The sequence below is a fragment of the Kitasatospora sp. NPDC049285 genome (assembly GCF_040678815.1).
Taxonomy (GTDB): domain Bacteria; phylum Actinomycetota; class Actinomycetes; order Streptomycetales; family Streptomycetaceae; genus Kitasatospora.
Window position 1 is genome coordinate 1 of record NZ_JBFAQR010000063.1, and the last position, 43,659, is coordinate 43,659.

The 43,659-nt window shown below is 74.1% G+C and carries 39 protein-coding genes and 1 tRNA gene; 17 read left to right on the plus strand and 23 right to left on the minus strand.

Annotated features, from left to right (window positions below):
* On the plus strand, nucleotides 1-326 hold a 326-nt coding region (locus AB0K51_RS28935), incomplete at its 5' end, for a M24 family metallopeptidase (RefSeq protein WP_363460160.1).
* 519 nt (nucleotides 327-845) lie between these two features.
* On the plus strand, nucleotides 846-1,640 hold the full coding sequence (locus AB0K51_RS28940; protein WP_363460162.1) for a transglycosylase family protein: 795 nt from the start codon (nucleotides 846-848) through the stop codon (nucleotides 1,638-1,640).
* 109 nt (nucleotides 1,641-1,749) lie between these two features.
* Here AB0K51_RS28940 and AB0K51_RS28945 read toward each other — a convergent pair whose 3' ends face one another.
* Nucleotides 1,750-2,154: an immunity 51 family protein gene (locus tag AB0K51_RS28945; RefSeq protein WP_363460164.1), complete on the minus strand. Its 405-nt coding sequence runs from the start codon at nucleotides 2,152-2,154 to the stop codon at nucleotides 1,750-1,752.
* Between the two features lie 31 nt (nucleotides 2,155-2,185).
* Nucleotides 2,186-2,530, minus strand: a complete 345-nt coding sequence (locus tag AB0K51_RS28950; RefSeq protein ID WP_363460230.1) for a hypothetical protein — start codon at nucleotides 2,528-2,530, stop codon at nucleotides 2,186-2,188.
* 254 nt (nucleotides 2,531-2,784) lie between these two features.
* Here AB0K51_RS28950 and AB0K51_RS28955 point away from each other — a divergent pair, with 254 nt between their 5' ends.
* Nucleotides 2,785-3,300 carry a DinB family protein gene (locus AB0K51_RS28955; protein ID WP_363460166.1) on the plus strand — a complete coding sequence of 172 codons (516 nt, stop codon included), beginning with the start codon at nucleotides 2,785-2,787 and terminating at the stop codon, nucleotides 3,298-3,300.
* A gap of 39 nt (nucleotides 3,301-3,339) precedes the next feature.
* Here AB0K51_RS28955 and AB0K51_RS28960 read toward each other — a convergent pair whose 3' ends face one another.
* Both AB0K51_RS28960 and AB0K51_RS28965 read right to left on the minus strand, forming a co-directional pair.
* A complete protein-coding gene (locus AB0K51_RS28960; protein ID WP_363460167.1) occupies nucleotides 3,340-3,945 on the minus strand; it encodes a helix-turn-helix domain-containing protein in 606 nt (201 codons plus the stop codon).
* Nucleotides 3,946-4,066: 121 nt separating this feature from the next.
* Complete coding sequence (locus tag AB0K51_RS28965) at nucleotides 4,067-4,798, minus strand: SDR family NAD(P)-dependent oxidoreductase (RefSeq protein ID WP_363460169.1); 732 nt, start codon at nucleotides 4,796-4,798, stop codon at nucleotides 4,067-4,069.
* Between the two features lie 232 nt (nucleotides 4,799-5,030).
* On the opposite strand from AB0K51_RS28965, the gene AB0K51_RS28970 reads away from it, so the two are divergent.
* Nucleotides 5,031-5,678: an NAD(P)-binding oxidoreductase gene (locus tag AB0K51_RS28970; RefSeq protein WP_363460171.1), complete on the plus strand. Its 648-nt coding sequence runs from the start codon at nucleotides 5,031-5,033 to the stop codon at nucleotides 5,676-5,678.
* Between the two features lie 10 nt (nucleotides 5,679-5,688).
* Here AB0K51_RS28970 and AB0K51_RS28975 read toward each other — a convergent pair whose 3' ends face one another.
* Nucleotides 5,689-6,219: a GNAT family protein gene (locus AB0K51_RS28975; RefSeq protein ID WP_363460173.1), complete on the minus strand. Its 531-nt coding sequence runs from the start codon at nucleotides 6,217-6,219 to the stop codon at nucleotides 5,689-5,691.
* Nucleotides 6,220-6,784: 565 nt separating this feature from the next.
* On the opposite strand from AB0K51_RS28975, the gene AB0K51_RS28980 reads away from it, so the two are divergent.
* Nucleotides 6,785-6,858, plus strand: a tRNA-Met gene (locus AB0K51_RS28980).
* A 466-nt stretch (nucleotides 6,859-7,324) separates the two neighbouring features.
* Nucleotides 7,325-7,543, plus strand: coding sequence for a hypothetical protein (locus tag AB0K51_RS28985; protein ID WP_363460175.1), 219 nt, complete (start codon nucleotides 7,325-7,327; stop codon nucleotides 7,541-7,543).
* A gap of 41 nt (nucleotides 7,544-7,584) precedes the next feature.
* Here AB0K51_RS28985 and AB0K51_RS28990 read toward each other — a convergent pair whose 3' ends face one another.
* Nucleotides 7,585-8,619 (minus strand): polysaccharide deacetylase family protein, encoded by a 1,035-nt coding sequence (locus AB0K51_RS28990; protein ID WP_363460177.1) that lies wholly within the window; start codon nucleotides 8,617-8,619, stop codon nucleotides 7,585-7,587.
* 110 nt (nucleotides 8,620-8,729) lie between these two features.
* On the opposite strand from AB0K51_RS28990, the gene AB0K51_RS28995 reads away from it, so the two are divergent.
* Complete coding sequence (locus AB0K51_RS28995) at nucleotides 8,730-11,222, plus strand: SpoIIE family protein phosphatase (RefSeq protein ID WP_363460179.1); 2,493 nt, start codon at nucleotides 8,730-8,732, stop codon at nucleotides 11,220-11,222.
* 38 nt (nucleotides 11,223-11,260) lie between these two features.
* Here AB0K51_RS28995 and AB0K51_RS29000 read toward each other — a convergent pair whose 3' ends face one another.
* The gene (locus AB0K51_RS29000; RefSeq protein WP_363460181.1) at nucleotides 11,261-12,493 is read right to left on the minus strand and encodes a serine hydrolase domain-containing protein; all 1,233 of its coding nucleotides are present in this window, start codon (nucleotides 12,491-12,493) and stop codon (nucleotides 11,261-11,263) included.
* 260 nt (nucleotides 12,494-12,753) lie between these two features.
* Here AB0K51_RS29000 and AB0K51_RS29005 point away from each other — a divergent pair, with 260 nt between their 5' ends.
* The 3 genes from AB0K51_RS29005 to AB0K51_RS29015 all read left to right on the plus strand — a co-directional run bounded on the left by AB0K51_RS29005 (nucleotide 12,754) and on the right by AB0K51_RS29015 (nucleotide 18,047).
* Entirely contained in the window at nucleotides 12,754-14,337 is a 1,584-nt protein-coding gene (locus AB0K51_RS29005) for a histidine kinase (RefSeq protein WP_363460183.1), read from the plus strand.
* 40 nt (nucleotides 14,338-14,377) lie between these two features.
* Entirely contained in the window at nucleotides 14,378-15,025 is a 648-nt protein-coding gene (locus AB0K51_RS29010; protein WP_363460185.1) for a response regulator transcription factor, read from the plus strand.
* A gap of 313 nt (nucleotides 15,026-15,338) precedes the next feature.
* Complete coding sequence (locus AB0K51_RS29015; RefSeq protein WP_363460187.1) at nucleotides 15,339-18,047, plus strand: beta-L-arabinofuranosidase domain-containing protein; 2,709 nt, start codon at nucleotides 15,339-15,341, stop codon at nucleotides 18,045-18,047.
* A 71-nt stretch (nucleotides 18,048-18,118) separates the two neighbouring features.
* Here the strand turns inward: AB0K51_RS29015 and AB0K51_RS29020 are convergent, their stop codons facing one another.
* From AB0K51_RS29020 to AB0K51_RS29030, 3 genes are all read right to left on the minus strand, one after another.
* A complete protein-coding gene (locus tag AB0K51_RS29020; RefSeq protein WP_363460189.1) occupies nucleotides 18,119-18,463 on the minus strand; it encodes a hypothetical protein in 345 nt (114 codons plus the stop codon).
* 171 nt (nucleotides 18,464-18,634) lie between these two features.
* Nucleotides 18,635-19,453 carry a hypothetical protein gene (locus tag AB0K51_RS29025; RefSeq protein WP_363460191.1) on the minus strand — a complete coding sequence of 273 codons (819 nt, stop codon included), beginning with the start codon at nucleotides 19,451-19,453 and terminating at the stop codon, nucleotides 18,635-18,637.
* A gap of 52 nt (nucleotides 19,454-19,505) precedes the next feature.
* Nucleotides 19,506-20,258 (minus strand): AAA family ATPase, encoded by a 753-nt coding sequence (locus AB0K51_RS29030; RefSeq protein WP_363460193.1) that lies wholly within the window; start codon nucleotides 20,256-20,258, stop codon nucleotides 19,506-19,508.
* 209 nt (nucleotides 20,259-20,467) lie between these two features.
* Here AB0K51_RS29030 and AB0K51_RS29035 point away from each other — a divergent pair, with 209 nt between their 5' ends.
* The 3 genes from AB0K51_RS29035 (at nucleotide 20,468) to AB0K51_RS29045 (ending at nucleotide 23,925) form a co-directional block, all read left to right on the plus strand.
* Nucleotides 20,468-21,334: a hypothetical protein gene (locus tag AB0K51_RS29035; protein ID WP_363460195.1), complete on the plus strand. Its 867-nt coding sequence runs from the start codon at nucleotides 20,468-20,470 to the stop codon at nucleotides 21,332-21,334.
* A complete protein-coding gene (locus tag AB0K51_RS29040) occupies nucleotides 21,331-22,101 on the plus strand; it encodes an alpha-L-glutamate ligase (RefSeq protein WP_363460196.1) in 771 nt (256 codons plus the stop codon). The genes AB0K51_RS29035 and AB0K51_RS29040 overlap by 4 nt, the downstream gene beginning before the upstream one ends.
* A gap of 96 nt (nucleotides 22,102-22,197) precedes the next feature.
* Nucleotides 22,198-23,925 carry a GAF domain-containing protein gene (locus AB0K51_RS29045; protein ID WP_363460198.1) on the plus strand — a complete coding sequence of 576 codons (1,728 nt, stop codon included), beginning with the start codon at nucleotides 22,198-22,200 and terminating at the stop codon, nucleotides 23,923-23,925.
* A 99-nt stretch (nucleotides 23,926-24,024) separates the two neighbouring features.
* Here the strand turns inward: AB0K51_RS29045 and AB0K51_RS29050 are convergent, their stop codons facing one another.
* Nucleotides 24,025-24,693, minus strand: a complete 669-nt coding sequence (locus AB0K51_RS29050) for a response regulator transcription factor (RefSeq protein WP_363460200.1) — start codon at nucleotides 24,691-24,693, stop codon at nucleotides 24,025-24,027.
* A 126-nt stretch (nucleotides 24,694-24,819) separates the two neighbouring features.
* Nucleotides 24,820-25,194, minus strand: coding sequence for a hypothetical protein (locus AB0K51_RS29055; protein ID WP_363460201.1), 375 nt, complete (start codon nucleotides 25,192-25,194; stop codon nucleotides 24,820-24,822).
* Nucleotides 25,195-25,632: 438 nt separating this feature from the next.
* Between AB0K51_RS29055 and AB0K51_RS29060 the strand changes: the two genes are divergently transcribed.
* Entirely contained in the window at nucleotides 25,633-27,516 is a 1,884-nt protein-coding gene (locus AB0K51_RS29060) for an amino acid transporter (protein ID WP_363460232.1), read from the plus strand.
* Nucleotides 27,517-27,546: 30 nt separating this feature from the next.
* Here the strand turns inward: AB0K51_RS29060 and AB0K51_RS29065 are convergent, their stop codons facing one another.
* Both AB0K51_RS29065 and AB0K51_RS29070 read right to left on the minus strand, forming a co-directional pair.
* A complete protein-coding gene (locus tag AB0K51_RS29065) occupies nucleotides 27,547-28,464 on the minus strand; it encodes a DUF4232 domain-containing protein (RefSeq protein WP_363460203.1) in 918 nt (305 codons plus the stop codon).
* A gap of 77 nt (nucleotides 28,465-28,541) precedes the next feature.
* Nucleotides 28,542-29,120: a helix-turn-helix domain-containing protein gene (locus AB0K51_RS29070; protein WP_363460205.1), complete on the minus strand. Its 579-nt coding sequence runs from the start codon at nucleotides 29,118-29,120 to the stop codon at nucleotides 28,542-28,544.
* Between the two features lie 264 nt (nucleotides 29,121-29,384).
* On the opposite strand from AB0K51_RS29070, the gene AB0K51_RS29075 reads away from it, so the two are divergent.
* On the plus strand, nucleotides 29,385-30,818 hold the full coding sequence (locus AB0K51_RS29075; protein WP_363460207.1) for an MFS transporter: 1,434 nt from the start codon (nucleotides 29,385-29,387) through the stop codon (nucleotides 30,816-30,818).
* A 27-nt stretch (nucleotides 30,819-30,845) separates the two neighbouring features.
* Here AB0K51_RS29075 and AB0K51_RS29080 read toward each other — a convergent pair whose 3' ends face one another.
* The 5 genes from AB0K51_RS29080 to AB0K51_RS29100 all read right to left on the minus strand — a co-directional run bounded on the left by AB0K51_RS29080 (nucleotide 30,846) and on the right by AB0K51_RS29100 (nucleotide 36,262).
* The gene (locus AB0K51_RS29080) at nucleotides 30,846-31,571 is read right to left on the minus strand and encodes a DUF6348 family protein (RefSeq protein ID WP_363460209.1); all 726 of its coding nucleotides are present in this window, start codon (nucleotides 31,569-31,571) and stop codon (nucleotides 30,846-30,848) included.
* Nucleotides 31,572-31,766: 195 nt separating this feature from the next.
* The gene (locus AB0K51_RS29085; protein WP_363460210.1) at nucleotides 31,767-32,309 is read right to left on the minus strand and encodes an NUDIX hydrolase; all 543 of its coding nucleotides are present in this window, start codon (nucleotides 32,307-32,309) and stop codon (nucleotides 31,767-31,769) included.
* Between the two features lie 124 nt (nucleotides 32,310-32,433).
* Nucleotides 32,434-33,972: a beta-N-acetylhexosaminidase gene (locus tag AB0K51_RS29090; RefSeq protein ID WP_363460212.1), complete on the minus strand. Its 1,539-nt coding sequence runs from the start codon at nucleotides 33,970-33,972 to the stop codon at nucleotides 32,434-32,436.
* A 64-nt stretch (nucleotides 33,973-34,036) separates the two neighbouring features.
* On the minus strand, nucleotides 34,037-35,305 hold the full coding sequence (locus AB0K51_RS29095) for a Tat pathway signal sequence domain protein (protein ID WP_363460214.1): 1,269 nt from the start codon (nucleotides 35,303-35,305) through the stop codon (nucleotides 34,037-34,039).
* Between the two features lie 57 nt (nucleotides 35,306-35,362).
* Nucleotides 35,363-36,262 (minus strand): MurR/RpiR family transcriptional regulator, encoded by a 900-nt coding sequence (locus AB0K51_RS29100; RefSeq protein WP_363460216.1) that lies wholly within the window; start codon nucleotides 36,260-36,262, stop codon nucleotides 35,363-35,365.
* A gap of 130 nt (nucleotides 36,263-36,392) precedes the next feature.
* Between AB0K51_RS29100 and AB0K51_RS29105 the strand changes: the two genes are divergently transcribed.
* Nucleotides 36,393-37,436, plus strand: a complete 1,044-nt coding sequence (locus AB0K51_RS29105; protein WP_363460218.1) for a BadF/BadG/BcrA/BcrD ATPase family protein — start codon at nucleotides 36,393-36,395, stop codon at nucleotides 37,434-37,436.
* Between the two features lie 217 nt (nucleotides 37,437-37,653).
* A complete protein-coding gene (locus tag AB0K51_RS29110; protein WP_363460220.1) occupies nucleotides 37,654-38,352 on the plus strand; it encodes a DUF1062 domain-containing protein in 699 nt (232 codons plus the stop codon).
* A gap of 60 nt (nucleotides 38,353-38,412) precedes the next feature.
* Here the strand turns inward: AB0K51_RS29110 and AB0K51_RS29115 are convergent, their stop codons facing one another.
* The 4 genes from AB0K51_RS29115 to AB0K51_RS29130 all read right to left on the minus strand — a co-directional run.
* Nucleotides 38,413-38,937, minus strand: coding sequence for a GNAT family N-acetyltransferase (locus AB0K51_RS29115; RefSeq protein ID WP_363460222.1), 525 nt, complete (start codon nucleotides 38,935-38,937; stop codon nucleotides 38,413-38,415).
* 52 nt (nucleotides 38,938-38,989) lie between these two features.
* Entirely contained in the window at nucleotides 38,990-40,171 is a 1,182-nt protein-coding gene (locus AB0K51_RS29120; RefSeq protein WP_363460224.1) for a DUF5685 family protein, read from the minus strand.
* A gap of 68 nt (nucleotides 40,172-40,239) precedes the next feature.
* Nucleotides 40,240-42,606, minus strand: a complete 2,367-nt coding sequence (locus AB0K51_RS29125; RefSeq protein WP_363460226.1) for a hypothetical protein — start codon at nucleotides 42,604-42,606, stop codon at nucleotides 40,240-40,242.
* A partial coding sequence (locus AB0K51_RS29130) for a patatin-like phospholipase family protein (RefSeq protein WP_363460228.1) occupies nucleotides 42,542-43,659 on the minus strand: 1,118 nt, incomplete at its 5' end. The genes AB0K51_RS29130 and AB0K51_RS29125, both read right to left, overlap by 65 nt.

A 43,659-nucleotide genomic window follows, 5' to 3' on the forward strand; every position in this document is an offset into this window, starting at 1 on the left:
GGATCGGCGACCTCTCCGCGGCGATCAGCGCGGTCGGCGACGCCGGCGGCTACCGGATCAACACCGACTTCGGCGGCCACGGCCTCGGCCGCACCATGCACGAGGACCCGCACGTCCCCAACCGCGGCCGGGCCGGCCGCGGCCTGGTGCTGCGCCCCGGCCTGACGCTGGCGCTCGAACCCTGGTGGTGCACCGGCACCGACGAGCTGGAGGTCGACCCGGACGGCTGGACGCTGCGCTCGGCCGACGGTTCGCGCGGCGCGCACGCCGAGCACACCGTCGCGGTCACCGAGGACGGCCCCCGGGTGCTCACCGCGCTGGACTGACCGCGCGCGGGTCCCGAACGCCCTTTTCCGGTACGGAGCGTGAGGGCGCGGCCGACGCGGCGTCAGCGCTGTGGCCCGCCCCATACGCGGGACGCTGGACGGTCGGCAGCCGGTCAGCGGTCCGCCACGCAGCGTGCGGGGTTCCCCGGCCGGTGGGCGCCAAAACCGGTGAGCCCGGTCACAGCGGCCGACGGCCGGGCCCGGAAACTGGCGGGCCGGCCCCGCCGAAAGGGCCGCTGTACCGCCGGTAACATGGCCCTGACCTGCGTAAACCTTCGAATGCTTGGACTTCGCGGCGAGCGCCCGTAACTTCGTAACCAGTGCAGGGCGCACTACCCGGGATCACCCGAAACCAACGCCCCGGTGCGGCAACCTAGCCGCCCAAGCGGGCAGGGTGACCGCGACGGAAGGCACGTCACGACGACGGCCCCGTCCGATTCACAAGGCGCGAGACAACAGCCGGGCTCGATCCGAGCCCCTGGTTCCGCCTGCCTGCCCGGGGCATCCGAAAGGAATCGCATGATCTTCCGTAACGAGACCACCGCCACCAAGATCGCCGCCACCGCCGAGAAGGGCAGCCGCAACCGCAACCGCGTCCGTGCCGCCATCGTGGCGGGCTCCGCGGTGGCCGTCCTCCCGGTGGCGGGCCTCGTGACGGCGACCTCGGCCTCGGCCGCGGACGTGTCCACCTGGGACAAGGTCGCCCAGTGCGAGTCGACCGGCAACTGGTCGATCGACACCGGCAACGGCTTCTACGGTGGCCTGCAGTTCACCTCCTCCACCTGGGCCGCGTACGGCGGCACCGCCTACGCCGCGCAGGCCAACCTGGCCACCAAGGCGCAGCAGATCTCCGTCGCCGAGAAGGTGCTGGCCGACCAGGGCCCCGGCGCGTGGCCGGTCTGCTCGGTCGTGGCGGGTCTGACCAAGGGCGGCGCCGCTGCCCAGGTCGACACCTCCTCGTCGACCGCGTCCAGCAGCACCACCAGCTCCAGCGCGACCACCAAGTCGTCGAAGCCGGCCACCACCGGCAGCGACGCGCAGTCCACCAACACCACCACCGACAGCAGCAGCAAGGCCTCGCGCTCCGAGAGCCGCGCCCAGGCGCCGCAGTCCTCCGACCAGGGCGCCCAGTCCTGGAAGAAGAGCTCCACCGCGAAGTCGACCGGCGGCAACTACACCGTCAAGTCCGGTGACACCCTGAGCGCCATCGCCGCCGCCAACGGCACCACCGTCGACGCGCTGTTCAACGCCAACGCCTCGACCATCGGCGCCAACCCGGACGTCATCTTCCCGGGCCAGGTCCTCTCCATCTGAGGTCCCACCGCCTGACCGGTCCGCCCACGGACCACCCGCACACGCCGACGGCCGCCCCCTCATGTCGGGAGGGGGCGGCCGTCGGCGTTCCGTGCGTCCAGGTCGGAGCTCAGTCGAACCATTCCTCGTCGGCCGCGTCGATCAGCTCGCGCAGCGTCGCCCGGTCCCCGAACGCGGCGCACAGCAGGGCGCCCAGCTCGCGCAGGGCGGCGGCGTCCTCGCCGTACGCGACGAACATGCCGGCCTCCGGGTCGTAGCCGAAGCGGCCGTCGAGGTGCGGCGCCCGGGAGCGGACGGCGGAGCGGGCGACCGCCTCCCAGCCGTACCCGCCGTTGTCCCGCCCGGCGGCGGTGAACACGTCCTCCACGGAGAGCATGTGATCGTCCGTGAGGAGCAGGCAGTACGAGCCGGGCTTGTGGTCGTACTCGAGGAAGACGAGCGGGGCGAAGCTCTCACGATCCGTCATGCCGCTGGCTCCGCTGGCGCTGGTGTCCGTCGTGCTGGTGTCCGTCATGCTGCGGGACGTTAGCGGCGGGCACCGACAGTCAGCGCGGCAGGACCTCCTCGACGGCGCTGGTGCCCGAGCCCGGGCGGGACTCCCACCGCCACGTCTCGTCCATCCGGAGGCGGCCGTCGGCGAGCCGGGTGAGGGTGCTCACGCAGTGGCCGGAGTTGGTCTCGCCGTGGCGGTTGAGCTGGACGTAGCGGAACTCGACGGCGTCGCCGCTGCGGGTGCCGACCAGGTGACCGCGGACGATGTCGCCGCCGCGGTAGTCGGCCCAGACCACGCCGTCCTGCTCGTGGTACGCGAAGCGGGTGGCGCGGTCGACCTCGCCGGCCTCGGGGCGGGCGACCGGGGCGAACTCCAGTCCGTCGAGCGAGGGCAGCACGGACAGCATGGGCGGGACTCCTTCCACGGGACCTTCCCCGGCGGACCTCCACGGGACGCGGCTGTTTCCGGGGGCGGGCCGCCAGAAGAGCACGCCGAGCCCGCCTGACGTCGGCATTTCCGCATGCTGGACGGCCCGCCACCGGGCGGGCCGCCCGCCCGAACCCCGCGCCCGCGCGTCTCCGAACGTGCGGTCTTTGCCCCGTGATCGACGAACTGCCGCCGCGAGCACGGAAGTTCGGGAATCCTGGGGTCATGGCCGACACCACTACCGACCGCGAGGTCGCGGCGCTGTTGCGGGTCCTCAACCAGCAGCGGCAGCACGTCCTGACCATCCTCGACGGACTCGACGAGGAGGCCCTGCGCCGCCCCGTCCTCCCCTCCGGCTGGCACAGCCTGGGCATCGTCCAGCACCTCGCGCTGGACGTGGAACGGTTCTGGTTCCGCGCCGTGCTCGCCGCCGACCCCGCACTGGTCGAGCTCTTCACCGGCGGCAGCGCCCCCGACTCGTGGAAGCCCGGCGCGGACCTGACCGCCGCCGACATCTTCGCGATCTACCGCCGCGAGACCGACCTCGCCGACGCCGTCATCACCGCCAACGCCCCCGAGACGCCGCTCGGTTGGTGGCCGCAGGAGATGTTCGGCGAGCCGCACGTGCACGACCTGCGCGACCTGCTGCTCCACGTCATCGCCGAAACCGCCTGCCACGCCGGTCACCTGGACGCCGCCCGGGAGATCATCGACGGCAAGCAGTTCCTCGTCCTGGGCTGATCGCGCTCCGATCGGTGGTCCTGCGGTTCGTCGCGCGGTTCAACCCGCGTCCGGGTCGCCCCCGAGGGCGGCCCGGACGGCGCGGGCGAGCACCGGCACCGCGCTGCGCAAGTCGCCGTCGGGGCCGGTGAGTTCGCGCGCCAGTGCGTCGTACGTCTCGAAGCCGGTGAGGGCGGCGAGCAGTGCTCCGGCGTCCGCGGGCGGCTCGGGCAGCCGGGCGGTGAGCACCCGGGCGCCCTGGTGCCGGCGGGCGTCCCGGTCGGCGATCACCTGGGCGGTCTCCTCGTCCAGCGCGGCCAGCGCGCGCAGCCGGCGGGTGCACAGCCGGTCGACCGCCCAGAACTCGCCGAACGCGGCGACGAACCCGTCGATCGCCTGCCACGGATCGGCGGCGGTGAACACCGAGGCCAGCCGGTCCAGCCCGCCGTCGGCGGCGAGCGCGTCGCACACCGCCTCCAACAGCCCGGTCCGCGAGCCGAACTGGTAGTACACGGTGGCCCGGGCGACGTCCGCCCGGCGGGCCACCGCGTCCAGCGAGAGCGCGCCGGTCTCGGCGAGGTGGCGGCGGGCCGCCTCGACGATCCTGGCGCGCGTCTCGTCGACGTCGGCCTGCCGCTGTCCCATCCGGTAGGACCGGGGGCTCATCGCCTTCGCCTCCCCTGCTCGGTGCACGTCTGTCGACTGGCAGTATCCCCCGTCCGCCGCGGCCCCCGGTTTCGTCGACGACCCGGCTGCGGTGACGACCCGGCCCAGAGGATGACGCGGCTCAGAGGATGACGCGGCCGCCGCTCACGTCCAGGGTCTGGCCGGTGATCCAGGACGACGCGTCGGAGGCCAGGAAGAGCGCGGCCGCCGCGATGTCGGCCGGTTCGCCGAGCCGCCCGAGCGGGTGCGCCGCGGCGACCGTGCGCTGCACCTCGGGCGGCATCTGCGCGGCCGTCCGCTCGGTGCGCACCGCGCCCGGGGCGATCGCGTTGACCCGCACGCCCTCGCCGGCGACCTCCAGCGCCAGGTGCCGGGTGAGCATCAGCACCCCCGCCTTGGCCGCCGCGTACGCCGCACTCGCCCCGCTGGGCAGCCGGCCGGCGGTGGACGCCATGGTGATCACCGAGCCGCGGCGGCGCTCCGACAGGCCCGGGAGGAAGGCTCGGACGGTGAGGAAGGCGGCGGTCAGGTTGCCGTCCAGCACCGCCCGCCAGTGCTCCGGGCTCTCCTTCGCGGTGGGTACCGGGTAGCCGTCGCCGCCCGCGAACGCCGCGAGCACCTCGACCGGTCCGAGCGCGTCCTCGATCGCGGCGGCCCCCCGGGCCAGCGCCTGCGCGTCGGTGCAGTCGGCGACGACCGCGAGCCCGCTGCCGCCCGCGGCGCGCAGTTCCTCGGCGACGGCCTCCAGCGCCTGCTGGTCGCGGCCGATCACGGCGACGGCGGCGCCCTGCCGGGCGAAGGCGCGGGCGGTCTCGGCGCCGATCCCGCGACTGCCGCCGGTGACCACGGCCACTCGGCCGGCCAGGTCGGGGTAGCGGGCGTCCTGGGGGGGTGTCGGCGTACGTGTCGTTGCGGTGGGTGTCCATGGTTCCTCGCCTCTCCGGTGCGCTTCTCGCGTTGGCGCGGGTGTGGTTCACTGAAATCAGTCATACAGGCTGTCTGAATGAATTACCAGTCCCCGCGCTGCCCCGGCGCTGCCCCGGCCGTCCGTGCGGTGCAGGGCCCCATCCGAGGAGGAACCACCGATGCGCATCGCCGTTCTGGGAGCCGCCGGACGCACCGGCCGCCTGGTCACCGACCTCGCGCTGGCCGCCGGCCACGAGGTCACCGCCGTGGTCCGCGACCCCGCGAAACTGTCCGCGCCCGACGCCGTCGCCCCACGGGCCCTGCGGGTCGCCCGGGCTGACGTCCAGTCACCCGGCGCGCTGCAGGCCGCCGTCGCCGGGCAGGATGTCGTGGTCGCCGCGCTCGGCACCTCCGGCCGCGCCGCCACCACCGTCTTCTCGGACGCCGCACGGGAGTTGACGGCCGTACCCGGGCTGCGCCACGTGCTGGTGATGTCCTCCGCAGGCCTCGACAGCGACCACCTGCCGCTCGCCCAACGGCTGGTCACCCGGCTGGTCGTCGACCGCCTCTACCGCGAGATCCACCGCGACCTGGCCCGGATGGAAGCCGTCCTCGCCGCCTCCGACCTGCCCTGGACGGTGCTCCGCGTCCCGATGCTCAAGGACGGCCCCGCCGCCCCCGCCCCCGTCACCGCCTACGACCGCCCCCTGCCCCGCGCCGGCACCGCCACCCGCACCACCGTCGCCACCTGGCTGGTCACCCACCTCGCCGACCCGGCGACCCTCCACCACCGCATTGCCATCGCCGACGGCGGCGCGGGTGACTAGACGCGGGTGACTAGACGTCGAGGATCCGCTCCCACAGCAGCGCGTCCCGCCACTGCCCGTCGAGCAGGATCGAGGAGTGCGCGACGCCGTACGGGCTGAACCCGTTGCGGCGCAGGACCCGCTGCGACGGCAGGTTCTCCAGGTTGGTGGACGCCTCGGCGCGGTGCAGCCCGAGTTCGTCCGCCATCATCCGGAGCGCGAGCCCGACGGCGCGCCCGGCGTGGCCCTGGTTCTGGGCGACACTGCCGATCCAGTACCCGACCGAGCCGCGACGCAGGTGCGCCTGCGGCAGGATGCCCCCGACGGTGACCTGCCCGATCACCGCGTCGTCCGCCAGCACCACGCCCGGCCAGACCGTACCGGCCCGGTGCCCGGCCAGCAGCCTCTCGATCCGCTCCGCCTGGCCCTCCGCGGTGAAGAACCCGGCCGACTGGACCGGCTCCCACGGCCGGAACGCCTCGACGTCCCGCGCCCGATGCACGGCGATCGGCGCGGCGTCGGCGGGCTCGATCAGGCGGATCCTCGTGCTGCTGCTGCGCATGGGGTACATCCTCGTCGCGGGTGCATCGGCTGGGACGGCCAGCCTAGGCAACGTCGCCGGGAGGCCGGTGGACTCCGCTCGACCTGGTGACCTGCGGCGCCGATCGGGGTGCGGTCCGCCCGCCACGAGGCGTCCGGTGCACACACTTCCAACTCCGCATTCCACCCGACGCCCCGGACCGCAGTCGCCAGCTTCAGCAGGTAGTGCTCCATCGACTCACCGGCCAGCGCGCAGCGCTGCGCCCCGGCGTCGTGGGCGAAGCACCGCATCCGGGTGGGGGAGAGCTTGGCGTGCAATGCCATGCCCGCACTCCGGCCAGGCCAGCGGCATGCGGGGGCGCGCCCGGTGCACGGCCGTCCAGGTCGAGCCGCACTCAAGGTCGTCCCGGCTCGCATCCAACCTGCCCCGCTCGGCGTGTACCGCCGTGATCGCCACCCGTCCCCCCGCCCCTCGATGCCCCCCGCCCCGGGGTCGCTCCTGCCCGCCCGGGCACGCCGGCGAACCACCGCACCGGCAAACCGGTTCGCGTCCGGCAGCTGACGTGCCGTAGAGTCCAGGTCACCGACGCGGGGTGGAGCAGCTCGGTAGCTCGCTGGGCTCATAACCCAGAGGTCGCAGGTTCAAATCCTGTCCCCGCTACTGATGGTCCGGGCCCGGTGTGTCTCAACGCACCGGGCCCGCTCGCGTTTCCCCCAGGGCGGGGCGTGATGCCCTGCCGGCGTGCCCGCTGCGAGGTCGAAGGAGCGGCGGCGGCAGCAGGGTTGGCAACCCGACGATGCGGTCGGCTGCGACCACTTCCGCACCGCCCCCTCCTACCTCCCCGAGCTACGGACCTACCTCGACGCACTCTTGCGGGACCGCGAACGCCTCGCCGCCGCCACCGACCTCGACGCCTGGGCCCGCACCGAAGCGACCCTGTCCGAGGAGGAGATCAAGCGCATCCGCACGTTGATCCGCCGCGTCGAGACCGACCTCGGCGGGCTCACCGGCGAAGAACGCGAGCAGATCAGGACGCAACCCGCACCCCGCGCAAAGCCCGCAGCGTCTCCCCGGGCATGCCCGGGATCCGGCCGCCGGAGCCCGAACTGCGGCTGGAGTGTGACGCGTGAGCACATCACCGGACCACCTGACGCGAGCGCGGGCCGCGGACTCCGACCGTCGCCGAAACCGGGTGTTCAAAGCCCCGGACTGGTCGGGGCAGCCCGGACTCGCCCTGCCCGACGCGTGGGAGCACGGCATGGACGATGCCCTCGACGCCGCCGTCGCCGACACACCGGACACCGAACCCCTCCGCGCCCTGCTCGCCGGCAGCCTCCACGCGTAGGCACGCGCCGTGCGACGGGAGCCGCGCACGATCCAGCTGCGCTACAGGTAGTCCTCCAGGCGGGCGATGGCGAAGCCCTGGGCGGTGGCGGTGGCGATGACCCGGCGGAGCATGTCGGGCATGGTGCCCTTCCAGTCGGGTGCGGGGGCGCGGAAGTGGGTGAGGATGATGTCGCCGGGGTGGAGCTTCTGGTCGGCGTAGCGGTACTCGACGTGGTCGGGGAAGGCCTCCTCGTTCCAGAGCGGGACGGCGGTGATGCCGCAGGAGGCGGCGGTGCGCAGGACGGCGTCGGTGTACTCGCCGTAGGGGGGTCGGAAGAGCCGGGGGCGGGTGCCGAGTTCCTTCTGCAGGCGGTCCTGCTGGCCGCAGATCTCGCGCTGGAGTCCGGCCTGGTCGAGGCGGCGCAGGTCGGGGTGGGTGATGGTGTGGTTGTTCACCGCGACGCCGTGGTCGCGCATGGTGCGGAAGTAGCCGTAGTCGGAGCGGGCCAGGTAGTCGGAGAGGAACGCGGAGAGCGGGACGCCGAGCTCGGCGGCCATCGTGCTGAACCGGGGGTCCTTCTCGGCGCCGTCGTCGACGGTCAGGAAGACCACCTTGTCGGAGGTCGGCACCCGGTAGACCACCGGCGGCAGTCCGGCGGTGTGCTTGACGCCGGGCTGCTCGGTGAGCTCGGGCTTGGTCCGGGGAGCCGCCGGGGCCTTCAGCGGGGGAGTGGCCAGCCCCCAGCGGCGGGCGGTCAGTACCGCCTGCTGGAGCGTCAACTCCTGCTCGGCGAGGCCGATCCGGCTGTTCAGCTCCTGCTGGGCGGCGCCCTGCGGGACGGTCGCGGGCCGGACGGCGGCGAGCTGGACCGCGGGTGGCGCGGCCGGTACCGCGGTGTGCTGGTCGCCGTCCCCGGAGGAGAACGCGGAGCACCCGGTGGCGAGGACGGCCAGCCCGGTGAGCGCGGCGACCCGCCGACCCGGCCGCAGCTGCCGCAGCGTGCGGAGCCGGCGCAGCGGACGGACGCGTGGGCCGCGCGGCGGCAGGGGTGAGCACGAGGGTGGTGGGGGAGACGACGGCGAGGACTTCGGCATACCGGCCGATGATCCCCTTGTCATACCGGCGGCAATCAGGCCTCACCCGGACGGAGGGGCCGCCTTCCCCCGTTTGACACCCCCCGAGGCGGCGGCGTACAGAGAAGTACATGCGCCTGGGTGACCCGGCGGACCCCTCCGAACCGCCGACCGTCAGCGAACCGGAACCGCCACCCGACAGCGACCCGACGACGCGCACCGGCCCCGCGCCGGCCGCCGCCCGCCCACGCTGGGGCGCGGCCACCGAACCGCTGCTGGCCGACGGCCTGCTGCGCGCCGTCCGCACCACCTCCGCGTACGGCGGCGTGCTGTACCTGCGCTCCGCCGACCGCCGCTCGCTGGTGGTGGCCACCGTGGTCGGCATCCCGCTGCGGCTGCTGGAACCGTTCCACCGGATCGCGGTGGCCGCGCCGCTGCCGGTCGCCGACTCGTACCGCGGCGGGCGCACCATCGTCCTCGCCGACGCCGACGACACCATGCGCCGCTACCCGCGGCTCGCCGTCGGACTGCCCTACGCGCACGCCTCCGCGAGCACGCCCGTCACGGCCGGCGACCAGACCTTCGGCGTGATCACGGTGTTCTGGCCCGCCAACGGCACCCGCCCGCCCGCCGCCACCCGCCGCCAACTGCGCACCGCGGGCAACCGCCTCGCCACCGCGCTGCTCCCGTACGGCGAGGAGGTGCGCGCCGACGGCACTCCGGCGGTGGTGGCGCTGCCGGTGCCCGGCGGCGACGGCGTCCGGCTCGGCTTCCTCGACTGGGACCTCGCCACCAACCGGCTCTCCGTCGACGACGGACTGCGCGAGATCCTCGGACTCGACCGGTTCGACGGCCGCGACACCACCCTGCTGGAACGGATCGCCGCCGAGGACGTCGCCCCGCTGCGGCAGACCGCCCGGGAGGCCGCCCGGAGCGGCCGCCCGTTCACCCAGCGGGTGCGGCTGCGCGAAGCCGGGGGCGGCCACCGGCTGCTCGACCTGTACGGCCACCCCGTCGCCGCCCCGGCGACCCTGGTGGTCGCCGTGCTGGACGCCACCGCCGCCGTGGCCGCCACCGCCGCGGTGGAGCGGCTGCGCGACGGCGTCTTCGCGCTCGACCCCGACGGCCGGGTCGGCTACGTCAACCGCAGCGCCGAACTGCTGCTGCACGCCACCCGCGAGGAACTGCTCTCCCGCCACCCCTGGGAGGTGCTGTCCTGGCTCGCCGACCCCGCCTACGAGGACCGCTACCGCTCCGCGATGATCTCCCAGCAGCCCACCGCGTTCCTCGCCCGCCGCCCGCCCGACCACTGGCTGGCGTTCTCGCTGTACCCCGACGCGCACGGCCTGACCGGCCGGATCGTCCCCGCCGCGCCCAGCGCCGACGTCACCCTGCCCGAGGCGCCGCCGCCCACCCCGGCCTCCGTCGGCGCGGTCTACCACCTGCTGGCGCTCGCCAGCGCCCTCACCGAGGCGGTCACCGTCCAGGAGGTCTCCGACTGCGTGATCGACCAGATCCTGCCGGGCTTCGGCGGCCAGGAACTCGCGCTCTACCTGGCGCAGACCGGCCGCATGCACCTGGTGGCGGAGAGCGGCTACCCGCAGGGGTTCCTGGAGCCGTTCGAGGGCACCCCGATCCGGGCCCGGCTGCCCGGGGCGGAGGTCTTCACCAGCGGCGCGCCGATCTTCTTCGAGTCCGAGCGCGAACTCGCCGCCGCCTACCCCGGCCTCGCCCGCGACGAGATGCAGGCCTGGGCCTTCCTCCCGCTGATCGCCTCCGGACACCCCGTCGGCAGCCTGATCCTCGGCTTCGACCGGGCCCGCCGGTTCACCGCCGAGGACCGCTCCGTGCTCACCGGCCTCGGCGGCCTGATCGCCCAGGCCCTGGAGCGCGCCCGCCTCTACGACGCCGAGTCCGCCGTCGCCCGCGGCCTGCAGCAGGCCCTGCTCCCGCACCGGCTCCCCGCCGTCCCCGGCCTCGCCACCGCCGCCCGCTACCTGCCCGGCACCCGCGGCATGGAGATCGGCGGCGACTGGTACGACGTGATCCCCACCCCCGACGGCGTCTTCCTGGTGATCGGCGACGTCGAGGGCCACAGTGTGAAGGCCGCCGCCCTGATGGGCCAACTCCGCAGCGCGGTACGGGCGTTCGCCAGCGGTGACGAGCCCGTCGAAGCCGTCGCCGACCGCACCAACCACCTGCTGGTCGACCTCGACAGCGGGCTGCTCGCCTCGTGCTGCATCCTGCGCCTCGACCCCCGGCGGCACACCCTGCGCGCCGTCCGGGCCGGCCACCTGCCGCCGCTGCTGCGGGCCGCCGACGGCCGCACCACCGTCCTCGACCTGGAGGGCGGCCCGCTGCTCGGCATCGACCGCGGCGTCGACTACCCCGTCACCGAGACAGTCCTGCCGCCCGACGCCACCCTCCTGCTGTACACCGACGGCCTGGTCGAGCACGCCGGCACCCCCCTGGCCGAGGGCATCGACCGGCTCCGCGCCGCCTTCGCCCACGCCACCGCCCCCACCCTGGAATCCCTCGCCGACCTGCTCCTCGGCCACGCCCGCCACGCCGCCCACCGCGCGGACGACGTGGCGATCCTGCTCGCCCGGCTCGGCGGCCCCTGACCCGGCGTCAGGCGAGGATTCAGGCGGACGGGCGCGCGTCAGCCGAGCGCGGCCGCGGCCAGCTGCATGATCACCGGCATCTCGACGCCGTCCGTGCCGGTCGGGTTGAGCGAGTAGACGACGGTCCGGGACAGGTCCCGGGTGGCGAAGACGCCACTGGTCCAGCCCGGCCGGGAGCCGGTCTTGCCCCAGACCACGACGTCGCCCAGGGCGAAGCGCTCCAGGCCCATGCTCATGCAGGCGCGGCCCGCGTCCGGTCCGGTCGTGCACTTGCTGCTGTGGTAGGTGGGCACGTCCGGGACGGTGAACAGCGCCTGCTGCTGGGCGGGCGGCAGCAACTGGCCGCGGAACAGGGCGCCGATGAAGCGGTCCAGGTCGGGGGCGCTGGAGATCAGACCGCCCTCCGCCCACGGCCACGGGCTCTGCTCGGTCACGTCGACCTGCCGCGAGGTGCCGTCCGGGTTCGGCACCGTGAGCCGCGGCCGGGCGGTCGGGCGGGTCAGCGCCGGGTCGTCCGTCGCCGGGACGGAGGTGTCGTGCAGGCCGAGCGGGCGGATGATCCGCTCGCGGACCTCGCGGGCGTAGCTCCGGCCGGTGACCTTCTCGACCAGCAGGCCGGCCACGAAGGTGTTCATGCCGTTGTACTGCTGCGCGGTGCCGGGCGCGAAGACCATCGGCTCGCCGGCCATGGTGGCCACCACCTGCTCGGGGGTCCAGGCCTCGAAGCGGTGGTCGACGAACCAGGCCGCGGTGCCGTCGCCCCACGGCCCGGCGGCGCCGTTCGGCAGCCCGCTGGTGTGGTTGAGCAGGTCGCCCACCGGGATCGGCGGGTAGGACGCGTCCAGCAGCCCCGGCAGGTACTGCTGCACCGGCGCCGCCAGGTCGATCCGGTGCTCGGCGGCTAGCTGCAGCACCACGGTCGCGGTGAACACCTTGGAGATCGAGCCGACCCGGAACCGGCCGTCCGCGTCCGGCGCCCGCCCGGTGGCAGGGTCGCCGACCCCGCCCACCGCGGTCATCCGGCCCGCCCGCCCGGAGATGCGCACCAGCGCGCCGGACACGTCCGCGGTCGGCAGTTCCGCCAGCACCCGCTGCACGGCCGCCCGGTCCAGCGGCGGCACCGTCGCCGCCGTACGCTCCACGCCCACGGCCGCCGTCCCCGTGGCCGCCGACGCGGGCCCGGCGGCCGTCCCCACCACCAGCGCGGCCAGCGCCGCCCCCGCGGCGACGGCGGTCCAACGGCTACGACTACGGCGCACAACAGCGTTCACAACGGCTCCCCGTGACGGTCGGTCAGTTCCTCAGGGCGGCCACGTGCGGCCGCCTGAAGGAGCATCACCGAATCCGCCGCCCGCGCCATCCGGGCCGAGCCCCCATCCGGCCCCCATCCCGCCCGGCCCGGCAGCACCGAGACCCCTCCGGGACGACCCCGAGACGCCTGCCCGTCCACCGCGTGGTGCGCCGATCGTCGGAGCGGGGTCGCGACTTTCGGGGGCAGCCGTTCGGGTGGCGGGTTGGCTAGCCTCGGGGGGTGATCGGTGAGTGGGTGGCGAAGGTGTTTCCGGGGCCCTGGCGCCGGCGGCTGGTGGTCAAGGAGCTGCTCGGCGGGCTCGCGGTGTGCGGGGTGGCGGCGCTGCTGCAGCGGGCGGACGACGGGGGCTGGCCGCTGTTCGCGGTGCTCGGCGGCAGCGCGGTGCTGTTCGCGCTGCGGCGCGGCCTGCCGGGTCCGGTGCTGGTGCTGGCCGCGGCCGCGGCGGGCGGGCCCGGCGGGTTCGTCCCGGTGCTGGCGGCGGCCGGCTACTCGGCGGGCCGCCGGCTGAACCGGCCGTGGAGCGCGCCCGCGGCGTTCGGTGCGGGCTTCGTCGCGCTGACCGGCGTCGCCCTGCTGCAGAACGCCCACGACCGGCTGCCGGTGCCGCTGCTGCTCGGGCTGTGCGTCGCCGGGTTCCTGCTGATCGGCGTGCTGCCCGCGCTGTTCGGGCGGTACCGGGCGCAGCGGGTCGCGCTGCTGGACAGCCTGCGCGAGCGCAATGCGCAGCTGGTCAGGGAACGGGTGATGATCGCCCATCAGGCCCGGCTGCGGGAGCGGCACCGGATCGCCCAGGACATGCACGACAGCCTCGGCCACCAGCTGGCGCTGATCGCCGTGCACACCGGCGCGCTCGAGGTGGACCGCACGCTCGGCGAGCGGCAGCGCGAGGCGGTCGCGGTGCTGCGCCAGGCCGCCACCGGCGCGATGCGCGAACTGCGGGAAGTGGTCGGCCTGTTGCGGGACGACACGGTGCCGGAGGCGGGCGGCGTGGACGCGGTCGACCGGCTCGCCGAGGCGTCCCGGGCGGCCGGCGCCAAGGTCGACCTGCGGCACGAGGGCAGTGCGGTGCCGCTGGCGGCACCCACCGGCCACGCCGCGTACCGGATCGTCCAGGAGGGGCTGACCAACGCGCACAAGCACGCGCCGGGCGCGCCGATCGCCGTCACCCTCCGGTACGAGCCGGACACCCTGGTGGTGGAGGTGGTGAACGGCCGGCCGCAGGGCGAGGCGGTGGCGGCGGTCTCCGGCGGGCAGGGACTGACGGGGCTGCGCGAACGGGCCCGGCTGCTCGGCGGGATCGTGCACGCGGGGGCCACCCCGGACGGCGGCTACCGGATGGCCGGACTGCTGCCGTACACCGCGGACGGCGGCGCGCGGGAGGCCGAGCAGGACGAGGAACTCGCGGGCCTGGAAGAGCTGTTGGTGGGTCCGGAGCGCCGCCGCCGGAGCCCCGCGGTGGGCTGCGCGGTGGGTGCGCTGGCGGTGCTCGCCGGGGTCGCGGTGGTCGCGGTGATCGGCGTGGTCATGTTCGTGACCTCGATGCGGGACGCCACCGTGCCGGCGAAGCTGTACGACTCGATCCAGGTCGGCGACGCGGAGTCGCAGGTCGACGACCGGCTGCCCTCCGGGAGCGACTTCCTCACCGGCGACTTCCGCAAGATCGGCCCGCCGGTCCCGGAGGGTGCGCACTGCCGGTGGTTCGCCGGCGACCAGCAGACCGCCGACGGCGAGCAGGACGTGGTGCGGTTCTGCTTCCGGGACGGCGTGCTGGTGGAGAAGCAGCACTTCCATGGCAAGGTATGACCATCGCACCGACGACCGCCGTGCAAGGAGTGTCCGCCCCGTGATCCGCGTGCTGGTGGCCGACGACGAGCCGCTCATCCGGGCCGGCATCCGGATGATCCTCACCTCCGCCGAGGACATCGAGGTGGTCGGCGAGGCCGCGGACGGCGTGCAGGCCCTCGAACTGGCCCGGACGCCGGCCGCGGACGTGGTGCTGCTGGACATCCAGATGCCGGTGCTGGACGGCCTGAGCGCGCTCGCCGAACTGCCCCGGGTGGCGCCCGCCGCCCGGGCGCTGGTGCTCACCACCTTCGGCGAGCGGGAGAACGTGCTGCGGGCGATCACCTCCGGCGGCGCCGGGTTCCTGCTGAAGGACACCGCGCCCGGCGAGCTGATCCAGGCGGTGCGGGCCGCCGCCACCGGCCACGCCTTCCTCTCCCCGGCCGCCACCCGGCACATCGTGGACAGCCTGGCCGCCGGCCCCGCCGCCGCCCGCGGCGAGCAGGCCAGGCGACGCCTGGCCGTCCTCACCGCGCGCGAACGCGAGGTGGTCGAGCTACTCGGCGAGGGACTCTCCAACGCCGACACCGGCACCCGGCTGCGGATGAGCGAGGCCACCGTGAAGACCTACGTCAGCCGGATCCTGGCCAAGCTCGACTGCGACAACCGCGTCCAGGCCGCCCTGCTGGCCCGCGACGCCGCGCTCTGACCCGAGGCCAGTTGTTATCGCTCACATGGCGACTCCCCACTATTGCCATCCGCTGACACACCGTCAAGACGTCCGATGTGGACGACTCCACGGCTCTGTCGCGCCCCTGGACGGGATCGAGATGTCGGGGCTATAAACGTGACACCTGTCCAAATGGTTGGACCTCGCGCTCTCCGCACCTCGGCGACGCTTCGACGCCACCCCCTTTGCTCGCCACCCGCACTGCCGGCCGGACGCTGCTCGCAAGCAAAATTGTTAACGCTAACAGTCGGACGCCGGTTTCCTCCCCCACCCGGAAGGACCAGATCCCGCGATGTCGTCCCCCGCCCTGAACCGCCGCAGCCTGCTCAAGGCGACCGGCGTACTGGCCCTCGCACCCGCCGTCGGCCTCGGCCTCACCCCGGCGGCCGCCGAGGCCGCCGAAGCCGTCGGCAGCACGACGCAGCCGTTCGACCTCACCCAGGTCCGGCTCACCGCCGGCCGGTTGCGCGACAACCAGGACCGCACCCTGGCGTACCTGCGCTTCGTCGACGTCGACCGCCTGCTGTACAACTTCCGTGCCAACCACCGGATGTCCACCAACGCCGCCGCCTCGAACGGAGGGTGGGACGCCCCGTCGTTCCCGTTCCGCACCCACGTGCAGGGGCACTTCCTCAGCGCGTGGGCCCAGGCCTACGCGGGAACGGGCGACACCGTCTGCCGCGACAAGGCCGCCTACATGGTGGCCGAGCTGGCCAAGTGCCAGGCCAACAACGCCGCCGCGGGGTTCTCCGCCGGCTACCTCTCGGGCTTCCCCGAGAACGACTTCGCCCAGCTCGAGTCCGGCTCGCTCACGAACGGCAACGTCCCCTACTACTGCGTCCACAAGACCATGGCCGGCCTGCTCGACGTGTGGCGCCTGCTGGGCAGCACCCAGGCCCGGGACGTCCTGCTGGCCCTGGCCGGCTGGGTCGACCAGCGCACCGGCAGGCTCACCCGGAACCAGATGCAGGCGCTGATGGGCACCGAGTTCGGCGGCATGAACGAGGTGCTGGCCGACCTGAACCTGCAGACCGGGGACGCGCGCTGGCTGACGGTCGCCCAGCGCTTCGACCACGCGGCCGTGTTCGACCCGCTGGCCGCCGGCCAGGACCAGCTGAACGGCCTGCACGCCAACACCCAGGTGCCCAAGTGGATCGGCGCCGTCCGCGAGTACCGGGCCACCGGGACGACGCGCTACCACGACATCGCCTCCCAGGCCTGGAACTTCTGCACCACCGCGCACAGCTACGCCATCGGCGGCAACAGCCAGGCCGAGCACTTCCGCGCACCCAACGCGATCGCCTCCCAGCTGACCAACGACAACTGCGAGCTCTGCAACTCGTACAACATGCTCAAACTCACCCGTGAGCTCTGGCAGTTGGACCCCGGCCAGACGGCGTACTTCGACTTCTACGAGCGGGCCCTGCTCAACCACGTCGTCGGCGCGCAGAACCCGGCCGACCCGCACGGGCACGTCACCTACTTCACCCCGCTCAAGGCGGGCGCCCGCCGCGGCGTCGGCCCGGCCTGGGGCGGCGGTACCTGGAGCACCGACTACGACTCCTTCTGGTGCTGCCAGGGCACCGGAGTGGAGTCCAACACCAAGCTGGCGGACTCCGTCTACTTCCGCGACGGCACCACCCTGATCGTGAACCTCTTCGTGCCCACGGTCCTCACCTGGGCCGAGCGCGGCCTCACCATCACCCAGACCACCGCGTACCCCGCGGAGGAGACCACCACGCTCAAGGTCACCGGCAGCGCCGGCGACACCTGGTCGATGCGCATCCGCATTCCGGCCTGGACCTCCGGAGCCACCGTCAGCGTCAACGGCACGGTGCAGAACATCGCGACCACGCCGGGCAGTTACGCCACCCTGACGCGCTCCTGGACCTCCGGCGACACGGTGACCGTCACGCTGCCCATGCGGGTCGCGCTGCGGGCCGCCAACGACAACCCGGACGTCGCCGCGGTCACCTACGGCCCCGTCGTCCTGTGCGGCAACTACGGCAGCACCGCCCTCGCCGCGCTCCCGGTCCTCGACCCGGCGTCGATCACCCGGACCGGCGGCACCGGCCTCGCCTTCACCGCGAGCGCCAACGGATCGTCCGTCAACCTCGGCCCGTTCCACGACGCGCAGGGCTTCAACTACTCCGTCTACTGGAGCACCCGGAGCAGCACCGGATTCCGCCTGCTCAACGCGGGCAGCGGGCTGGTGCTCGGCGTGCAGAACATGTCCACCGCCGACGGCGGCGCCGCCCTCCAGTGGGGCGACAGCGGCACCGCCGACCACGACTGGGGCCTGGTCGTCGACGGCAGCGCGCTGCGCCTGCGCAACGCCAACAGCGGCAAGGTGCTGGGCGTGCAGAACATGTCCACCGCCGACAACGCCTCGGTGCTCCAGTGGTCGGACAACGGCACCGCCGACCACCGGTGGAGCGTGGTCGAGACGGCCGACGGCTCGCACGGCCTGCGGAACGCCAACAGCGCCAAGCTGCTCGGCATCGCCGGCGCCTCCACCGCGCAGGGCGCCTTCGCCGTGCAGGTCCCGGACACCAGTGCGGCCACCAGCCGGTGGTGGTTCGTCCCGACCGGCACCCGGCGCATCCAGAACGTGAACAGCGGGCTGCTGCTCGGCGTGCAGAGCGCGTCGACCGCCGACGGCGCCCTGGTGATCCAGTGGGGCGACAACGGCACCGCGGACCACCTGTGGACCGCGGTGGTCGACTCCGGCGGCTACCTGCGGCTCAGGAACTCCAACAGCGGCAAGGTCCTCGGTGTGGAGGGCGGCGGCACCGCCAACGGCTCGAGGGTCGTCCAGTGGGCCGACAACGGGACCGCCGACCACCGGTGGCGCCTGCGCCACGGCGGCGGCGACACCTTCCGGATCCAGTCCGCCGCCGGCCGTGTCCTCGGCGTCTCCGGGGCCTCCACCTCCCAGGGAGCCCAGATCGTCCTGTGGGACGACAACGGGACGTCCGACCACCTCTGGCGGTTCATCTGATCCGGACCGGCCGCCGGCCGCCGCCCGCGGGTCCGGGCCGCCGACCGCGAGGTCGGCGGCCCGGCGGGGCGTCAGCCCACCTCGTCCGGGCGGATGCCCAGCTTGTCGAGCTGGCTGCCGTACGCGGCCCGGATCGCCGCCAGCGCCGCCGGCCGGTACGGGTCGCCCGGGTCGATCGCCGCGGCCGCCGCCAACGCCTCCGCCAGCAACCGCAGTTGCAGGTCGCGGTCGAGCAGGACCGGGTAGTGGCCGGTGAGTTCGATCGCCGCCAGGGCGAGCCGGGGCAGGTGCGCGGCCGGGTTCACCCGGGCGAGCAACCGGTGTGCCAGGTAAGCCTGTTGGGCCGTGGGCGGTTCACTGCCCAGCAGCAGTACCCGGGCACGCAGGGCAAGGTCGGCATCGACGTGTTCGAACACACGACTCCATTCGTCGTCAGCTGGGGGAATGACGACGAGTCTGCGGTCCGGCGGCCCCGCCGGACAAGGGAATCGAGTTGTGCGCTCGGTCCTACCGAAGACGCGCGTGAACAGGCAGAATGGGGGTCGACACGCTGCCGGTGGTCGGTCCGGACCAGGGTGGCGGCTCCGTCAACTCCGCTGAGCCACCGCGGATCCGTCCGCCGCACGCGCCAACTGGCGCTCCGCCTCGTCGAGTTCGGCGGAGAGCTGGGCCCGCAGGACCGGCAGCAGGGTGAGCGCGGCGCGGGCGGCGTCCGGGTCGGCGCCGGTGTCCTCGCGCGCGGCGGTGACCGCGGTGCGGACCGGCAGGACGGCCAGCGCGGTCTCCCAGGCCGTGCGGTGGACGCCGGTCGCGTAACGGGAGGTCAGGTACTCCAGCGGGCTGAGCGCCAGCCCGTCGCGGTCGGCGGGGCCGGCCAGGCCGTCGCCGGGCAGCAGCCAGGCCACGCCGTCGCGGGCGACCAGCGCGAAGGCGCGCGCCTCGTCGGGCGCGCTGACGCCCCGTCCGGTGGCGGCGGTGGCGGCCGCCAGCAGCCGCTCCAGCATCGCCGCCTCGCGCGGGCCGGACGGGCGGTCGGGGTGCTCCTGGTCGCCCAGCAGCTGCTCCAGGTGGTAGCGCTGGCCCCAACTGCCCTCGAAGCGGTGCATCGCCCCGGCCCGGGTCTCCCGGATCGCCGCCAGCACCAGCGCCCGGGTGGTGAAGTCCCGCCGCACCGCGAACCGTTCGCCGTCCGGCTGCTGCCGCTCCAGCGCGGTGCGCACCGCCGCGACCGTCGGGCCGTCGTACCAGCGCAGCGTCCACCGGCGGCTGCCCTGGTCGTACTGCGGCTCGATCGGGACGCGGAACTGCGCGGTGAGCCGGTCGGCCAGCCGCCGGGCCTGCGGGCCGCGCTGCGGCTGCGGCGAGTGCTGCGGCCGCGGGCCGCGCTGGGGTTCAGGGGTGCCCATGGCGGGAGACTAGCCACCGTCCGGCGACACGCCCGGCGACGCGCGGGACGGCTCAGCCGTTCGCCGCAGTCAGCACACCCGCGGAGCCCGCGGCGGCGACGGTGTCCGAGGCGGCGGTGGTGTCCGCGTCCGCGGGGGTACGCGGCGTCGGGCGTTCCGACAGCGGCGCGTGCGACCACCTGCCCGTCCGTGCCCGACGGTCCGTCGACGGCGCGGCAACGGCCGTGGCGGAGAACTCGATCGCGGCCAGCCGCGGTGCGTCCTCGCGCGGCAGGAGCACCGCGGACGCGACGCCCGGGGGGAGGCCGTCCGCCAGGACCGCGCGCAGGGCACGGGTGGCCCGCAGGTGCCGCAGGAAGGCGTACCGGGAGACCCGGCGGCCGCGACTGCGCTGGCCGTCGGCGGCCTGCGCGGGGCTGCTGTCCAGCAGCAGCAGGTGCAGGGCGCGGCCCTGCCGGGCGGCGGTGCGGGCCAGCCAGCGGCGCACCCACGGCAGCGTCCCGCAGTCGTGCACCACCAGGGGTCCGCCCGCCAACACCGCGGCCCGCAGCAGCCGGTAGTGGGCGAGCCGGACCAGCGGCCGGTACAGCGCGTACGGGACGCGGGGCAGCCGGCGCTCGAACCGGAGCCGGGTGTGCTGGGAGTCGACCAGCGGGGCGCCGGCGCAGCGCCGCATCAGGGTGCTCTTGCCCGCGCCGGGCAGGCCGGAGACCACCAGCAGGTCGCCGGCGGGGTAACGCAGGACCGCCGGGACCGGACGTCTGGTCAGGTCGTGCAGGTCGTTCGGGCGTATCACGTGGTGCACACGGTCCTCCTCAAAGAGCTCACCAAGGGCACGTCATGAGAACGTCATCCCCCGACCAAGCGGTTCCAGACCGCGACGACGGCGGCTGTGACGCGGCTGTGGCAGTTCTTGCACGCCCCCGGCGAAATCCGCGGCGGGAAACGTGGCAGGGTGGACGGATGCGATTGGCCCGGGACGACGGACGGGCAGAGGGGATGGGTGGGGGCGACATGAGGTTCTGCTTCCTGGTCGAGGAGCACTACCGCAACGACGGCATGCCGCTGGCGGTGGTCGACCGGCTGCGCGCCACCGGCCATCGGGTGGACGTGCTACGGCCCGGCGCCGACCTGCTCGACCTCTCCACCCTGGTGCGCTCCGGCCGGCACGACGCGTGGGTGCTGAAGACCGTCTCCGGCGGCCCCGGCCTCGGCCTGCTGGAGTCGGCCGCCGCGGCCGGACTCACCACCGTCAACGACGCGCGGGCGATCCGCCCGGTCCGCGACAAGGCGCAGACCGCCGTGGTCGCGGCGCTGCACGGCCTGGCGATGCCGCGCACCTGGGCGGCCACCGACCCCGCCGGGTTCGCCGCGATACCCGGCCGGCACTTCCCGCTGGTGGTCAAGCCGGCTGACGGATCGTCGGGCCGCGCCGTCCACCTGGTCGAACGACCCGAGGAGCTCGGCCGGTTGACCGCGCCCGCGGACGGCGGCGTGCTGATCGCCCAGCCGTACGTGGCCAACGGCGGACTCGACCTGAAGGTGTACTGCGTCGGCGGCGAGGTCTTCGCCACCGAGCGCACCTCCCCGCTCCACCCCCACCACCCGTTCCGGGAACGGCCGGTGACGCTCGGTCGGGAGGTGGCCGCGCTCGCCGCACAGGTCGGCGAGGTGTTCGGCCTCGACCTGTACGGCCTCGACGTGCTGCTCGGCCCCGACGGCCCGGTGGTCGTCGACGTCAACGACTTCCCGTCGTTCCGTCAGGTGCCCGCCGCGGTCGAGCGGGTCGCCGACGCGGTGGTCCGGCTCGCCCGCACCGGCTCCTCCTGGCCCACCCCGGCCGCCGGTTCGCTGCTCGCCCCCGTGCGGGCCGCCCGATGAGGCGCCTGCGGATCGTCGTGCTGGCCCGCGACACCGAACACCCGCTGCTGACCGAGACCCTCGACCTGCTGGCGGCAGACGGACACGTCCGGGTCGACGCGGGGGAGCCCGCCGACCTGGTGCTGCTGAAGGCCCGGACCGCCGACGCGCTCGAAGTCGCCGCGGAGTACGAGGAGATGGGCGTCCCGGTGCTCAACTCGGTGGCGGCGACGGCGTTCTGCCAGGACCGGGTGGCGATGGAGCAGCGCGCCCGGGCCCACCGGTTGCCGTTCGCGCCGACCCTGGCGGCCGGCGCGATCGAGGAACTGCCGTGGCACGAGCCGGTGGTGGTGAAGAGCCGGCGCAGCCGCCGGGGCGACCTGGTGGCTCGGGTCGACTCCGCGGACGCCTGGCAGGCGCTGGCCCGCGAGCGGGCCGGCGAGCAGGTGATCACCCAGCGGGTGGTGCCCGGCGACGGCTGGGACCGCAAGGTGTGGGTGGTCGGCGGCCGGATCTTCGGCGAGCAGCGCCGCTCCGAGCTGGCGGCGACGGCGGGCGGTGAAGCGGTGCGCCGGGACTGGACCCCGGGCGCGGAGGAGACCGAACTCGCCTTCATGGCGGGCTGGGCCTTCGGTCTGGACGTCTTCGGCGTCGACCTGCTCCCCACCCCCGACGGGCCGGTCATCATCGACGTCAACGCCTTCCCCGGCGTCCGCCACCAGCCCGGCGCCCCCCGGGCCCTCGCCGACCTCGCGCTGCGCACCACCGTGCTGCTGGTCGGGGCGTGACCCCGGGAGCGGTACCGGTACCGGTCTTTCGTCCTCCTGTCCCCTTTGCCCCGTCAGTTCGCCAGCGTCTGCGACAATCGGGCGGCGGGTGAACGGATGAGGAGGAGCGGGGTGCGCGAGGAGGAACCGCGGTCGCGGATTCCGCAGCTGCGGCTGGACGAGCTGCTGGCGGAGCTGCAGGCCCGGATCGACGCGGCACGGGGCACCCGGGACCGGGTGCACAACCTGCTGGAGGCCGTCCTCTCGGTGGGCCGGGAGCTGGAACTCACCCAGGTGCTGCGGCGGATCGTGGAGGCGGCGGCCGTCCTCGCGGACGCCAAGTACGCGGCGCTGGGCGTGATCAGCGCCGACGGCGACACGCTGTCGCAGTTCCTCACCGTCGGCCTCGCCGAGCAGGACATCGCCCGGATCGGCCCGTACCCGACCGGCAAGGGGCTGCTCGGCGAGCTGATCAGCCGTCCGCAGCCGCTGCGGCTGCAGGACCTGAAGGACCATCCGGCGTCGATCGGCTGCCCGATGCACCACCCGGTGATGCGGACCTTCCTGGGCCTGCCGGTGCGGGTGCGCGGCGAGGTGTTCGGCAACATCTACCTCACCGACAAGCGCGGTGGCGGCGGGTTCGACGACGACGACGAGTCGGTGATCGCCACCCTCGCGGTGGCCGCCGGCGTCGCCATCGACAACGCCCGCCTGTACGAGGAGGCGCAGCGCAGGCAGCGCTGGCTGACCGCCACCGCGGAGATCAACCGCAGTCTGCTGTCCGGGAGTTCGCGGACCCAGGTGGTGGAGCTGATCGCCCAGCGGGCGTGCGACATCAGCGGCGCCGAGCAGGCCGAGGTGCTCACCCCGCTGCCGGACGGCGCGGGCCTGCGGGTGGAGCTGGCGCTCGGCGGCAACAGCGCCCGGCGGGTCGGGCTGGACGTGCCGCTGGCGGGCACCCTCTCCGGCGCGGCCTGCGCGGGCGGCTCGCCGATGACCTCGCCGGACCTGGCGGAGGACCACCGCTACCGGGCGTGCGTGGCGCGGTTCGAGGAGCTCGGCCCGGCGGTGGCGGTGCCGCTCGGCCGGGCGGAGGGGCACGCCGAGGGGGTGCTGCTGCTGGTGCGCGGCAGTGGGCAGACGGAGTTCACCGAGCGGGAGATCGACCCACTGCTGGGCTTCGCCGACCAGGCCGCGCTCGCCCTGGAGCTGGCCGAACGGCGGCGGGACGCCGAGCAGTTGGCGGTGCTGGAGGACCGCGACCGGATCGCCCGCGATCTGCACGACCTGGCGATCCAGCGGCTGTTCGCGACCGGGATGACGCTGCAGAGCGCGTCCCGGTTCATCGAGCACCCGGGGGCCTCCGACCGGGTGCTGCGGGCGGTCGGCGACCTGGACGAGACCATCAAGATCATCCGCTCGACCATCTTCGGCCTGCGGGTGCGCGAGGCCGGGGCGGGTCAGGGCCTGCGGGCCCGCGCCGTGCACGTGGTGGAGGAGGCGCAGGCCGCCCTCGGCTTCGCGCCGCGGCTCAGCATGGAGGGCCTGCTGGACACGGACGTCCCGCCCGGGGTCGCCGACCACCTGGTCGCCGTCCTCGGCGAGGCGCTCAGCAACGTGGCCCGGCACGCCCGGGCCGGCCGGGTGGAGGTGCACCTGCAGACCTCCGCGGGCCAGGTGGTGCTGACCGTGCAGGACGACGGCGTCGGCATCCCCGCCCAGGGCCGCCGCGGAGGCCTGCGCAACCTCGCCGAACGCGCCCGCACGCTCGGCGGGGCACTCACCCTGAGCGCCCCGCCGGCCGGCGGTACCCAGCTCAACTGGGCGGCTCCGCTGGGGCACTGAGCGGGCCGGTGTCGGCGCGGTCGCGGCGGGTGCGCGCTCGGGCGCGGTGCGGTCCTGCGCTGTGCGCGCTCAGGCGGCGCGGTCGCAGCGGATGTGCGGTCAGGCGGTGCGGTCCTGTGCGGCCAGGGTCTGGGTGGCGATCACCGCGGCCTGCACCCGGCGCTCCACGCCGAGCTTGGCGAGCAGCCGGGAGATGTGGTTCTTGACGGTCTTCTCGGCGAGGAAGACCCGCTCGCCGATCTGACGGTTCGTCAACCCCTGGCCGATCAGCGCCAGGATCTCCCGTTCGCGGTCGGTGAGGTTCGGGAACTCGGGGGCCGGGGCCGGGGACTCGCCGCGCAGCCGGGCCATCAGGCGGGTGGTGGCGCCCGGGTCGAGCATCGACTGGCCGGCGGCGACCGTGCGGATCGCGGTGACCAGGTCCGTGCCGCTGATCTGCTTGAGCACGTAGCCGGCCGCGCCCGCCATGATCGAGTCCAGCAGCGCCTCCTCGTCGTCGAAGGAGGTGAGCATCAGGCAGGCCAGCCCCGGCATCCGCGAGCGCAGCTCCCGGCAGACGGTCACGCCGTCGCCGTCGGGCAGCCGCATGTCCAGCACCGCGACGTCCGGGCGCAGCGCGGGCACCCGGGCCAGGGCCTGTTCGACCGTGGCGGCCTCGCCGACCACCTGCAGGTCCGGCTCCGAGTCCAGCAGGTCGTGCACCCCACGACGGACCACTTCGTGGTCGTCCAGCAGGAACACCCTGATCGGCGCCGCACCTTCGGACATGGCAGTGACTCCTCCTCGCAGACCGCTCTCCCCTGGCAGTCTGCCGTACTGCGCGCGGAGCCGGACAGGGTCCACCCCGCCCGCGCACAGTACTGTCCGGCCCTTGACAACTTACCGATAAGTCGATCAATCGTCGGAAAGGTCCCGCCAGGGCAGCGCCCGCCCCGACCAGAGCGGCTCCACCCGCCGCCAGGACCGCTCCCAGGAGTCGGCCGCCCGCCGCTCCAGCGCGCGCAGCCGCAGCCGCAGGCCGAGTGCCGTGCCCAGCGCCGCGAGGACCCAGCCGCCGAGCGCGCCGGCCAGCCGGTACGGGAGGTCCCAAGGAAGCGGCAGTGCCACGCAGAGCAGCGCGGGCAGTGCCGCGGCCGGCAGCGCCACGGCCACGAGCAGGGTCCGCCGGCGGGCCCGGTCGACCCCGCGGCGCAGCGGGTTGGCCGGGTGGGCGGGAGAAGCGCCCTGACGGCGGGTGAGCCGGCCCAACTGGCCGCGCGGGTGGGGCACGCGCGGGCTCCTCTCTTCTCTTCGACAGCGCGGCCGTGTCCGGTGGGCGGCACGCCTGCTGGCCGCCCAGCGTGTCGCCCCCGCCCACCCGTTCCAAGGGCCGACCGTCCCGGGGCGCCGGGGCCGATGGTCCCGATCCGGGCATCGCGGCTCGTCGCGGATCGGGTCATCGGCACGTCAACCGGAACCCAAGGGATCGTCAAGCACCCCCGGCCGGTGGCGAGCTGAGCCGACCGGGGACGTTACGCTCCTGCCTGCCCTGGCCTGCGGCGACCGTGACCTACGCTGACGTGGGAGTCCGCCCGGCGGGCCGGACCTCCGGCCGCCCGGGGCACCCGACCCTGCGACAGGAGCCAAAGAGTGGTCACTTCCGCCCCCCTGGACGGAGGCTCGGCGCGGCAACGGCTGCGCGCCTGGCTGCTGGAGGGCCTGTCGGACATGGCCAAGCAGCATCCCGGCCCGCACGCCCAGGTCGCCGAGGAGCACAAGGGCCAGCGCTGGTGGAAGGTCATGTGCCTGACCGGCCTCGACTACTTCTCCACCCTCGGCTACCAGCCCGGCATCGCCGCGCTCGCCGCCGGACTGCTCTCGCCGATCGCCACCATCGTGCTGGTCCTGGTCACCCTGTTCGGCGCGCTGCCGGTCTACCGCCGGGTCGCCAAGGAGAGCCCGCACGGCGAAGGTTCGATCGCGATGCTGGAACGGCTGCTGTCGTTCTGGAAGGGCAAGCTCTTCGTCCTCGCGCTGCTCGGCTTCGCCGCCACCGACTTCCTGATCACCATCACCCTCTCGGCCGCCGACGCGACCGCCCACCTGGTGGAGAACCCGCACCTGACCAGTTCGCTCAGCGGCCACCAGGTGCTGATCACCCTGCTGCTGATCGCGCTGCTCGGCGGCGTCTTCCTGAAGGGCTTCAGCGAGGCGATCAGCGTGGCCGTCGTCCTGGTCGCGGTCTACCTGGCGCTGAACGTGGTGGTGGTCGCCGTCGGCCTGTGGCACGTCGTCACCGCCCCCGCGCTGATCACCGACTGGACGCACGCGCTCACCGTGGAACACGGCAACCCGATCGCGATGATCGGCGTCGCGCTGGTCGTCTTCCCCAAGCTCGCGCTCGGCCTGTCCGGCTTCGAGACCGGCGTCGCCGTGATGCCGCACATCGAGGGCGACCCCGGTGACACCGAGGAGACGCCCACCGGTCGGATCCGCGGCGCCCGCAAGCTGCTCACCACCGCCGCGGTGATCATGAGCTGCTTCCTGATCACCACCAGCTTCATCACCACCCTGCTGATCCCCGCCGACGACTTCAAGGCCGGCGGCCCCGCCAACGGCCGCGCCCTCGCCTACCTCGCCCACCAGTACCTGGGCGGCGCGTTCGGCTCGGTCTACGACCTCTCCACCATCGCCATCCTGTGGTTCGCCGGCGCCTCCGCGATGGCCGGACTGCTCAACCTGATGCCGCGTTACCTCCCCCGCTACGGCATGGCCCCGCACTGGGCCCGCGCGGTGCGCCCGATGGTGCTGGTGCTCACCGGCATCGCCTTCCTGGTCACCTGGATCTTCGACGCGAACGTCGACGCCCAGGGCGGCGCTTACGCCACCGGCGTCCTGGTGCTGATCACCTCCGCGGCGATCGCCGTCACCATCGCGGCGCACGCCGCCGGCCAGCGCAACTGGACCATCGGCTTCGCGGTCATCGCCGGCGTCTTCGTCTACACCACCGCGATCAACATCGCCGAACGGCCCGACGGCGTGAAGATCGGCGCCTGCTTCATCGCCGCGATCATCCTGGTCTCGCTCGCCTCCCGCCTCGCCCGCGCCTTCGAACTGCGCGTCACCTCCGTCGAGTTCGACGACGTGGCGGAGCGGTTCATCCGGGACACCGCGCACCGCACGATCCGCCTCATCGCCAACGAGCCGGCCGGCCGCGACCTGGCCGAGTACCGCGACAAGGTGCACCAGATCCGCGCCGACAACGACATCCCGGCCGAGGACGACCTGGTCTTCGTCGAGGTCACCGTGCTCGACGCCTCCGACTTCGAGGCCGAGCTCAAGGTCCGCGGCGAGGTCCTGCACGACCGCTACCGGGTCCTGTCCCTCGAACACTCCAGCGTGCCCAACGCGCTGGCCGCGCTGCTCCTCCAGGTCCGCGACGCCACCGGCCAGCAGCCGCACATCTACTTCGAGTGGACCGAGGGCAACCCCTTCGCCCAGTTCCTGCGCTTCTTCCTCTTCGGCCAGGGCGAGGTCGCCCCCGTCACCCGCGAAGTCCTCCGCGAAGCCGAACCCGACCGCACCCGCCGCCCCCGCGTCCACGTCGGCTGACCCGCTGACGGACCGTCGGCCGCTCCGGTGCTAGCGGGCCGGTTCCGGGATCCAGGCGCCTACGCCGAGGCGGGCGGTGGTGCCGAGGTCGAGTTCGGGGGTGACCATGACGGGGGCGGCGTCGGGGGTGGGGCGGACGCGGAGGTAGGGGGCGGTGACGGGGGTGCCGGTGGTGGTGGTGTTGCGCCAGGCGAGGGTGGCGCGGGCGCCGTCGCCGGGGTGGAGGGTGAACGGACGCGGGGGGTCGTCGGCGCCGGTGCCGGAGGCGATGGCCGCGCCGCCGGAGAGCAGCTCGACGCCGTCGACGGGGCGGTGGTCCAGGTCGAGGAGCTGGAGGCGGGGGTAGCCGTCGAGCGCCACCGGCGCGGCGCCGCAGTTGCGCAGGTGGAGGCCGACCACCCGCAGGCCCATCGCCGCGTCGCCCTCGTCCGCGTAGACCCGCAGGCCCGACGCCGGGCACGCACCGTCGGGCTTCGGGGCCTCCGCGCTGGGGACGCTGCGGACCTTGGCGATCGCCAGTGCCGGGCCGACGGCGGGCTCGGCGGGGCCGTGCGACGGCAGGGTCAGCCGACCCTTCACGGTGGCGCCCGGAGCGACGGCCTCGACGGTCTGCGTGAGGTGACCCGGGACGCCGCCGGCCCGATCGAGCGGGCTGAACAGGATGGTGAAGTCGGAGGTCTCGGCGGCCCCGTTGGTCACCTCGAAGTCCGCGCACGCGCCGTTGGCCGCGGTGATCCGCACCCCGTCCCGGGCGAGCGCGCCCGGCGCGGACGACGCCGGGGCGGGCGTGAGCAGCGCCCCGCAGGGCCCCGCGCTCCCGTGCGCCGACGAACCGTCAGCAGCCCCGACCGCGCGGGAGCCGCAGCCCGCCAGCAGCGCGGCGGCGGTGAGCACGGCGGCCGCCGCGACGGCCGGGTGACGGGGTGTCGGGGGGAGGGGAGGGCGCATCGGACGAGTCGACCACGAACCGGGCGGCGCGGCTGTGACGCCGGTCACCGCCCGCGCAACAGCCGTGCAACGGGTCGTCAGGAGCGGGTCCGGACGCCGTCCAGGGCGATGCCGAGGACCCGGTCGCGCTGGCCCTGGTCCGGGAAGGCGACCGAGGTGATGCCGGAGACCAGCCGCAGCAGGTCGTCGATGCTCATGTCGGTGCGCACCTCGCCGGCCGCCTGGGCGCGCAGCAGCAGCGGGGTGCCTGCGTCGTACATCGACTGGCGGCAGGCGAGGAAGACGTCCGACTCCTCGCCCTCCATGGCCTCGCGGATCGCCCGCTTGGTCATCGCGTAGTCGACGAACCGGCGCAGCCACGCGGCCAGCGCCTCCCAGGGCGGCTCGCCGGAGACCTCGGCGGCGACCCGGCCGAGGTCGTCGACCTCGTTGGCGTAGACCGCCTCGAAGAGGTGCCGGCGGGTGGGGAAGTTGCGGTACAGGGTGCCGATGCCGACGCCGGCCCGGCGGGCGATGTCCTCCAGGGACGCGTCGGCGCCGTGCTCGGCGAAGGCCTCCCGCGCGGCGGCGAGCAGCGCGTCGAAGTTCCGCGCGGCGTCGGTGCGGCGCGGGCGGCGGGCGGCCAGGAACTCGCTGACCACGATCTGTTCCGGCACGGAGACCTCGTTTCGACTCTTCCGGCGTTCGGATTGAACCGGAGGACCACCTCCGCTAATCTGGAGGCATGCCTCGACTTTACCACCGGGGCCTCCGCTTCGGCCTGCCGTGAACGCGCCGGCCGTCCCTTCGATCGCACCGATCGCCCCATCCTGCCCGCACGCGCCGCGCCGTCGTCACGCGCCCCGCGTCCGGCGCTCCCGACGCCGTGTGCCGACGTCCCGAACGCGCCGGGTCCGAATGCCGAGTCCCGAGAGGGTTCGATGAACCGTCAGTCCCACCGCCTCACCTTCGGCGTGCTCGCCACCGGCGCCGGCGTGTACGCGCTGCTGCAGTCGCTGATCACGCCCGCCCTGCCGATCGTCCAGCAGGCGATGCACACCTCGCAGTCCACGGTCACCTGGGTGATGACCGCCTACCTGCTCTCCGCCTCCGTCTTCACCCCGATCCTCGGCCGGGTCGGCGACCTGGTCGGCAAGAAGCGCACCCTGGTCGCCGCGCTGGTCGCCCTGCTGGTCGGCTGCCTGGTGGCCGCCGTCGCCCCGAACATCACCGTGCTGATCATCGCCCGGGTGATCCAGGGCATCGCCGGGGCGCTGTTCCCGCTCTCCTTCGGCATCATCCGCGACGAGTTCCCCGCCGGCCGGGTGCCGACCGGCATCAGCAACCTGTCCGCGGTGATCGCGGTCGGCAGCGGCCTCGGCATGGTGCTGGCCGGACCGATCGTCGGCGCCCTGGACTACCGCTGGCTGTTCTGGTTCCCCGTCATCATCGTCGCGGCCACCGCACTGATCGCCCACCGGTACATCCCGGAGTCGCCGCACCGCACCGAAGGCAGCGTCAACTGGCTGTCCTCCGTGCTGCTCTCGGGCTGGCTGGTGGCGCTGCTGCTGCCGATCAGCCAGGCCGCGAAGTGGGGCTGGGGCTCGGTCGGCGTGATCGGCCTGCTGGCCGTCGCCGTGGTGCTGTTCGCGCTCTGGGCGTTCACCGAGGCCCGCTCGCGCTTCCCGCTGATCGACCTCAAGGTGATGCGGCTGCCCGCCGTGTGGACCACCAACACCGCCGCCCTGCTGTTCGGCGCCGGGATGTACGCAGTCTGGGCCTTCCTTCCAGGCTTCGTGCAGACGCCGTCCGCCGCGGGCTACGGCTTCGGCTCCAGCGTCACCGGCGCGGGCACGCTGATGCTGCCGATGCTGGTCGCGATGTTCGTCTCCGGCCTGCTCAGCGGACGCCTGGCCGGCCGCTTCCCCGCCAAGGCCCAGCTGGTCACCGGCGCGCTGCTCGGCGCGGCCGCCTGCGCGCTGCTCGCCGCCCGGCACCAGGCGCCCTCCGACGTCGCCCTCGCGGCCGGCGTGTTCGGGCTCGGCATCGGCCTGGCCTTCGCCTCGATGAGCAACCTCATCGTGCAGAGCGTCCCCGCCGCGCAGACCGGCGCCGCCACCGGCATGAACGCCAACATCCGCACCATCGGCGGCTCCCTGGGCGCCGCCCTGATGACCGTCCTGGTCACCGGCCACCTGCAGCCCTCCGGCCGCCCCTACGAAGCCGGGTACACCCACGGCTTCGCCCTGCTCGCCGCGTTCTGCCTGGCCGCCGCGCTCGCCGCGCTGCTCGTCCCGGCCCGCCGCGCCACCCCCGCGCAGGCACCGGCGACCGCCGCCGTGCCTGCCGGGGAGCGCGAGCCGGTCGCGGGGTGACGGACCGTCGGGAGCGGGCGGTGCCCGTCAGCTCCCGGAGTCGGGCGGCAGTACCAGGGCGAAGGACCGGACGACGGTGAAGGCCGTCGGGTCGGGCAGGCCGAGCGCGGCCAGTGCGGCGGAGGCGGCCTGGTGCCGCTCGCCGTTCACCCGGACCTCCGCCGTCATGGTGCCCGGCTTGCCGCCGTAGAAGACCCGGACGCTGTTGAACCAGGGTGATTCGAGGTCGGCGGTGAACGTCTCGGCGATCGCGGGGAGCACGTTCGCCTCCAGCAGGGCCTTCTGCAGGCGGGCGACCTCCGGCTCGGAGAGGCCGTAGCCCACTGCCCCCGAGGCGATGGACCGCCACCCGGGGACGCCGCGCCGGTGCTCGGGACCCCAGCGGTCGGCGAACCGCTCCCGCCCGTCGAGCAGTTCGAGCAGGCAGGCACCGGCGGACTGCGCCCACAGGCCGACGGCGTCGCGCGGGGAGGCCACCACGCTGACGCAGTCCACGAAGCACGGTACGTCGGGCTGGATGCTCACGTCCGGGAACGCGATCAGGTCGTAGTGCCGCTCGTCCCCGTGCCCCATCGGCCCGACACCGACGGCCCAACCCTGCGCACTCAGCAGCGAGTTCCCCTTGAGTTCGGCACCCGCCGTGCAGCCGGGCGCCACCTGCTCGAGGGCGTCGCGGACCAGGGCGAGGAACTCGAGATCGGGCAGTCGGCCCTCGGCGGGCGGGGTGGCGCGCGAGCGGCGTATCCAGGACATGCGGGTGATCATACGGAGCCGCTCCCACCGGGCCACCCGCATTTCCGTGCCGGGAGCCCCGGGGTAGGACGGGTCTTTCGGATCACACCGGGCGATCGCCGCCGGGGCGCGCACCTCACCGGCGTCTCGTCGGCCGCCTACGGCTCCCATGGGGCCGGGGGAGACGCTCGCTGATCCGAAGGACCCGCGCTACGACTACGACCGGGTGAGGCGGTAGGGGCCCAGGTAGTAGGAGAGGGCGGTGAGGGAGGGGCCGTCGGAGATCTGACCGGAGGTCAGGAGTTCGACGACCTGGGTCTCCGGGAGCCACTCGACGCGGGTCGCCTCGGAGACGTCCTCGGGGTCGCCGATCCGGGTGCAGTCGGTGACGTGGTAGCTGCGGAAGTGGGCGTCCGAGATACCGGCCATCGCGTCGTACTCGGTCATCAGCTCGACGGTGCCGGGCCGCCAGCCGGTCTCCTCCTCGACCTCGCGGGCGATCGCCGCCGCGGGGTCCTCGTCGGGCTCGGCCCACCCGGCGGGGACCTCCCAGCCCCAGCGGCCGGTGATGAAGCGGTGCCGGTGGATCAGCAGGAACTCACCCGCGTCGTTGGTGACGACGGACGTCGTCGACGCCCGGGGGTAGCGGACCACGTGGTGCTCGATCCGGCCCTGGCCCGGCACCTCCACGTCGTCGAGCCACACCTCGACCCACGGGCTGTCGTAGACCTGCCGACGCCCGAACGTCTGCCACTTCATACCCGTCCTCCCGTCGCACCTGCCCGCTCCGCCCAGACTCTCGCACACGGTCGAGCGGCCGGGCCGCGCCACGCGGCCGGCCGGTCCGCAACCCGTCGGGCGGACCGGCAGCCGTGACGGTCCGTCAGGCGGTGAGCTCCTCGGGGCGGCGGTAGCGCAGGCCGAGGGCGTCCAGGCGGCGCAGGTGCTCGGGGAGGCGGGCGAGGAAGGCGGGGTAGTCGGCGGGGGAGCCCCAGGCGCGTTCCGCGAAGGCGCAGACCCGGGGGAAGGCCATGTACTCCAGGTGCTCGGGGGTGGGGACGTACTCGGTCCACAGCTGGCACTGCGCGCCGAGCAGGCGGTGCCGCAGGTCCTTGGCGAACCGGCCCTCCAGTGGGGTGAAGGCGTAGGCGTCGGCGAGGGTGAGCACGCCCTTCTGGCCGCGCGGCTCGCCCTCGGCGGCCTGGTGCAGGTCGAAGTAGGTGTGCTGCCACGGGGTGAGGACCACGTCGAAGCCGCGGTCGGCGGCCTGTTCGGCGGCCTTCTCGCCGTGCCAGCACATCACCACGGTCTCCGCCGGGACGGGTCCCTCGGCGATCTCCTCCCAGCCCGCCGGGCGCCGTCCGAGGCCGGCCACCCGCTCGGCGAGCCGGGCCAGCAGCCAGCCGTGCACCTGCTCCGGGCCGGCCAGGCCGAGCGCGGCGACCCGCTCCAGCGCGGCCGGGGAGGTGCGCCACTCCTCGGCGGAGCACTCGTCGCCGCCGAGGTGCACGACCCGGCTCGGGAACAGCTCGGCGGTGTACTCCAGCACCCCGGCGAAGAACTCCACGGTGGCCTGCTCGGCGTTGAGGGTACGGGAGTTGATGCCCCAGCGCGGCCACACCGGCAGCCGCTCGGCGGGCCGGTTGCCGAGCTCCGGGTAGGCGGCCAGCGCCGCCTGGACGTGCCCGGGCACGTCGATCTCGGGCACCACCGTGATGCCCCGGCGGGCCGCGAACGCGACGATCTGCCGGATGTCCCGCGCCGTGTACCAGCCCTGGTGCGCCGGGCCGGTGCCCCGGTCGTCCGGGTCGTCCGGGTCGAACGGCACCGCGGGACGCCGCCCGCCGACCTGGGTCAGCCGCGGCCGGTCCGGCACCTCCAGCCGCCAGCCCTGATCGTCCGTCAGGTGCAGCTGCAGCACGTTCAGGCGGTGCAGCGCCATCGCGTCCAGCACCCTCAGCACGGTGGAGACCGGCATGAAGTGCCGTGCCACGTCCAGCAGCAGGCCCCGCCAGCGCAAGGCGGGCGCGTCCTCGACCCGGGTGTGCGGGAGCGGCCACACCGAGCGGGTGCGGAACGCCTCCGGGCCGAGCGCCTCCGGCGGCAGCAGCTGGCGCAGTGCCTGCACCGCGCACAGCAGCCCCGCCGGAGTACGCCCCACCAGGTCGATCCCGGTGTCGCTGACGGTCAGCCGGTACGCCTCCGGGTTGCCCGGGGCGTGCTCGACCCCGTTGACGTACAGCCGGATGCTCCCGCCCCCCGCGCCGATCTCCGGGACCGTGCCGAGCGCTGTCGCCAGGTGGTCGGCGAGCAGCTCGGCCGCCGGGACGGCCGCGCCCTCGGCGTGGATCACCGCGGTGCGCGGGGAGAGCTCGAACCGTCCGGGCCGGGCCTCGAAGACGTCCGGCTGGGGGACCATCATGGGAATGAACCGCCGTTTCTCACTGGCTGGTCGGAGTACGTCTCTGACGAGTCGTCAGTGTCTTTCAGTGGTGCAGGTACCGGGTCTCGTCGGGTTCGAGGACGAAGGGGTTCGCCTGTTCCCCGGCGAGGATGTACCAGGCGGTGGCGCCGGTGTGCAGGGAGGCGTAGTAGGTGTCGCCGTAGCCGGTGTCGAGGCCGTCGCCGGAGGCGGCGACCAGGCCGTTGCCGTCGGCGTGGGGCGCGGTGGCCTGCGCGGACTGCAGGCTGGTGAGCAGGGCGGAGGCCTTGGCGGCGTCTCCGCTGCCGCCGCGGGCGTAGTAGGCGGCGGCGAGGTGGGCGGTGCCCTCGAACCAGACCTTGGCGGTGGAGGCGTTGGAGAAGCTGACGCCGGTGAAGCCGCCGTCGCTCGCGGCGAGGCTGGTGGCGGCCCAGTCGACGGCGGTGGAGTACTGGGTGCTGCCGGTGGCGAGGTAGGCCCAGGTCTGGACGTCCTCGGGGACGGGGTAGTAGTTGGTGCTGACGCCGTCGGGGTTGGTGCCGGTCCAGAGCTTGCCGGTGGCGGCGTCGCGCATCGAGGCGACGAAGCCGAGCGCGGTCTGCGAGCGGGCGGTCCAGGTGGCGTCGCCGGAGAGGGTGCCGAGCATCGCGAAGAACGCGGCGACGTCGATGTTGTGCTCGGTGGCCTTGTAGGTCATCGGGTTGTCGTTCGCGTCGCGGCCGCCGGTGTAGCCGGCCGGGCCGCGGGTGTCGTAGGTGTGGGTCTGGATCCAGTCGGCGAGGGTGAGCGCGCCGTTCAGGTACTTCACGTCGCCGGTGTCGGCGTAGAGGTGGCCGAAGGCGAGGCCGGCCCAGGCCATGTTGCCGGTGTAGGTGGCGGGGGAGCCGATGTAGGGCGTGCCGTCGGCGGTGACGAACGGGTTCGGCTGGTACGAGGCGCGCAGCCGGCCGTCGCCGAGCGGGTCGTGGGCCTGGGCGTAGAGCAGGGTGTCGCCGAGGGTGCGGGCCCGGGCGATGTCCGGGTCGGTGCCGCGCTCCAGGTACGCCATGACGACCAGCGCGTCGTCGTAGGAGAACGAGGAGACGAAGTTCAGCGAGCCCAGGTAGCCGCCGGTGAAGCTCTGCGGGAGCCGCAGCGTGCTCCCGCTCCCGTACACGTCCATCCGCTGGTCCAGGAAGGTGTACGCCTTGTCCAGCGACACCTGGGTGGCGGGGGAGATCGCCGAGCCGTAGGGCCCGGTCGCCTGCGCCGGGTTGACGGCGGTGAGGGCGAGGGCGGCGCTCGCGGCCACGACGACCGCGGCGCGCAGGGATCCGGGCAGGGAAGTGCGCATGGTGGAGCCTCTCAGGGGTGGAGTGGGGGGGAAGAGAGGTGGCGAGGGGACGGGGCGTCAGAACGCCTCGGGGGAACGGGGCCTGGCCGCGCCGCCGAGCCGCTGGACGTCCAGCGCCGCTGCGGTGACCTGCAGCGCGGCCAGGGTGCGCTCCCGGGTGAGCTGCGCGGTGTGTGCGTACACCACGTCCAGCAGCAGGAGTCGGGAGTGCCGGGCGGCCAGCGCGTCGCTCTGGAACGAGGTCGCCGGGGCGGCCGTGGTCAGTACCACCGCGGCCTGCCGGGCCAGCGGGGAGGCGGCGTCCGAGGTGAGCGCCGCGGTGAGCGCGCCGTGCCGCTTGGCCGCCGTCAGGAACTCGACGCCGTCGCGGACCGCGCCGGAGTGCGAGATCGCCACCGCCACGTCCCGGCCGTCCAGCAGCGCCGCCGCGGTCAGGCCGTTGTGCAGGTCGGTCCAGGCCCAGCACGGCACCCCGATCCGCTGCAGGTGCAGCCGGAACTCCTCCGCGGTGGCGCCGCTGGTGCCCACCCCGAAGAAGTGCACCTGCCGCGCGCCGACCAGGGCCCGCACCAGGGCGTCCACCGCCGCCAGGTCCAGCTGCTCGGCGGTCTCCTGCAGTGCCCGGCTGCTGGCGGACAGCAGCACCTGCACGACGTGGTCCAGGCCGTCCTCGGCCCGGATCTCGCTGCCGATGTCGTTGTTCCAGCGGCGCTGCGCGGCCCGGCCGCCCTCTTCCGCCAGCGCCACCTTCAGCTCCTGGTAGCCGGCGAAGCCCGCCGCCCGGCAGAACCTGGTGATGGTGCCCGGCGAGGTGCCGACCCGCTCGGCGAGCTCGGTGATGGTGGCCCGGGAGGCCGCCGCCGGATCGCTCAGCACGTAGGACGCCACCTGCTCCAGCGCGCCGCTGAGGGCGGGGCGCAGCGCCTGGAGCCGGGAGAGGGTGTCTGGCGAGTTCATGTGAAAATAATTATCGCCGAACGAGGGTCTCGTCCAGAGCTGGTGAGAAAAATTATTTCCAGCTACGGTTCCGGCTGCGGTGCGCCCCCGCTCCCGGGCAGGACCCGCGCCACCCCGCCCAGGAGGCTCCATGACACCCGCGCTGGTCCTCGGCGTGGACGCGGGCGGCACCCGCACCCGCGTCGCCGTCGCCGACACCGCCGGACACCTGCTCGCCCGCGCCGAAGGACCCGCCGGCAACCCCGTCGCCCACGGCGTCCCCGCCGCGCTCGACGCGCTGCGCATCACGCTGGCCCGCGCCCTCGCCGGCCTCGACCCCGCCGCGGTCCGCTCCGCCGTGCTCGCGCTGGCCGGCGACCACCTGCTCGCGGACGGCGAAGGCGCCGCCGCGCTCACCGCCACGCTGCGCGGGCTCGGACTGCACGGCCTGTCCGGCCCGCACCGGCTGATCGGCGACGCGGTCGCCGCGTTCGCCGCCGCCACCCCGGAACCGCACGGCGCCCTGCTCATCGCCGGCACCGGTGCGGTCGCCGTCCGCCTGCACGAGCGCGCCATCGCCGACACCGCAGGCGGCTACGGCTGGCTGCTCGGCGACGAGGGCTCCGGCTTCTGGCTCGGCCGCGAAGCCGTCCGCACCGCCGCCGACACCCTCCGCGGCCGGGCCGACGCCCACCCGCTGACCCGCCTCGTCCTCGCCCGGCTGCTCCCGCCGACGGACCGTCAGGACGCTTCCAGCGAAGCGTCGGACGCGCCCGTGCCCCGGGTGCCCGTCGCACCCGACCGGGTCCTCGCCGAGCGGCTGCTCTCCGCCGCCTACACCCTCCCGCCGGTCGAACTCTCCACCCTGGCCCCGCTGGTGACCAGGGCCGCCGGGCTCGGCGACGGCGCCGCGGACGCGATCCTGGACCGGGCCGCCGCCCACCTCGACGCCCTGCTCGCCCAGGTCCGCCCCCACCCCACCGCCGCCCCCGTGGTGCTCGCCGGCACCTGCCTGGCCCCGCACATCCTCGGCGCCCGCACCGCCCGTCTGCTGGCCGGTCGCGGCCCGGCCACCCTCCACCACGCCCCTGACGGCACCCTCGGCGCGACCTGGCTCGCCGCCCTCCCCGTCCTCACCCCCGCCGACCCCACACCGGCCGCCCTGCACGCTGCCCTGACGGCAGAAGGAGCCTGACGGAGCGGCAGCAGTACCTGACGGAGCGGCAGAAAACCGGTTGCCCGCGGGCGGCGGTCTCCACCACGATCGCCCGCATGGACCTGTAACGGCTGCCACGTAGCACCAGTGAACCCGTCGCGCGATCGACCACGAAGCCTGACATCCCGGCCCCGTGGCGATGACTCGCGCCCTCGTGTGCATCCGTCAGATCCCAGTGCTGAAAGCAACCACCACCATGAATACCGACCGCAAGGCCCAGTGGGCCGTGCGCCAGTCCGCGCTGCCCACCGTCGTCCGCGCCTGCCCGGACTGCTCCGGCAGTCGCCACCGTCCCTCGGGGAAGATCCGGGTCAACGCGAGCGGCAAGCTCCTCGACGTCTGGCTCCTGCTGAGCTGCGTCGGGTGCGACCGCACCTCCAAGGTGCCCGTCCACGAGCGGGCCCACGTCTCCTCGCTGGAGCCCGCCCGGCTGGTGGCGTACGAGAACAACGACCCCGCCGTGGTGCGGGAGTTGACGACCAGTGCGTCGCTCGCCGCCCGGAACGGCTACCGCCTCGACTGGACCGGCACGTGGGAGCTGGAGGCCCGCATGCCGCTCTACGCGCTCGACGACCCGACGCCGCTCAGGGTGCGGGTCGGCTTCGAACTGCCCGTGCCGGTCCGCGTCGAGCGACTGCTCATGCGCGGGCTCGGCCTCAGCCGCTCCGCGGTGCGCCGCCTGGTCGCGGACGGACGCATCCGCCTGCCGCTGGCCCTGGACGCCAAGGCGCAACGGGACTTCGAGCTGACCATCCACGGACCGGGCGCCGTCGACGCGGCGAAGCTCCTCGGCAACCCGGCCACCCCGCAAGGCGACGTGCACGCCGAGCCCCGCCATCAGGGGTCGGACGCCGAGCCCCGGCGCCTGCCGCGGACGGCGGCGGCGGGTCGGTAGCGGGACGGGCGGGGCCTCCCGGCAGCACGCCAGGCTGCCGGGAGGCCCCACCCGCCGTGGTCACATCGGCAGCGAGTGCAGGCGCACCGGGCCGCCCGGCCAGGACCCGCCCGGCGTCACGGCGGTCCACATCGCGTGGATCGGCATCACGGTGGGCCCGGCGGGCTGCTCGACCGTCACCGGTTCGGTGATCGGCGTCCAGCCGAGCCGGCGGTAGAGCGACGCCCGGTCGGGGAGGCAGAACAGCAGCGCCAGGTCGAGGCCGGCCGCGCGGGCGCCGGCCAGGGCCGCGTCGACGGCGGTGCGGGCCAGGCCCTGGCCGCGGACGTCCGGGGAGACGATCACCCCGCCGATGCCCGCCACGTCGAAGCGCACGCCGCCGACCTCCACCGGTACCACGACGTACCCGGCGTGCGCCACCACCCGGTCACCGGAACGCACGCCGTAGTGCTGCTCCTTGGGCCGCCAGACGAGGTTGGTCGTCCCGGTCTCGAACGGGTCGGCCACACCGCCGCCCAGGGCGTGGACCTGCTCCCAGCCCCACCCGGCGAGCTCGACGGCCGGTGAGAACTCCTGCTCGGTCAACGTCTCTCTCCCTGCTCCCTGATCCATCGTCAGCCCGCCGCCGGCGCGGCGGTCACGAACAGTCGCACCCGCACCCGTCGCAGCCGCAGCAACTGTCCCCGCAACAGCCGTCCCCGCCGCAGCAGTCACAGCTGCAGCAGTCGCCGTCGCACTGGACGCAGGCGTCCGAGCAGTCGCAGTGGCGCCGGCAGAACCCCTTCCGCTCCTCCCGCGACCACGGGTCCTCGTGCTTGCAGCAGAGCAACTGGCAGGTGCAGGCCATCGCCAGCCACACCGCGCAGCCCGGCAGCAGCGTGCGCGGCTTCTTCGGCGTCTGCGGGCGCTGCTGCGGCGGGACCAGGTTCGGGTCCGGCGGCGCGGCGTTCGCGCAGGTGGCGTGGTGGCCGCCGCCGAAGACCCGGTCCACGGCCTCCCCGGTCTCGTGCGCCAGCAGCCGGTGGACCAGCGCCCGGTCGGTGAACTCCACCTCCGCCAGCGCCAATCGGATGCCGTGCACCGCGTCCCGGCACAGGCGCTCCGCCTCCGCCTGCGAGGTGCCGGTGACCGACAGCGGGTTCCACAGGCCCTGCGCCTCGTCCTGCGCGCGGTCCTCGGCGGCGTCCAGCAGGTGCGCGAGGCGGCCGAACAGCCGGCCCGCCTCCGCCAGCGCCGCCGCGTTGCCCGGCCGGCCGGCGAGCACCGCGGTGTGCGCGAAGGCCGCGGCCGTCGCGGACTCGGTCGGCTCGGTCGCCAGCAGCAGCGCACCGCCCGCCGACACCGCGCGCTCGGCCTCCTCCTGCCGCGCCGCGGCGGCCAGCAGCACGCCGGTGTCGAACCCGACCGCCGCCGCGCCGCCCGCCGACTGCCGCTCCCACCGCCGGGTCACCGCCCGCGCGCCCGCCGCCACCGGACGGCGCCCGAACACCCCGTCCCCGTCCAGCACGTGGTCGCGGACCTTCACCGACGCCAGCGCCAGCGAGACCGCGGCCGCCAGCCGCGCCCCCTCGCCGCGCGCCACCGGCGCCGTCCGCATCCCGCGCAGCGGGCACGGCCCCGCCGTCCGCCGCTGCGCCTCCCGTGGCGTCTGCGCCTCGACCAGCACGGATATCACCAGGCCGTCGTAGTTGGTCGCGGTCCGCGCCAACTGCCCGTGGTCGTCCCGCAGTGCCAGGCACAACCCGCACAGGTGCGCCAACCACGAGGCGTGCAGCCGCTCCGACAAGCGGTGCCGACACGGTCTGATGATCCCGAACATCCCTGGCTCCCCCTCCACCCGCGCTGACCAGCCGTCATCCTAGCCACGCGGGTTTGCGGGCCGGGGGGTCACCGGACGTTGAGCCGGCCGACCCGTTCGGCGGTCAGGCAGGCGCGGACGATCGCCACCCGCACCAGCGGGCCGCCGAGGCCGCACTTGATGACGTAGAAGAGGATGAGGTTGGTCGAGGTGACCGCCAGGGCGTACACGTAGACGTCGTGCAGGAGCCCCAGGTACAGCAGGGTGCCGATGGTGAGGACCGCGACGGCGTAGAACATCGAGGTGGGCGCCCACTGGGTGAAGGCCGCCAGGCCGGTGATCTTGCTGTCGTCCTCGGGGACCGTGGTCAGCCCGATCCGCCGGGAGCGGGCGACGACGGCGCGGACGTACGCCAGGGTGAGGACGTTGGCGAGCCAGGTGAGGATCTGCCCGATGGCCGAGTTGACGGGCCACCAGCGCGGTTCGACCAAGGTGATGGCCAGCACCAGGCCGCACGGGACCACCGCCATGATCCGCATGATCGTCTCGGTCGCCAGGGCGAGCCGGCTGAGCGAACCGGCCCGGCGGCCGATGGCCAGCGGGGTGAGGCCGGAGAACAGCATCTGGTAGTACTTCGGGGCGGCGATGGCGTAGGACAGGCCGACCATCCGGGCCGGCAGGTTCGCCCGCCAGTCCGGTACGGCGTAGTCGGCGTGCCGCCACGAGTCGACGATCGGCAGGCCGTCGCGGTCACCGCCCAGGTGCTGGGCCACCTCGATCAGCCGGTTGTCCCAGGAGAGGTTCAGGTCCCGGAACAGCCAGGTCAGCACGGCGAAGTTGGTGAGCGCCCAGACCAGCGCCGACAGCAGCGACCAACTGAGCAGCCAGGTCGCCAGCGGCTGACGGCTGCCGGTCGCCGCCAGGGTGCCGCTCCGCCGACGGCTGCGCCACAGCCGCCACTCCCGGCCGGGGTCACCCGCCAAAGGCCGCGCCAGTTCACGCAGCGCCCGCCAGCCCGGCTCGACCCGCAGCTCACCGCTGTCGCGCTCGGCGGCCCGGACGAGTTCGAGCTCGGCGAGGAACCGGTCCTTCAGGCGGGCGTAGGAGAAGTCCCGCTGCGCCGGGTCGGAGAAGATCAGCAACCGCCGCTCGGGGACGGCGTCGACGAGGTCCTCCAGGAACCGCGCCAACTGCGGAGCGCGCATGTAGAAGATGTCCGGCACCACGCGCTCGGTGCTCTCCGTCCCGGTGCCGAAGAGCATCAGCAGCCGGCCGAGCGAGTAGAGGTCGGCCCGCCGGATGTCGCCGTCGCCGGCCCTGACCTCGGGCGCGATGTAGGAGGAGGCCACCCCGGTGGTCCCGGTGATGGTGTGCGTGTACAGGTAGTTGCGGCCGAGGTCGACCAGCCGGAAGGCCCCGTCGGCGGTCGAGACGATGATGTTGGACGGCGAGAGGTCCGCGTGGACGCCTCCCGACGCTCCGCGCAACGGGTGGTCCGCGGCGGTCAGTTGAAGTTCCTCCAGCGCCTCGAACAGCTTCAGCCCCTGCTCGCGCAGCCGGTCCAGACTCAGCCGCAGCTCGCCCTCCGGGCGGCCCGCGGCCTCGGCCCGGACCGCCTCGGCCAGGGTGACGCCCTCGATGAACTCCATCATGATCCACTTTTCGCAGCTGGCCCACACCCGCACCAGGTGCCGCAGACCCTGGGCGGCGGACCCGTAGACCCGCGCGTACTCCCGGGTCGCCCGGGCCAGCGTCTCGATCCGGGTGAACGGGTAGAGGATCAGCTTCAGCGCGAAGTCCGGCCGGGCCCCGTGCACCGCGCCGGTGGTGCTCCCGCGCAGGATCACGGAGGTGCTGCCGTGCCGGTGGAAGCGCAGGTTCGGCGCCATCGCCCGCCACTCCTGGACCGCCTGTGCGGTGTCCGGGTCGGCGCGGTGCCCGGTGGCGGGCTCGGGGCTGTAGACGGTCGATATCGTCAGGCCGACCGCCTCGTCCGCGGCGAGCACACCGCAGACGGCGGGGCAGTCGTGGGTGAGGGCGCCGCCACCGTCGTCCGCACCGCCCGCGTTCGCGATCCGGGAGCGCTGCGCCTCGGACTCGGCCAGGCCTATCAGCGTCAGCAGGAAGAGCCCGGTGAACCCGAAGACGTCGGCGGAGGCCTGCCGGAGCGAGTCGCCCTGCGCCCGGTAGCCGGCGCACCAGGCCGTCAGGCCCTCGATCGTGGAGGTCCGCGCACCGAGCCCGAACCGCGTCTCGAACGACCGCTCGTCCACCGGTATGTCCTGCAGGACCCGGTGCCAGGCGGTGAGCCGGGCCGCCCGCCGCCGGGCGCTCTCCGGCCCGGACGGCGGAAGGTTCAACGCCGACCGGAGGGCGGCGGTGGCGTCCTGGCTATAGCCCGTCAGGTTCCGCAGCGCCGCGAGCACCGGATCGAGCGTTGCTCCTTGGGGCGCCATTCGCGGTCTCCACCACCGTCAGCCGGGGTATTGCATGGATGCGGCCCTGGGCGATCAGCGAGGCGGGCCGGTCCTCCAGGGCGCAGAACGCGGTCTCGTAGGCCGTGCGGGCGTGTTCGAGCAGCAGGTGCCGGTCCATCTCGTGCCGCTTCAGCTCCGGCATCCACGGCAGCGGGGCGAGGTCCAGCACGTGCGGTCCGACCCTGCCGGGCGACCGCCGCTGACTGCGCAGCCACTCCTGGTCGCGGTACTTCTGCCGGGTCGCCGCCAGGTAGCCGCGCCCCAGGCCGGTGCGCAGCCGCTCCAGGTACAGGTACGTGTAACGGTGCATCAGCGACAGGCTCCCCGGCCCGTTCTCGCGCATCGGCCGGGTGCTGAGCGAGAGCACGTGCGTGCAGCCGTCGTCGAGTGCGAGCCGGAACGGCAGAGCGGTGAGCACACCGCCGTCGACGGCCCGCCGCCCGTCCGGCGTGCGCGCCGTGCCCGGGACCGCGACCGGCAGCCAGGCGGAGGCGCGGAGCGCCGTCTTGAGTTCGTCCCGGGACGAGAAATCGCGCAGCACGACAGTTCGTAGCGCATCGACATCGGTGACCGGAACGGCGAGCGGCACCGGCGAGTTGATCACCGCTTCGTAGTCGAGCGGCTTGACCCGTTCCATGACGTGGTCGAAGGAGTAGTCCAGGTTCAGAATGGGCTTGCGCCGGAGCGCCCGGGAGAAGTCGACGAACTGAGGTGTCGTCAGGTCGTCGTAGTAGATCGCCAGCGGGTACCAGGTGTCACCCGCGAGGAAGTAGGCGCCGTTGATCCCGCCCGCCGAGCAGCCGTACACCACGTCGAAGGCGTTCTTGAAGCCGTAGTCCTCCAACTGGCACAGCATGGCGGCCGACACCACCCCGCGCATGCCGCCGCCCTCGACGGCGAGCGCGACCCGCGCGCCGTCGGTGCGGCTGCCCGGCATGCTGCCGGAATCGCGCCTGGCGCGCAGGATCTCCAGGACGGGATGCGAGGGGTCCCAGTACCCCTGTGTGGTCATGAACCTGTCGCTCACATTCA

Excerpts from the sequence above, each read along its gene's own strand:
- AB0K51_RS28940 (WP_363460162.1), top strand. The coding sequence starts at position 846 with ATGATCTTCCGTAACGAGACCACCGCCACCAAGATCGCCGCCACCGCC.
- AB0K51_RS28945 (WP_363460164.1), bottom strand. The coding sequence starts at position 2,154 with ATGACGGACACCAGCACGACGGACACCAGCGCCAGCGGAGCCAGCGGC.
- AB0K51_RS28955 (WP_363460166.1), top strand. The coding sequence starts at position 2,785 with ATGGCCGACACCACTACCGACCGCGAGGTCGCGGCGCTGTTGCGGGTC.
- AB0K51_RS28960 (WP_363460167.1), bottom strand. The coding sequence starts at position 3,945 with ATGAGCCCCCGGTCCTACCGGATGGGACAGCGGCAGGCCGACGTCGAC.
- AB0K51_RS28970 (WP_363460171.1), top strand. The coding sequence starts at position 5,031 with ATGCGCATCGCCGTTCTGGGAGCCGCCGGACGCACCGGCCGCCTGGTC.
- AB0K51_RS28975 (WP_363460173.1), bottom strand. The coding sequence starts at position 6,219 with ATGCGCAGCAGCAGCACGAGGATCCGCCTGATCGAGCCCGCCGACGCC.
- AB0K51_RS28990 (WP_363460177.1), bottom strand. The coding sequence starts at position 8,619 with ATGCCGAAGTCCTCGCCGTCGTCTCCCCCACCACCCTCGTGCTCACCC.
- AB0K51_RS28995 (WP_363460179.1), top strand. The coding sequence starts at position 8,730 with ATGCGCCTGGGTGACCCGGCGGACCCCTCCGAACCGCCGACCGTCAGC.
- AB0K51_RS29015 (WP_363460187.1), top strand. The coding sequence starts at position 15,339 with ATGTCGTCCCCCGCCCTGAACCGCCGCAGCCTGCTCAAGGCGACCGGC.
- AB0K51_RS29025 (WP_363460191.1), bottom strand. The coding sequence starts at position 19,453 with ATGGGCACCCCTGAACCCCAGCGCGGCCCGCGGCCGCAGCACTCGCCG.
- AB0K51_RS29035 (WP_363460195.1), top strand. The coding sequence starts at position 20,468 with ATGAGGTTCTGCTTCCTGGTCGAGGAGCACTACCGCAACGACGGCATG.
- AB0K51_RS29040 (WP_363460196.1), top strand. The coding sequence starts at position 21,331 with ATGAGGCGCCTGCGGATCGTCGTGCTGGCCCGCGACACCGAACACCCG.
- AB0K51_RS29045 (WP_363460198.1), top strand. The coding sequence starts at position 22,198 with ATGAGGAGGAGCGGGGTGCGCGAGGAGGAACCGCGGTCGCGGATTCCG.
- AB0K51_RS29050 (WP_363460200.1), bottom strand. The coding sequence starts at position 24,693 with ATGTCCGAAGGTGCGGCGCCGATCAGGGTGTTCCTGCTGGACGACCAC.
- AB0K51_RS29060 (WP_363460232.1), top strand. The coding sequence starts at position 25,633 with ATGGCCAAGCAGCATCCCGGCCCGCACGCCCAGGTCGCCGAGGAGCAC.
- AB0K51_RS29065 (WP_363460203.1), bottom strand. The coding sequence starts at position 28,464 with ATGCGCCCTCCCCTCCCCCCGACACCCCGTCACCCGGCCGTCGCGGCG.
- AB0K51_RS29075 (WP_363460207.1), top strand. The coding sequence starts at position 29,385 with ATGAACCGTCAGTCCCACCGCCTCACCTTCGGCGTGCTCGCCACCGGC.
- AB0K51_RS29080 (WP_363460209.1), bottom strand. The coding sequence starts at position 31,571 with ATGTCCTGGATACGCCGCTCGCGCGCCACCCCGCCCGCCGAGGGCCGA.
- AB0K51_RS29085 (WP_363460210.1), bottom strand. The coding sequence starts at position 32,309 with ATGAAGTGGCAGACGTTCGGGCGTCGGCAGGTCTACGACAGCCCGTGG.
- AB0K51_RS29090 (WP_363460212.1), bottom strand. The coding sequence starts at position 33,972 with ATGATGGTCCCCCAGCCGGACGTCTTCGAGGCCCGGCCCGGACGGTTC.
- AB0K51_RS29095 (WP_363460214.1), bottom strand. The coding sequence starts at position 35,305 with ATGCGCACTTCCCTGCCCGGATCCCTGCGCGCCGCGGTCGTCGTGGCC.
- AB0K51_RS29100 (WP_363460216.1), bottom strand. The coding sequence starts at position 36,262 with ATGAACTCGCCAGACACCCTCTCCCGGCTCCAGGCGCTGCGCCCCGCC.
- AB0K51_RS29105 (WP_363460218.1), top strand. The coding sequence starts at position 36,393 with ATGACACCCGCGCTGGTCCTCGGCGTGGACGCGGGCGGCACCCGCACC.
- AB0K51_RS29110 (WP_363460220.1), top strand. The coding sequence starts at position 37,654 with ATGAATACCGACCGCAAGGCCCAGTGGGCCGTGCGCCAGTCCGCGCTG.
- AB0K51_RS29120 (WP_363460224.1), bottom strand. The coding sequence starts at position 40,171 with ATGTTCGGGATCATCAGACCGTGTCGGCACCGCTTGTCGGAGCGGCTG.
- AB0K51_RS29125 (WP_363460226.1), bottom strand. The coding sequence starts at position 42,606 with ATGGCGCCCCAAGGAGCAACGCTCGATCCGGTGCTCGCGGCGCTGCGG.